Here is a 41,786-nt window from a genome sequence, read left to right as displayed (position 1 = left end):
GCTGCTGCTGCTCGGCCTCGACATGGCGCGCGAGGACTTCCTCAAGATCTTCGCCGACGCCGACGCCGTGACCGACGCCAAGGACGTGCGCGGCTACGCCAAGCGCCGCTTCAAGCGCCTGATCGTGCCCTTCGCCATTCCGCTGATGATCGGCCCGGGCGCCATCTCGGCCATCATCATCAACGCCGGCGAAGCCCAGAAGCTGGGCGCCGCGGGCACGGCCTCGTCGCTGGCGGCCATGACCGCCGCCTGCGTCGTCACCTTCTTCTGCTTCGCCGCCACCGGCCCGATCAGCCGCATCCTCGGCGACGTCGGCATGGCCATCGTGGTGCGGGTCCTGGGCCTGATCCTGTGCGCCCTGGCCATCCAGTTCATCATCGCCGGTCTGGGCGAGGCCATCCCCGGCATGTTCAGCAGCGTCGTCACCGCCCCCTACCCCGCCGGCGGTCACTAGGTCCTAGAGGCGGTCCAGCCGTCTGGCGTGGCCGCCGACCATCTTCAGCGCCAGACTGTCGGGCAGCATCCCGCCGAGCGTCGCCAGCACGTTGTTCATGACCCCCGGCGTGACGCGCGGCCGGTTGGCCTCGACCGCGTCCCAGCCGATGCGGGCCACGCGCTCGGCGTCCATCCACATCCAGGCCGGATAGGCGCTCGACACCTGCTCGCGCGAGCCGTTGACGTCGTGGAATTCGGTATAGGTGTAGCCGGGACACAGGGCGGTGACGTGCACCCCCGTCCCCTGCGTCTCCAGCCACAGCCCCTGCGAGGCCTTGATCAGGAAGCTCTTGATCGGCCCGTACAGGGTGTCGCCGCCGGTCGCCGGCATCTGTCCGGCCAGAGACGCCACATTCAGCACCCGGCCCCAGCCGCGCGCGACCATGCCCGGCAGCAGCAGTCGCGACAGCTCGACCGGCGCCGTCAGCATGACGCGGATCATGGCGGCGTGGTCGTCGGGTTCGGTCGAAAGGAAGCCCGTGGTGCGGCTGAAGCCGGCGTTGTTGATCAGGCCGTCGGCGCGCAAGCCCCGCGCGGCGATCGCCTCGACCAAAGCGACGGGCGCGCCCGGCTCGGCCAGATCGGCGGTGATCACGCTGGCGACGACGCCATGCCGGGCGCTCAGGTCCTCGGCCAGACCCTTCAGCGGCCCTTCGCGGCGCGCCGTGAGGATCAGGTCATGACTTCGCGCGGCGCAAACACGGGCAAGCGCCGCGCCGATGCCGGCGCTGGCCCCCGTGATCAGGATGGTGCGGCGCGGCTCCCCCAAGCGGCGAACGTCAGCCGACGACGCTGGGGCAGGCGGGATGGGGCGCGAACCCCCGCAGCGAGGCCGGATCGGCCTCCAGCAGGTCGGCGATGGTGATCTTCGACAGGGCCGCGCCCGCGGCCTGATCGGCGGCGGTCAGAGCCTTGGACACCTGGCGCGGGATATGCTCGCCCACCGGACAGCCCTTGGCTCCGGCGGGGGTCGAACCCAGGTGGGCGCAGCCGTTCACCGCCTTCAGCACCTCGTCCAGCTGGATGGTCTCGGGCTGACGCAGCAGCCAGGATCCGCCTGAGGCGCCGGGGCGGGTGGCGATCAGCCCCGCCTTGGCCAGCAGGGCCGTCACCCGGCGGATGACCACCGGATTGGTCGGCACCGAGGCGGCCAGTACGGCGCTGGGCGCGGCGTCGGCGGCCGAATAGGCGCCCTTGTGGGCCAGATAGGCCAGGGCGTGGGCGGCGACGGGGAATCTTTGGCTGTCAGACATCTTGATCAGTGCTCCGGATCGGAAGGTAGGGCTTCCGGCGCCGTTTCACAAATCCAACCGCAACAAAAACTGTTTTAATTATCGCCAAGCTTCACGCCCCGGCCTTGCGGGCGAAGCTCCAGGCCGCCTCCGACAGGGGTCCGACCTGGGCCGCCATGGTCCTGGCGTGGGCGCTGGCGGCGGTGCCGTCGCGCACCCGCCCGGCGATGCCCTGACAGATGGCGGCCAGCCGGAACAGGTTGTAGGCGAACAGCCAGTCGAGGTTCGACGGCGCGGCCGTGCCCGTCTTTTCGGCATAGCGTTCGACCGTCTCCTCGACCGAGGGAATCCCGAGGGCCTTCAGGTCCGCCCCCGCCAGACCATTGCGCAAGCTGGCCGGAATGACCCAGGCGATCAGCAGATAGGAGAAGTCGGCCATCGGGTCGCCCAGGGTCGACAGCTCCCAGTCCAGCACCGCCCTCACCCTCGCCTCGCTCGGGTCCAGGATCATGTTGTCGAGGCGGAAGTCGCCGTGGACGATCCGGGTCGGCCCCTCCGGCGGCAGGCTGTCGGGCAGGAAGCCGATCAGCCGGTCCATGGCCGCGATCGGCTCGATCTCGCTGGCCCGATACTGCTTGGTCCAGCGCCCCACCTGACGGCCGAAATAGTTGCCGGGCTTGCCGTAGTCGCCCAGGCCGATGGCGGCGGGGTCGAAGGCGTGCAGGGCCGCCAGGGTATCCGTCTGCGCCTCATAGATGGCGCGCCGCTCGGTCGGGGCCAGCCCCGGCAGCTTCAGGTCCCAGAAGACCCGGCCCTCGACCTTGTCCATGACATAGAAGATCGAGCCGATGACTGTTTCATCCGTGCACAGAGTATAAGGCCGCGCCACCGGAAACCCCTGGGCGTGCAGGGCCGAGATGACGGTGAACTCGCGGTCCACGGCGTGGGCGCTGGCCAACAGGGTCCCCGGCGGCTTGCGGCGCAGGACATAGGCCCGGCCCGGGGTGGTCAGCTCATAGGTGGGGTTGGACTGGCCGCCCTTGAACTGTCGAAGGGTCAGCGGCCCGAGGTAGCCCTCGACGTTGGCGCTCAGCCAGGCGTCCAGCGCCGCCTCGTCCAGCCGATAGCGTTCATCCACCTCGCGCGTGCCGGAAAAGGCTGACTGGGCGTCCAGGTCGGTCATGGTTCGTCTCCCCCAGCGGCGATGATGGCGGCCTTCACCGCCCCGCGCCAGCCCTTCAGCAGCCGCGCCCGCTCGTCGTCGCCCATGCGCGGGCGCCAAACGGCGGGGGCCTCGGCGGGCGCGGTCCACAGTTCCGACGTCAGGCCGACGCCGAAGGCCGCCAGCCGGGCCGCCCCCATGGCCGTCATCTCCTGGAAGGCGGGGCGCTCGACCTCGACCTCGCAGATGTCGGCGACGAACTGCATGGCGAAGGCGTTGGCGGTGACGCCGCCGTCGACCTTGAGGCGCGTGAGCGGCGGCGCCCCGTCCGTCTTCAGGGCGTCCAGCAGGTCGCGCGTCTGATAGGCCAGGCTTTCCAGCGCCGCCCGCACGAAGTGGGCCGGGCCGCTGTCGCGGGTCAGGCCGATGACCGTCCCCCTCGCCTCCGGCTTCCACCAGGGCGCGCCCAGGCCGGTGAAGCCTGGCACCAGATAGACCCCGCCGTTGTCCTTCAGCGTCTGGGCCACGGCCTCGGACTGACGCGAGTCCGAGATCACCTTCAGCCCGTCGCGCAGCCACTGGATCGCCGAACCGGCCGAGAAGATCGACCCTTCCAGCCCATAGGCGACCTGGCCGTCAGCGGCGTAGCCGAGCGTTCCCAGCAGTCGACTGGTCGAGGCCACCGGCCGGTCCCCGACATTGGCCACCAGAAAGGCCCCCGTCCCATAGGTGATCTTGGCGTCCCCGGCCTCCAACGCCCCATGCCCGACCAGGGCCGCCTGCTGGTCCCCCGCCGCCCCGTGGATCGGCAGGGCCCGCCCGAACAGGCTGGCGTCGCAGTCGCCCAGATGATCGGCGCAGCCCCGGATCTCCGGCAGGGCCTCGATCGGCACCTCGAACAGGTCGCACAGGTCCTCGCGCCATTGCAGCGTCTTCAGGTCCATCAGACTGGTGCGGCTGGCGTTGGTGGCGTCGGTGACGTGGCTCGTCCCGCCTGTCAGCTTCCAGATCAGCCAGGCGTCGATGGTGCCCAGCAGGACTTCGCCCTTGGCCGCCCGTTCCCGCGCCCCCGGCACGGCGTCCAGCAGCCAGGCGTATTTCGACGCCGAGAAATAGGGATCGAGGATCAGGCCCGTCGCCGCCTGCACCCTGGCCTCATGCCCCTCTGCCGCCAGCCGCGTGGTCACGTCCGCCGTGCGCCGATCCTGCCAGACGACGGCGCGGTGCAGCGGCTCGCCGGTCGCCGCGTCCCACAGCACCGAGGTCTCACGCTGATTGGTGATGCCCACGGCGGCGAAGCGTCCGACGCCGCCGGCCTTGCGCACCACCTCGCGACAGGTCTGCAGCGTCGCCCGCCAGATCTCGGCCGCGTCATGCTCGACCCAGCCGGAATGGGGGAAGTGCTGCGCCAGCTCGATCTGGCTTACCGCCACAGCGGAGAAAGCGCCCTGAGGCGACACCTCAAAAGCGATGGCCCGCGTCGAGGTCGTGCCCTGGTCGATGGCGAGGATCATGTTCGCTTGCATGAGGAGAGTTATGCAGAGGCGCGGGCTGAGCGTAAGAGGGAACCTATGCATAGGCCCAGCTTCGAAGGCGTCGTCGACGCCGCCCGCCAGATCGCCCCCGCCGCCGTCCGCACGCCGCTGATCGAGCATCCGGCCCTGAACGAAGCCGTGGGCGGCCGCGTCCTGATGAAGGCCGAGACGCTTCAGGTCGCAGGCGCCTTCAAGTTCCGCGGGGCCTACAACCGGATCAGCCGCCTGACGGCGGAAGAGAAGACGCGCGGCGTCGTGGCCTATTCCTCTGGCAACCACGCGCAGGGGGTGGCGGCGGCGGCCCAGGCCGTCGGAACCCGCGCCCTGATCGTCATGCCGTCGGACAGCCCCACGGTGAAGGTCGAGGGCGTGCGCGCCTTTGGCGGCGAGGTGCGCTTCTACGACCGCTGGACCGAGAGCCGCGAGGCCATCGGCGCCGAGATCGCCGCCGAGCGCGGCTCCATCCTGGTCCCGCCCTTCGACGACCCCTTCGTCATCGAGGGCCAGGGCACCGTCGGGCTGGAGATGCTGGAGCAGGCGGGCATCCCGATGGACCAGCTGCTGTGCGGCGCCTCGGGCGGCGGCCTGATCGCCGGGATCAACCTGGTCATGGCCGAGCAGAGCCCCGAGACCCGCGTCATCGTCGTCGAACCCGAAGCCTTTGACGACACCCGCCGCTCGCTGGAATCGGGAGAACGCACGGCCTGCCCGCAAGGCGCGCCCTCCATCTGCGACGCCCTGATGGCGCCCATGCCGGGCGAGCTGACCTGGTCGATCAACCGGCGTCTGGCCGGCGCCGCGACCGTCACCGACGCCGAGGTCGCGGAGGCCATGCGTTTCGCCTTCCGCTGGCTGAAACTGGTCATCGAGCCGGGCGGCGCCGTTTCCATGGCGGCCCTGCTGTCGGGCAAGGTCGCGGCCAAGGGCCTGACCACCGGGATCGTCCTGTCGGGCGGCAACGTCGATCCCGGCCTGTTCGCCGAGATCATCAAGGGGCGGTTCGAGAGCTGAACCCGCCCCCTTGCGCCCGCCCGCGACGCAGGCAAGGCTGCGTCAAACGGAGGGGTCCGATGACGAAGCCGAGCGATCTGCCATCCCTGGTCGGCCAGGAGGTCGGCCTCAGCCGCTGGATCACGGTCGATCAGGACCGCATCGACGCCTTCGCCCGCATCACCGAGGACGAACAGTTCATCCACGTTGATCCCGAGGCGGCGAAACACACCCCCTTCGGCGGGACCATCGCCCACGGCTTCCTGACCCTCAGCCTGGCCTCGGCCATGAGCTATGACGCCGTCGCCCCGCTGGACGGCGTGGTCATGGGGGTCAACTACGGCTTCGACAAACTGCGCTTCCTCGCCCCGGTTCCCGCCGGGTCCAGGGTGCGCGGCCGGTTCAGGCTGCTGTCGGCTGAGGACAAGGGCGCCCAGGACGGCCTGACCCGCTGGCTGCTGAAGCACGAACTGACCGTCGAGATCGAGGGCGCCGACAAGCCCGCCCTGATCGCCGAATGGCTGGGCATGCAGATGGTGAAGGCCTGAGGCTCACCCGTTTCGGGCGCTGGACAAGGTCGGGAGAACGGCGCTCCCTTCAGGGTCCAAATCTCTGCGCGTTTCAGATCGAGGGAGGCTGAATAGTGCATCCGGACGTCGTTTCCGTCTTCGACGGTCTGTCCTTTCTGGTGGCCGTCTTCGCGGCCTGGACGGCGCTGGACCTGTTCCAGCAGGTGCGCAGCCGACAGGGCGCCGGGCGCCTGGCCTGGCTGGCCACGGCGGCGACGGCCATGGGCGGCGGCATATGGTCGATGCATTTCATCGCCATGCTGGGTTTCGATCCCGGCGCGCCGGTCCGCTATGATCTGACCCTGAGCGTCGTCTCCTTCCTGCTGGCGGTCGCCGGGTCCAGCCTCGCCTTCCTGATCGCGGCGGGGCGAGCGGATCGCCGCCGCATGATCCTGGCCGGCGGGGTCATGGCGGCCAGCATCTGCGCCATGCACTACGTCGGCATGGCCGCCCTGAAGACGTCGGCGAGCCTGACCTATGCGCCCGCTCTGGTCGTCCTGTCGGCGGTCGTCGCCCTGTTCGCCTCGATCGCCGCCCTGTTCGCCATCGAACAGGACCGCTCGCCCCTGTGGCGGCTGACGGCGGCCCTGGTCCTGGGGTTGGCCGTGGTCGGCATGCACCATGTGGCCATGGCGGCCCTGATCGTGACCCCGACCCAGGTCGCCGCGTCGCTGGACCCGCCCGGCGCTCCGCCCCTGATGCTGGCCGTAGCCGTCGCCGCCGTGACCCTCGTCATCCTCTTCCTGGCCCTGGCGGCCTCCATGATCGGTCAGCGCGACAAGCTGATCTCGATCATAGACGCGGGCGGGGTCGGCTATTGGGAGCTGAGCCTTCCGGGACAGACCCTGTGGCTGTCCGGTCGGGCGCGCAAATACCTCGGCCTGGCCCGCGGCGAGCCCTTCACCGCGCGCGATTTCGCCACGAAGCTGAAACCCGAGGACCTGCCGAGGCGCGCCGCGACCCTGGCGCGCGCCCTGAACGGCGACGGCGAATACAATGCCGAATATCAGATAAGGGACAGCGGCCGCTGGCTCCTGCTGCGCGGTCGGCTGATCCGCTCGCGCTCGGGTCGGCCTATCAAGCTGGCGGGGGTCGTCACCGACGTGACCGACCGGCGTCGGGCCTTCGCCGCCCTGGCCACCAGCGAGCATCGCCAGCGCCTGCTGATCAATGAGCTGAACCACCGGGTCAAGAACACCCTGGCCACCATCCAGTCCATCGCCGCCCTGACGGCCCGGCGCTCGACCAGCGTCGAGGACTTCATGCGCCTGTTCGAGGCGCGTCTGATCGCCCTGTCCGACACTCACAACCTGCTGACCGCCAACGGCTGGGAACGCGCCCGCCTGCGCGATCTGGTGCAGCAGGAGTTCCGCCCCTTCGCCGAAGACCAACTGCGGATGACCGGGCCGGACGTGACCCTCGAGGCCGAACAGTCGCTGTCGATGGGGCTGATCCTGCATGAGCTGGTCACGAACGCCGCCAAATACGGCGCCCTCAGCCGCCCCGAGGAAACCGGCGGCCGGGTGGACATTCGCTGGACCGAGCCGGACGAGGACGGCCTGGTCACGCTGGACTGGGTCGAGCACGGCGGCCCCGTCGCGACGGCGCCGACGCGGTCAGGCTTCGGCTCGCGCCTGATCGACACCAGCATCCGCGGCACGCTGAGAGGTTCGGCGAGCATGGACTACGCCGACGGCCACCTGCATTGCCGCCTGATCTTCCGGCCGGGCGGCGCGCCGAAGGCCTAGTGCTCGCCCAGGCAGCGCAGCGCCACTTCCAGATTGCGCAGGCCGTCTTCGCCGCTGACCGCCGCCGTCTCGCCGGTGCGGATGGCGTGGATGAAGGCCTCGTGCTCCTTCTTCAGCGGCTCGGCGGGCCAGGAGTTCAGCATCCGCGTGGAGTAGGAGCCGTCCGGCTGCTGGCCGAAATACTCCGTCACCTGGCGGGTGATCAGGTCGGCGACGATGAAGCGGTTCTTGGTGGCGACCTGCAGGGTGCGGGTCTTGTAGGGCGTGACCCAGTTGGTGGTGATGTGGGCGATCACGTCATTGGCCATGCGGAACTGCAGCAGGGCCGAGTCTTCGCGGGACGCATGGGCGTGACCCAGCAGAGACTGGACCTCGACCACTTCGGAGCCGGTCAGGTGGCGGATGATGTCGATGTCGTGGACCGCCAGGTCGATGACCACGCCCACCTCGCCCATGCGCGGCGGGAAGGGGCCGACGCGGGTGATCTGGATGGAGATGATCTCGTCGCCGTCGATGGCGCGCTTGACCGTGTCCACCGCCGGATTGAAGCGCTCGACATGGCCGACCATCAGGACGCGGTTGGCAGCCTTGGCCGCGTCGATCATGGCCTGGGCGTCCGCCGTCGTGGCCGCGATCGGCTTCTCCACCAGCACATGGACGCCCGCGTTCAGCAGGGCCACGCCCAGTTCGGCGTGGAAGCGGTTCGGCGTGGCGATGACGGCGGCGTCCAGGCCGGCGGCGACGAAGGCCTGGGCCGTGGTCACGGCGGTCGCGCCATAGGCGGCGGCCACGCCCTCGGCCGTCACGGCGTCGGGATCGAAGACCGTGCTCAGCTCGACGTCGCGCAGTTCGGACAGGACGCGGGCATGGTTGCGGCCCATGACGCCGGCGCCCGCGACGCCGATCTTGAGGGGGGTCTGCTGGGTCATGAAGATCAGGCCTTGAAGCTGGCGACGGCGGCGATGATGCGGTCCTGGGTCGCTTCGTCCAGATCCGAGTGCATCGGCAGGCTGATGACGCGCTGCATCAGGCGCTCGGTCGTCGGCAGGCCCTGCGGTCCGCGCGGATACGTCTCATAGGCCGGCTGCAGGTGCAGCGGGATCGGGTAGTAGACCGCCGTCGGGATGCCCTCGGCCTTCAGGTGCGCGGCCAGGCCGTCGCGGTCCTCGTGCTCGATGGTGTATTGCGCCCAGTTCGAGACATTGCCCGCCGGCACATCCGGCACGGCCGCGACATGGGCGCGCAGGCCCTCGTTGTAGCGGGCGGCGATGCGGTGGCGCCACTCGATCTCTTGGCCGAAGACCTTCAGCTTCTCGATCAGGACGGCCGCCTGGATGGTGTCCAGACGGCTGTTCAGGCCGACGCGCATGTTCAGGTATTTGGGGTCGTGATCGAAGGTCTTGTCCTTCAGGTCGACCGCCACCGCCTTGCCGTGGACGCGGATGGAATCGATCAGCTGGGCCAGGTCGTCGTCATTGGTGAGCACCGCCCCGCCGTCGCCGTAACAGCCCAGGGGCTTGGCCGGGAAGAAGCTGGTGGTGGTGATGTCGGCCCATTTCAGCGGGTGCTCGCCGTCGATGGTGCAGCCGAAGCCCTGGGCCGAGTCCGAGATCAGCTTCAGGCCGTGCTTGTCGCAGATGGCCTTGATCGCCGGATAGTCGGCGGGCTGGCCGAACAGGTCGACGGCGATGACCACGCGCGGCGTCAGGCGGCCTTCCTTCAGCGTCGCCTCGATGGCGGCCTCCAGATGGGCCGGGCTCATGTTGTAGGTCTTTTCGTCCACGTCGATGAAGACCGGCTCGGCGTCGAACCAGGGCACGACCTCGGCGGTGGCCGCGAAGGTGAAGCTGGGCACGAAGACGGCGTCGCCGCGTCCCACGCCCCAGGCCATCAGCGGCAGGGCCAGGGCGTCGGTGCCGTTGGCGCAGCCCAGGGCGTGCTTCGCCCGGCCGAAGGCGGCCAGGTCGGCCTCGAACTGACGCACCTGCGGGCCCATGACCCAGGCGCCGCCGACGACGGCCTCCTGGACGGCGGCCTCGATCTTGCCGCCGAGGCGCAGGCGCTGGGCCTGAAGGTCGATGAAGGGAATGGTCATCAAGGGTCGCTCTCTCGGTGGGGGCCGCGCGGGCGGAACTTAAGGTTCGGCGGGCAGGCGCGAAGGCGGATCAACTATCTTGAGCGCCTCCTACCAAAGCCCGGGGCTGATCGACAAACCCGCGAGGGTCACTTCGCGTTGCCGGTTGCAACGAAAGCCATGCTTGGCAAAGCCCGCAAGCCTGCCTAAGCCCACAGGACAATGACGCTTTCAACCGCACAGGATCGGGTCCGCGACTGGCTGTTTCGCCAGGCCCTGCCGCTGTGGGCGCGGGCCGGGATCGACTCCGAAGGCCGCTTCTTCGAGAAGCTCGACTTCGACGGTCGTCCGATCACAGGCGTCTCCCGTCGCACGCGGGTCCAGGCGCGTCAGGTCTACGTCTTCGCCGAAGCCGCGGCGCTCGGCTGGATCGAAGGCGAAGCCGTCGCCCGCCTCGGGCTGGACGCCCTGATCCGCGACCACCGCCGTGACGACGATCTGTGGGTGCGCGCGACCGACGACGCCGGCGCCGTGATCGACGCCACGCCCGATCTCTACGACCTGGCCTTCGTCTTGTTCGCCCTGGCCGCCGCCCACCGCGTGCTGAAGGACGAGCGCGCCCTGCCCCTGGCCCTGTCGACGCTCGCCGCCGTCGAGGTGCGAATGGCCGACCCGGTCCACGGCGGCTGGCAGGAAGCCCTGCCCCCCGTCCTGCCGCGCCGCCAGAACCCGCACATGCACATGCTGGAGGCCCTGCTGGCCTGGCAGGCCGTCGCGCCCAATGCGGCCTTCGAGGCGGCGGCGCGATCCGTCCTGGACCTGTTCAACCGGCGTTTCTTCGACCGCGAACACCTGATGCTGGGCGAGTTCTTCACCGCCGACTGGGCCATCGCCCCCGGCGGCGCCGGTCAGGTCATCGAGCCCGGCCACCACATGGAATGGATCTGGCTGCTGGATCAGGCCCGCCGCCTCGGTCTCGACGGCCACGAGCGACAGGCCCAGGCCCTCTTCGCCTCGGCCCTGACCAACGGCGTCGACGCCCGGGGCCTGATGGTCCGCGAAATCGACCGCATCGGCGTGGTCCGCGACGGGGGCCGCCGCCTGTGGGCTCAGACCGAAGCCCTCCGCACCCTGACCCTGCGCGGCGACACGGCCCGCGCTCTGGGTCTGCTCGACGGCGTCTTCGCCACCCATCTGGCCACGGCCACGCCGGGCCTGTGGATCGACAGCTATGACGCCGAGGGCCGCCCGCAGGACGCGTCCGTCCCCGCCTCGACCCTCTACCACCTGATGACCGCCTTTTCGGCCCTGCTGACGGAGCCTGCATGAGCCGACCCGCTGCTTTTCTGGACCGCGACGGCGTCCTGATCGTCGACTGCGGCTATCCGCACCGCCCCGACCAGCTGGTGCTCATCCCCGGCGCCGCCGAGGCGGTGAAACGGCTCAACGACGCGGGCTATGTCACGGTCATCGTCACCAACCAGTCGGGCGTGGCGCGCGGCCTGTTCAGCGAAGAGACCATGCACGGCTTCAACGCCCTGCTGGTCGAACGCCTGGCCCAAGGCGGCGCCCGCATCGACGCCGTCTACGCCGCCCCCCACCACGCCGAGGCCGTGGACGAACGTTACCGCCACCCCGACCACCCGGACCGCAAGCCCAACCCCGGCATGCTGCTGCGCGCCGTCGCCGAGCACGATCTCGACCCGGCCCGCTCCCTGATGATCGGCGACCAGGCCTCGGACATGGAGGCGGCGCGGCGCGCCGGCGTGATCGGCCATCGCTTCCCCGAGGGCGGCGACCTCGATCAATTCGTCGCGGCCATCCTCTCGACCTGATCGCAATTCTTCATCTGGTGAATTACTCTGCCCGCAACGCTGGAAACGCAGCCGGGAGACACGCCTGATGACCTACGCCGAACGCCGCTGGACCTCGCCGGACGGCTTGAGCCTCTACGCCCGCGACTACGCCCCGGCCGACGGCCCGGCCCGACTGCCGGTCATCGCCATCCACGGCCTGACCCGCAACAGCGCCGACTTCGGCGTCGTCGCCGGACTGATCGCTCAAGGCGGTCGCCGCGTCCTGGCGATCGACGTGCGCGGGCGCGGCCTTTCGGAGCGCGCCGCCGATCCCATGACCTACACCCCCGACGTCTACGCCCGCGACGTCCTCGCCCTGATGGAGCAGGCCGGGATCGAGAAGGCCGTCTTCCTCGGCACCTCCATGGGCGGGCTGATCACCATGGCCCTGACGGCGATCAAGCCTCAGGCCGTCGCCGCCGCCGTTCTCAACGACATCGGGCCCGAGGTGGCGTCCGAGGGTCTGGCCCGCATCGCCGAATACACCGGCCGCAAGATCGAGATCCGCAACTGGGCGGACGCCGCCGCCTACGCCCGCGACATCAACGCCGTCGCCTTCCCGCTCTATGGCGACGCCGACTGGGACGCCTTCGCCCGCCGCATCTTCCGCGAAGGCGAGGACGGCAAGCCGGTGCTGAACTACGACCCCGACATCTCGGTCCCGATCCGGGCGGCGGGCGCCGCAGCCCTCGTGCCCGACCTGTGGCCGGCCTTCACGGCCCTGGCCGGCGGACGGCCCAGCCTGCTGGTGCGCGGCGGCGCCTCGGACCTGCTGAGCGCCGAGATCACCGGCCGGATGCGCGCGGCGGCGCCGTCCATGGCCTATGTCGAGGTTCCCGGGATCGGCCACGCCCCCATGCTGGATGAGCCCGAGGCCCGCGCGGCCATCTTCAAGTTTCTGGCGGGCGTGGCCTAAACCGTCATCCCGGCCGCAGCCGCAGCGGAAAGCCGGGACCGCCGCAAGCGCCGTCGTAAAAGGTCGCGGTCCCGGATTGCGGCTCACGCCGCTTCCGGGATGACCGTTAGGACTGGTTAGGCCTTCTTGACGAATTCCGTGCGCAGCACCAGGCCGCGCACCTTCTCGACATTGGCCTCGATCTCGTCGGGATCGCCGGTCAGGCGGATGTTCTTGACCATCGTCCCGCGCTTCAGCGTCACCCCGCCCGAGCCCTTGACCTTCAGGTCCTTGATCAGGGTCACGCTGTCGCCTTCGGCCAGGATGTTGCCGTTGGAGTCCTTGGTCACGTCGTCGGTCATGGTCGTCTCGCAGTAGGCGGGCACGCACGACGGCGACCCCGCTGGGAAGGAATCGGCCTCAAGTAGCGCGAAGCGCGATAGGCCTCAAATCCGGCGCCGTCAGGCGTCGGGAACGTTCTGGTCCAGTTCGTCCAGCCAGACACGCGCGCTGCTGTCCGACGGCGCCCGCCAGTCGCCGCGCGGCGACAGCGAGCCCCCCGTCACCACCTTGGGCCCGTTCGGCACGGCGGAACGCTTGAACTGGCTGGTCTGGAAGAAGCGGATCAGGAACTTGCGCAGCCAGGCCTTGATGGCGGCCAGGTCGTAGGCGACGCGCTCGGCCTCCGGCAGACCCGACGGCCAATGCCCCGTCGCCGCGTCGCCCCAGGCCTGATGCGCCAGATAGGCGACCTTGGACGGCTTCAGGCCGAACCGGCTGATGTAGAACAGGAAGAAGTCGTTCAGCGCATAGGGGCCGACGATGGACTGCGTCGACTGGATCGCGCCGTCGGCGCCCGCCGGCACCAGCTCGGGAGAGATCTCGGTGGCCAGGATGGCGTGCAGGGTCGGCGTCGCCGCCTCGCCCACCAGGCCGCGCTCGGCCACCCAGCGGATCAGGTGCTGGATCAGGGTCTTCGCCACCCCGCCGTTGACGTTGTAGTGGCTCATGTGATCGCCGACGCCATAGGTGCACCAGCCCAGCGCCAGCTCCGACAGGTCGCCGGTGCCGAGCACGAAGCCGCGGTTCTGATTGGCCAGCCGGAACAGATAGTCGCTGCGCAGACCCGCCTGGACGTTCTCGAAGGTGATGTCGTGCACCGGCTCGCCATTCGAGAATGGGTGGCCGATGTCGCGCAGCATCTGTTCGGCGGCGGGGCGGATGTCGATCTCGGCCCCCGTCACGCCCAGCGCCGTCATCAGGGCCCAGGCATTGGACTTGGTCCCCTCCGAGGTGGCGAAGCCCGGCAGGGTGAAGCCCAGAATCCCGTTGCGCGGCAGCTTCAGCCGGTCGAAGGCGCGGCACGCCACCAGCAGGGCCTGGGTCGAATCCAGCCCGCCCGAGACGCCGATCACCAGGGTCCTGGACCCCGCCGCCGTCATCCGCCGCATCAGGCCCTGGACCTGGATGTTGAAGGCCTCGAAGCAGTCCTGATCCAGACGCGCCGCGTCGTCCGGCACGAAGGGGAAGCGGTCCAGCGGGCGGATCAGGCCGTCGGTCGGGCCGTCTCCAGCCTCGAACGGCACCACCGTCGCGGCCTCGCCTTCCAGACGCGCGCAGTCGGCGAAGGTGCCGTTGCGCAGCCGGTCCAGACCGATGCGGTCCACGTCCACGTCGGCGATGGTCAGATGGCTGTCCAGCGCGAACCGCTCGCCCTCGGCGATCTTCGCGCCCAGCTCATGGATCGTCGCCTGACCGTCCCAGGCCAGGTCCGTCGTGCTCTCGCCCCAGCCCGAGGCGGCGAAGACATAGGCCGACAGGGTGCGGCTGGACTGGCTGGCGCACAGCAGGGCGCGCTCGTCCGCCTTGCCGATGACGATGTTGGAGGCCGACAGGTTGCACAGGATGCGCGCCCCGGCCAGCGCCGCCCGCGTCGACGGCGGCTGCGGCGCCCAGAAGTCCTCGCAGATCTCGACCGCGAAGACGAAGCCCGGCCGATTGGCGGCCTCGAACACCAGACCCGGCGCGAAATCGACGCTCTCGCCGTTCAGGACGACGGCGTCCTCGGACCGGCTGGCGGCGGGCGCGAACCAACGCTTCTCGTAATATTCTCGGTAGTTGGGCAGGTAGGTCTTGGGAACCACGCCCAGCACCTCGCCGCCGCCCAGCACGACGGCGCAGTTGAACAGGGCGTCGCCGTTGCGGAGCGGCGCCCCGATCACGGCGATCACGCCCGCTTCATCCGCCGCCTCGGCCAGACGCGCCACCTGGCGCTCCACCTCTTCCAGCAGGGCCGCCTGCATCAGCAGGTCGTCGATGGCGTAGGCGCTCAAGGACAGTTCGGGGAAGACCAGCAGGTCCACGCCTTGCTCGCCCGCCTGACGGATCAGCCGCGCGTGCTCCTCGGCGTTGGCGGCGGGGTCAGCGACATGGACCACCGGGGTCGCGGCGGCGACGCGCACGAAGCCGTGGCGGCGCGGGGCGTGGAAGGGGTGCGAACCGTGGGAAACCATCAATCCATCCGCTCATCCCCGCGGAGGCGGGGACCCAGTGAGAACCGCAACGCGCGGTCCTCGATCTTTAAGACCGTTCGATCAATATAGGGTTGCGCCCCGAAGCCAAAGCACTGGGTCCCCGCCTCCGCGGGGATGAGCGGGCAACGGGAAGTTCGTGACCTGCGAACCGGCGTCGGCTAAGGCTCGCAGCATGAGCGATACGCCCAAAAAAGGCTGGTTCCAGCGACTGAGCGCGGGTCTGTCCCGGTCTTCCAAGCAGATGACCGAACAGGTCGTCTCGACCTTCGTGAAGGAGCCCCTGTCCGAAGAGGCGCTGGAGCGTCTGGAAGAGCACCTGATCGAGAGCGACCTGGGCCCCGCCGCCTCGGCCCGCATCGTCGAACGCTTCCGCGAGCTGCGCTTCGGCAAGTCGTCCGACGAGCGCGAGATCAAGGAGGCCCTGGCCGAGGCCGTGGCCGCCGAACTGCTGCCGCGTCAAGCGAGCTTTGATCCCCTGTCCGGGCCCAAACCCTATGTCGTCCTGTTCGTCGGCGTGAACGGCTCGGGCAAGACCACGACGCTGGGCAAGATCGCCTCCGACCTGACGGCCAGGGGCGCCAAGGTGATGATCGTCGCCGGCGACACCTTCCGCGCCGCCGCCCGCGAACAGCTGAAGGTCTGGGCTGAGCGCGCCGGGGCCCATTTCGAGAGCCGCCGCGACGGCGCCGACGCCGCCGGCCTGGCCTTCGACGCCTATACGAAGGCGAAAGCCGAGGGCTTCGACGTGGTCCTGATCGACACCGCCGGGCGGCTGCAGAACAAGTCCGCCCTGATGGACGAACTGCTGAAGATCGTCCGCGTGCTCAAGAAGGTCGACGCCGACGCCCCGCACGAGACCCTGCTGGTGCTGGACGCCACCGTGGGCCGCAACGCCCTGGAGCAGGAAAAGATCTTCGGCCGCACCGCCTATGTCTCGGGCGTGGTGATGACCAAGCTGGACGGCACGGCGCGCGGCGGGGTCCTGGTCCCCGTGGCCCAGGCCTCGGACGCCCCGATCAAGCTGATCGGCGTCGGCGAAGGCGTCGACGACCTGCAACCCTTCGACGCACGCGCGTTTTCCCGATCCCTGGTCGGGCTTGAGGACTGAAAGCGTATGAGTGAAGCCGTTGAAACCAAGCGTCCGCAGTGGATCCGTCAGGCCGTCGATTTCGGCGCCCTGATCGCCTTCATGGCCGCCTATTTCATCACCCGCGACATGATCAAGGCCACCTGGGTCCTGGTCATCGCCTCGGCCATCGCCCTGACCGTCGGCTTCGTGCTGGAGCGTCGTCTGGCCCCCATGCCCCTGATCACCGGCGGCTTCGCCCTGATCTTCGGCACCCTGACCATCCTCACCGACGACGACCTGTTCGTGAAGCTGAAGCTGACTGTGCAGAACGGCCTGCTGGCCGCCGTCCTGCTGGGCTCGATCCCGCTGAAGAAGTCGCCGTTCAAGGCCCTGCTCGGCTCGGCCATGAAGGTGACGGACGAGGCCTGGCGCACGCTGACGTTCCGCTACGGAATCTATTTCCTGTGCGTCGCCATCGCCAACGAGGTCTTCCGCAGCCCCGCCGCCGTCACCGCCATCTGGTCGATGCTGAACCTGGGCACGCCCGACCCCAACGGCGTCTGGACCGCCTTCCGCGGCGTGCTGTGGATCGCCGCCTCCATCTTCGGCCTGTGCCAGGTGCCGCTGATCATGAAAAACATGATCAAGGACGAGGAGCCCGGCCCGATCTCGCCCGACACGGGACTCTGACGCCTTCGAGGAACCAAACCGCGCCTCACGGCCTCAAGCAGCGCAAGCGCGATAGGCCACAAGGATGATGCGAAGCGCGGTAGCGCCCCCGACATGGCCTCGAGCAGCCCGCAAGGGCGGTAGGCCAACATAAATGTCTTCAAACCGTCAGGCTTTCCGTCGTCAAAGCGTAAAGCGCGGCTGTTAGCTGTCACGCCATGTCCGGCCCTCTCCTCGCGGTCGGAACGGGGATCGAGGACGATGGTCAAGTCAGGCAAGCAGGCGAAAATCAAGGGCGGGCTGGCGGACTCGCCCAGCCACCTGATGCACCGGGTGCTGCAGCTGGCGCTCGACATCTACGTCGAGGAAGCCGGGCCCGACGGCCTGACCCAGCGCCAGTTCGCGGTGCTGGAGGCGGTCTCGGTCCGCTCGGGCCTCACCCAGACCGACCTGGTCAAGGCCACCGGCATCGACCGCTCGACCCTGGCCGATCTGGTCGCCCGCATGACCACCAAGGGCCTGCTGGAGCGTGAACGCTCGACGCTGGACGCTCGGGCCAAGGCCGTGCGCCTGTCCGAGGCCGGTCAGGCCGCGCTGGAGACCGCCCGCCCCCGCGTCGAGGCCGCCGACAGGCGCATCCTGGCCCTGCTGCCCAAGTCGAAACGCGAGGGTTTCCTCGACCTGCTGACCAGTCTGACCGCCGCCGCGGACGCCGCGCCCGAACAGGCCAAGGCCGAAGCCAAGGCGGCCCGGAAGGCGGCCAAGGACGCCCGCAAGGCCGAGAAGGCCGCCAGGAAGGCCCTCGACGGCGGCAAGCCGAAAAAGAAGAAGAAGCCCGTCGAAGCGTTCGCTGACGCCGGCGCCGGCGCGAACGCGGGCATGGGCGCGCTCGAGGCGGAGATCATCGCGCTCAAGGATGTGGCGAAAGCCTAGACCCGGATATCCAGCAGGGAACCCGGCCGCTGATAGCGCGTGGCCGACGGCGTTTCCTCGGCCGGCGCCGAGCGGACCGGCGTGTCCATCCGCGTCTCGACGGCGGGCGCCGCGACCGGCGCGCTCAGGCCCATGGCCGCACGGAAGAAGGCGGACTGGGAGGTTCTCAGCGCATGGGTCGGGCCGCCTGCGGAGGGCGGAAAGGCCGGACGGTCTGAAGGAATCGCGGACATGGGCCGACGATCCGCTCAAACGGTCTAGATATGGTTAATGCGCGATTCACCCTGTTTCGCGCGAAGGACGCTCTAGCGAACCGGGGCCTTCAAGGCGTCGACCAGCTTCTGCAGATCGGCCTCGGTCAGCACCGGCCCCGAGGACTTGGCCACGATGGTCCCGTAGGCGTCCACGGCGAAGCTTTCCGGCACGCCCGAGACGCCCAGGTCCAGCCCCGCCCGCCCGTCGCGGTCCGTCAGCACCAGGGCGTAGGGGTCGCCCAGCTCGTCGAGGAAGGCGCGGGTGGCGACCGGGTCGTCCTTGTAGGCCACGCCGACGACGTTGACGCCCTGAGCCTTCAGCTTCATCAGCTGCGGATGCTCCAGGCGACACGGGGCGCACCAGCTGGCGAACAGGTTGACGATCATCGGCTTGCCGACGCCCGCCGTCTTCAGGTCCAGACGCTGATCCGTCTCGACGTCGCCCTGCAGGATCGGCAGGACGGTCTCGGGGATGGGCTGGCCGACAAGGGCGTCGGGCTTGTATTCCCGCCCCTCGCCCGGCGCGCCGGACAGGTGGCCCAGCTGGATCATCATGAAGATCCCCAGGGCGGCGAGCGCCGCAATCGGGATCAGGGCGAACCAGCGGTTCATTTGCGCGCCTCTTCCAGACGGGCCAGTTCGCGCTTCCAGCGCCGGGCGGCGATCAGGGCGCGCAGCGAAAGGACGGCCAGGGCGACCGCGCTGATCGCCCAGGACGACCAGACGAAGACGCCGTAGGGGCTCATGTCGAGATCCAGCATCGGCGGCTCCTTAGGCTTCCTGGGCGGCGCGGGCGCGCAGGGTCAGCACCCGGCGACGGCGCACCTCGGTGCGGATCGACGTCAGCCAGACGGCCCCGTACAGCATCCCATAGGCCGCCATCATGGTCAGCAGGGGCGTGAGGTAAGCCGGGTCCAGACTGGTCCCGCCCGCGCGCAGCAACGAGGCCGGCTGATGCAGGGTGTTCCACCAGTCGACGGAGAACTTGACGATGGGCAGGTTGATCAAGCCGACCAGGCCCAGGACGGCCGCGGCGCGCCCGGCCTTCTGCTCATCGTCGATCGAGGCGCGCAGGGCCATGTAGCCGAGGTAGAAGAGGAAGAGCACCAGCACGCTGGTCAGGCGCGCGTCCCACACCCACCAGGTCCCCCACATGGGCTGGCCCCACAGCGCGCCGGTGATCAGGGCCAAACCCGTCAGCACCGCGCCCGGCAGGGCGGCGGCGCGGGCGGCCGCGTCGGCCAGCGGATGGCGGAACACGAGAGCGAAAAAGCTGGAGACGCCCAGGGCCGCATAGGCGCCGAGCCCAAGCGTCGCGGCGGGCACATGGATGAACATGATCCGCACCGTGTCGCCCTGCTGATAGTCGGCGGGCGCGGCGAAGCTGAACCAGGTCCCGGCCGCCAGCAGGACAAGCGCCAGCCCCCACAGCACCGGGGTCAGCGGGCGGGTGAAACGCATGAAGCGGTCGGGATTGGCGAGGCCGAACATGGTCCGCCGATTACGCGGCGCGACAGGGAACGGCAAGCGCCCCCCGCGCGTGACCTCTGGTCGCGATCAGAGCTTGAGCCCGTGCTCGGCGGCCAGGGCCGCCAGCTTGACCATCGGACGCGGCCCCCAGTGGGCGATGACTTCCGAGGCCGCCAGCGACCCCAGGGCCCCGGCTTCGGCCAGCGACAGGCCGCGCGCCAGACCCAGCAGGACGCCGGCGGCGTACTGGTCGCCCGCGCCCGTGGTGTCGACCACCTTGTCGACCGGGAAGGCGGCGATCTCGACCCGCTCGTCGCCGCGGAAGATGACCGAACCGGCGGCGCCGCGCGTCACGGCGGCGACCTCGACGATGCGGCCCAGGTGGGCGGCGGCGTGGTCGAAGTCCTCGGTCTCGAACAGGGCGTGCAGCTCGGATTCGTTGGCCAGGACGATGTCGGCCGAGGCCTCGATGAAGGCCAGCAGCTCGGCGCGCCAGCGGTGAACGACGAAGGCGTCCGACAGGGTGATGGCGACCTTGCGGCCCGCCGCATGGGCGGCGGCGGCGGCGGCCTCGAAGGCGGCGCGGGCCGGGGCCGGATCGAACAGATAGCCTTCCAGATAGACGATCTCGCTGGCGCCGATCAGCTCGGCGTCGATGTCGGCGGTGGTCAGCTGGTTGGCGGCGCCGAGGAAGGTGCACATGGTGCGCTGGCCGTCAGGGGTGACGTTGATCAGGCAGCGGCCGGTGCCGAAGCCCGAGCCCGCGCCGCCTTCCAGGACCGGGGTGTCGAAGTGGACGTGGGCGGCGCGGATGTCGTGGCTGAAAACCTCGCCCAGCGTATCCTGGGCCACCTTGCCGATATAGGCCGCGCGGCCGCCGAACGAGCCGACGCCCGCCACGGTGTTGCCGGCCGACCCGCCCGAGGCCTCGACACCCGCCGCCATGGCGTCATAGAGGGCCGCGCTCTGGTCCTCGTCCACCAGCTGCATCGAGCCGGGGACCAGCTTGTGCGCCTCGAGGAAGGCGGGCTCGCACGGGCTCAGCACGTCGACGATGGCGTTGCCGACGGCGCAGACGTCGAAGCGGGCGGTGGAGATGGCGGTCTGGGTCATGCGCGCCCCATAGCGGGCCAAGGGCGACGACGCCAGCGCCGGGCTTTTCGACGCCGCCGAAAACAGCCTATGCAGTTCCCGTCCGAGGAGGAACCGCATGACCGACGTCGCCGTCCTGACCCCCGACCCCGCCGACCCCTCCTACGCCGGGCAATGGCCGGGCGTGCTGGACCGACTGTCGGCCGCCCTGGCGACGGCGGGGATCAAGGCCCGGCCGACGCCGTGGACCGACCATGTCGAAAGCGCCCACGGCCTGATGGACTATCCGCTGGTCCTGCCGCTGATCGTCTGGGGCTACCACCGCGACCACGACCGCTGGCTTGAGGCCTGCGCGACCTGGGCCGAGGCGGGCGCGCCCCTGGCCAATCCCGCCGAAGTGCTGCGCTGGAACTCGGACAAACGCTATCTGGCCCGGCTGGCCGAAAAGGGCGTCGCCATCCCCCCGACCATCTGGGCCGACCACGCCAGCCCCGCCGTGGTCGAGGCCGCCTTCGCCGCCACCGGCGCCGAGCAGCTGATCGTCAAGCCGACCGTCTCCGGCGGGGCCTGGCGCACGCTCAAGGTCGCGGCCGGGGACCTGCTGGAGGACGCGCTGACCGACGCTCCGACTGGCGGGGCCATGATCCAGCCCTTCCTGCCGACCATCGCCACGGCGGGCGAGACCTCGCTGCTCTTCTTCGGCGGCGAACTCAGCCACGTGGTCAACAAGCGCCCGGCCCACGCCGACGAGTTCCGCATCCAGGTCCAGTACGGCGGCCAGTACCGGCGGCTGGATCAGGCCCCCGAGGGCGCCCTGGCCCTGGCAGAGCGCACGCTGGCCGCCATCGACGAGCCCCTGCTCTACGCCCGCATCGACATGGTGCCCGACGCCGACGGCCAGTGGCTGCTGATGGAGGCCGAACTGATCGAGCCCGACTTCTACCTCGGCGCCGCTCCCGAGGCCGGCGCCCGCTTCGGCCGCGCCGTGGCGGATCGGTTGGGGCTGTAGTCAGGAGCCCTCCCCCTCGAGGGGGGAGGGTTAGGTGGGGGTGAAGGCAGCCCCTGTCCTGCGAAGTGCTGGAGACTGGGCCGTCGCCTCATGCGCGCCATCGGCCAAGTCGCGTTCCACACCCCCATCCCCGGCCCTTCCCCCCCTCGAGGGGGAAGGGAGACGACAAGCGCCTAAATCCCCACGAAGCTCGCCCGCGACGGGCACAGGTCGGCAATCACGCAGGCCCCGCACTTGGGCCGCTGCGCCAGGCAGGTGTAGCGGCCGTGCAGGATCAGCCAGTGGTGGGCCTTGGGCAGCCAGGCCTCGGGCACGACCTTGTGCAACTGCGCCTCGACCTTGTCCGGCGTCGCCGCATTGGCCAGACCCAGCCGGTGCGAGACCCGGAAGACATGGGTGTCCACGGCGATGGCCGGCTCTATGCCCAGTTCGTTCAGCACCACGCTGGCGGTCTTGCGCCCCACGCCGGGCAGGGCCTGCAGGTCGGCCCGGTTCAGCGGCGCCTCGCCGCCGTGCTTCTCGACCAAAATCCGCGCCGTCGCGATGACGTTCTTCGCCTTGGTGCGATAGAGGCCGATGGAGGAAATCAGCGGGATCAGCCCCTCCTCGCCCAGGGCCAGCATCTTCTGCGGCGTGTCCGCGATGGCGAACAGGGCCTTGGTCGCCTTGTTGACCCCCACGTCGGTCGCCTGGGCCGACAGGGCGACGGCCACCACCAGGGTGTAGGGATTGACGAAGTCCAGCTCGGTCTTGGGGTCCGGCATGACGCCGGCCAGGCGGCTGAAGATCTCCTCCACCCGATCCTCGTCCGGCGGCCAGCCGATCACGGCCCCCACCGGCGCCGTCTTCGGCGCGCGCGACCGCTTGCCCTTGGGGGGCGTCAGAGCAGCGCGGACGGCCTTGGCGGCGGGACGTTTGCTTGCGGTCATGCCCCCGCTTCGCCTTCCCCGCGCGCGGCGTCAACCGGGCGCTGACGACACGGTGCGACGAAATCGCGCAGCCCCCTCTTGTATTTTGGACGGGTCTGTCCATTTTACGCGCCGAAATCCAAGCGAGCTGTCTCCCTCATGGCCCTTCCCGCCTCCCTGAAGAAACGCCTGCCCCTGATCGTCGGCGGCGTCGTCGGCCTCGCCCTGATCGGCGGCGGCGTGGTCTGGTGGCAGGGCAAGCAACGCTGGGAGGCGACCGACAACGCCTTCGTCCAGGCCGACACCGTCTCGGTCAGCCCGCGCATCAGCGGCTCGGTCGTCGAGGTCCTGGTCAGGGACAACCAGCGCGTCGAGGCTGGTCAGGTCCTGGCCCGCCTGGACGACGCCGACGCCAAGGCCGCCCTGGCCCAGGCCCAGGCCAATCTGTCGGCCCTGACCGCCGCCGTGGCCAATGTCGACGCCCGCGCCGAACAGGAACAGGCCACCATCGCCGAGCGCGCCGCCGCCGTGGCCCAGGCCCAGGCCCAGGCCGGCCTGGCCCGCGCCGAGGTCGATCGCTACGGCAAGCTGGCCGAACAGGGCTGGGTGTCGCAGCAGCGCATCGAGACCCAGCGCGCCACCGCCGCCACCGCCCGCGCCTCGGTCGCCCAGGCCCAGGCCGCCCTGACCGCCGAACAGCGCGCCTCGGTCGTGCTCGGCTCGACCCGCCAGCAGAGCGTCGCCGCCGTCGAGCAGGCCAAGGCCCTGGTCGAGCAGGCCCGGCTGACCCTGGACCGCACCGTCATCCGCGCCCCCGTCGCCGGGGTCGTCGGCGCCCGCGGCGTCCGCGTCGGCCAGGTGGTGCAGGCGGGCGGACAGATGATGTCCATCGTGCCGCTGCAGGACACCTATGTGGTCGCCAACTTCAAGGAGACCCAGGTTGGCCGCATGCGTCTGGGTCAGGCGGTCGAGATCAAGGCCGACGCCTTCCCCGACCAGGCCATCCTCGGCCGCATCGACAGCTTCGCCCCGGCCACCGGCTCCGAGTTCGCCCTGATCCCGGTCGAGAACGCCACCGGCAACTTCACCAAGATCACCCAGCGGGTGCCCGTCCGCATCGCCGTCGAGCGCCGCGCGGGCGGCGAGCCCGTCGCCCTGCGTCCCGGCCTGTCGGTCGAGGTCAAGGTGGACCTGAAGAGCCAGGGCGGCGCCGCCTTCGCCGACGCCCATCTGGGCCAGGTCGAAACCGCGTCTCTGGACCCGGTCCGGTGAGAGACGGCGACCTTCCCGCCGACGGCGCCGCCGTCGCGGAAGCCAAGCCCGAGATCAACTGGACGGTGCTGCTGCTCGGCTTCGCCGGCATGGTCATCGGCCAGTTCATGGCCATTCTGGACATCCAGATCGTCGCCGCCTCACTGCCCCAGATCCAGGCCGGGGTCGGCGCCTCGGCCGACGAGATCAGCTGGATCCAGACCGCCTATCTGATCCCCGAGGTCGTGATGATCCCCCTGTCGGGATACCTGTCGCGGCTGTGGGGCACGCAGAAGCTGTTCCTCGCCTCCTGCATCGGCTTCCTGATCATGAGCGTGGCCGTGGGCCTGTCGACCTCGGTCGAGATGATGATCTTCTTCCGCGCGCTTCAGGGCTTCCTCGGCGGGGCCATGATCCCGACCGTCTTCGCCGTGGCCTTCACCGCCTTCCCGCCCGAGAAGCGCGTCACCGCCAGCGTCATCATGGGCCTGATCGTCACCCTGGCCCCCACCGTCGGCCCGACCCTGGGCGGTCATCTGACGGAATGGCTCAGCTGGCGCTGGCTCTTCTTCATCAACATCTTCCCCGGCGTGATCGTCCTCTTCCTGGTCGGCCGCTACGCCCACTTCGACAAGGGCGACGCCAGCCTGGCCAAGGGCTTCGACTGGTGGGGCCTGGGCCTGATGGCCGCCTTCCTGATGAGCCTGCAATTCGTGCTGGAGGAAGGGGCCAGGAACGACTGGTTCGCCGACGACCACATCCTGTTGCTCAGCCTGGTCGCCCTGATCTGCGGCCCGGCCTTCATCTGGCGCTCGCTGGTCTACTACAACCCGATCGTCGAGCTGCGCGCCTTCGCCAACCGCAACTTCGTCGTCGGCGTCGTCATGACCTTCATCGTCGGCGCGGCCCTGTTCGGCGGCACCTTCCTGCTGCCCCTCTTCCTGGGCCGGGTGCGCGACTATTCGGCGGCCGAGGTCGGCACCACCATGGTGGTCTCGGGTCTGGCCATGTTCGCCACGGCGCCCTTCGCCGGGCGGCTGGTGCGGCTGCTGGACCCGCGCATCCTGATGTTCCTCGGCTTCATCCTGTGCGCCTGGGGCATGTGGGACGCGCGCCTGGTGACTGAGGACTGGGGCTTCTGGGAGTTCGCCGGGGTTCAGGCCGTGCGCGGCTGCGGCGTCATGATCGCCATGATCGCCTCGCAGCAAGTCACCATGTCCACCCTGCCGCCGCACATGGTCAAGAACGCCTCGGGTCTGGTGAACCTGAGCCGCAACGTCGGCGGCGCCTTCGGCCTGGCCATCCTCAACACCTCCCTGACCCAGAACGCGGCCCTGCACATGGTCGAGTTGACCAGCGCCATCAACCAGTCGGATGTGGCCGTCCGAAACATGATCGCCGGCCTGGCCCAGCGTTTCTCGGGCTCCATCGACCCGCAGGCCTCGGCGATGAAGGCCTTCTACGGCATGCTGCAGAAGCAGGCGACGACCCTGGCCTTCGGCGACGCCTTCGCCCTGCTGGCCATCGCCTGCGCCTGCGCCGCCTTCGTCACCCTTCTGTCCAAGCCCGGCAAGGCCGATCCCTCGGCCGGGCCGTCCGAGGTCCACTGATGCCCCGCGCCCCCGGTCAGGTCGACGAGCTCAAGAGCGCGGCCATCCTTCAGGCCGCCGCGGACCTGTTCGTGGAAAAGGGCGCGGGCGCCTCGATGACCGAGATCGCCCGGCGCGCGGGGGTGTCGAAACAGACCCTCTACAACCGCTTCCCCACCAAGACCGACATCGGCCGGGCCCTGGCCGCCCAGCGGTCCGACGCGGTGACGGCGCCCCTGAAATCCGGGGCCTCGCCCGAGGCGGTGCTGACCGCCATCGCCGAGACCCTGATCAACAAGATCTGCCGCGAGGGCAAGGGCGCCTCCCTGCGCGGCGTCGCCCTGATGTCGCCCGAAGCCCCCGAGCTGGCTCGCGCCATCTACGACGCCGGGCCGGGCGAAAGCGTGCGCCGCATCGCCGCCTGGCTGACCGAACAGGATCGCCTCGGCCTGCTGTCCGTGCCGGATCCCGCCGTCGCCGCCGAGATGTTCGCCGGCATGGTGCTGGGCCACGCCCACCTGCGCTCGGTCCTGGGCCTGCCCCACCCCGACGCCGACGACGCCCCGGCCCGCGCCCGCGAGACCGCCCGCCGCTTCATCCGCGCCTTCGCCCCCGACGAGCCCCCCTTACGAGCCTGAGGTTTGGCCCTTTCGCCGGATCGGCGTAAAGGCCCGGCAAGCCCTGTCCCTGCGGAGTCCCCCATGCTGATCCACCTGTCGTCCTGGCCCGAGATCGACGCGCGCCTGAAATCCGGCGCCGCCCTGTCCAAGACGGTGATCGTGCCGATCGGCTCGAACGAGCAGCACGGCCCCACGGGCCTTCTGGGCACCGACTGGCTCTGCCCCGAGATCATCGCCCACGCCGCCGAGAAGGGCGACGAGCGCCTGATCATCGCCCCGACCTTCAACATCGGCATGGCCCAGCACCACCTGGCCTTCCCGGGCACCATCTCGCTTCGCCCCTCGACCTTCATGGCCGCCATCACCGACTGGGTGTCGTCCCTGGCCCGTCACGGCTTCGAGCGCATCTATTTCCTCAACGGCCACGGCGGCAACGTCGCCACCATCGAGGCCACCTTCTCGGAGATCTACGCCGAGTGGTCCTATGTCGAGGAGCAGCCGCCCTTCGTGCTGAAGCTGCGCAACTGGTGGGACCTGCCCGGCGTGCACAAGCTGTGCGAGGAGATCTTTCCCGTCGGCCACGGCGCCCACGCCACCCCGTCGGAAATCGCCGTCACCCAGGCCGCCTATCCCGACCATATCAAGATCGCCGACTACAGCCCCAGGATCGCCCCCATGGGTCCGATCCGCGACGCCCTGGACTACCGCGCCCGCTTCCCCGACGGCCGCATCGGCTCCGACCCGGCCCAGGCCAGCCCGGAGAAGGGCCAGCGCATCATCGACGCCTCCATGCCGGCCCTGATCGAGGACGTCTCGGCCTTCGCCGCCGAAGTCCTGCCCTGAAACAAGCGGGCCTGATCCGCTTGCTCGACGAGCGGAACAGGCCCAGGCTCCTGGCATGAACCCCATCGATCGCGCCGCCCGCACCGCCCGCGCCGGACAGGAGACCGCCGAGGCCTCGGCCCAGGTCATCGCCCGCCGTCTGGCCATCCTGGGCGAGGCCCTGGCCGACCCCCTGAACGCGGACCACGCCGAGCTCGGCCGCATGGGGACGGAAAAGGTCGAGGCTCTGACGGCCTCGGCCGGGGCCGTGGCGGCCGGCGCCCTGGATCTGGCCGACCAGGGCCGCCGCATCGCCGACCGCGAAGGGCTGGAGGCCCAGGCCCATCTGACGCGGCTGGCGCGCGCCGACAGCCTGGCCGGAGCCGCCGCCTTGCAGGCCGCCTGGGGCATGGGCGTCTGGTCGCGCGCTCTCGCCGACGGCTGGAGCCTGGGCGGCGCCCTGCTCAAGACCCAGGCCGAGGCCTTGTCGCCGATCCACGCCGCCGCCGTGGCCAACGCCCGGCGGCTGAAACCCTAGTTCGAGGTCCGGCGCCGCAAGGCGTGATGGAACGCCGCCTGCCGGACGGTGTTGCTTGCTGGAGTCCAGCAAGGGAGGCCGACATGGCCGACGACCCCAAGAAGACCGACCCCCATCCCGGCATGATGGGCGACGGCACCGAGGAACAGAACCTCAACCAGCCCGGCGACCCGTCCAAGCGGATCACCGAGGAAGAGGTCGACGACGCCTTCACCAAGGACCCGAAGATCGTCCCGAAGAAATAGCCGCGCCCTCAGGCGGTGCGGATGATCCCGTCCCTGGCCTCGACCGGCCAGGGCGTCAGCTTGCCGCCCGCGCACGGTCCGCCGACGCAGGCCCCCGACAGCGGCTCGAAGACAGCCCCGTGCCAGCCGCACATGATCAGCGACCCGTCCGGCGTCAGATAGCGGTCCAGCTCCATGGCGATGGGGAAACCCGCGTGCGGGCAGCGGTCGACCCAGCCGGCGACCTCGCCGTCCTTCCTGACCACGAAGCCGTGGAAGAAGGCCTCGCCGATCTGCAGCACGAAACCGCGCGAGCCGGGATCATTGATGTCGGCCTCGGCGCACAGGGGCACGTTCGCCGGCGTCGTCCAGACGCGCTTGCGCTCTTCCGGCGCGGCTTCCTCTGCTTCGGACACTATTCGCGTTCGGGCTTGAGCGGCCGGGTCAGCAGGGCCTCGATGGCGGCGTCCACCGTGGTCTCGCCCGCCAGGACGGCGGCGACAGCTTCACAGATGGGGGTTTCGACGCCCAGCTTGCGGGTCAGTTCGCGCACGGCGGGCGCGCTCTCATAGCCCTCGGCCACCGACCGCTTGCCGGCCAGGGCCTGTTCGACGCTCATCCCCTGCCCCAGGGCCAGGCCCAGGCTCATGTTGCGCGACTGCGGGCTGGAGCAGGTCAGGACCAGGTCGCCCAGACCGCACAGGCCGGCCACCGTCTCGGCCTTGCCGCCCAGGGCCTGGGCCACGCGGACGATCTCGGCGAAGCCGCGGGTGATGACGGCGGCGTGGGCGCTGCGGCCCAGTTCGCGCCCCTCGACGATGCCGCAGGCGATGGCCAGGACGTTCTTCAGCGCCCCGCCCGTCTCGGCCCCGATCAGGTCGTCGGCCAGATAGGGGCGGAAGACCGGCCCCGACAGGGCCGTGGCCAGGGCGACCGCCATCTCCTCGTCCTCGCAGGCCACCGTGACCGCGCTGGGCAGGCCGCGCGCCACCTCGGCGGCGAAGCTGGGGCCCGACAGGACGGCGGGCGTGGCCGCCGGAATGGTCTCGGCCAGGACCTCGGTCATCAGCTTCAGCGAGCCGCGCTCGATGCCCTTGGCGCACAGGACGATGGGCAGGCCGGGCCGGGCGTAGGGGGCAAAGGCCGCCAGGGTCGCGCGCATGTGCTGAGCCGGCGGCACCGCCAGAATCAGGTCGCAGTCCGCCAGGTCGGCCAGGTCCGAGGTGACGTTGATCGCCGCGTCCAGCTCGATGCCCGGCAGGAAGGCGTCGTTCATCCGCCGCGTGCGGATGCTCTCGATCACCTCGGGCTCGCGCGCCTGCAGCACGACCGCCAGGCCCGCCGCCGCCGCGCTCTGCGCCAGGGCCGTGCCCCAGGCGCCGCCGCCAATTACGCCTGCCGTATGAAATTCCATGTCTTCTCCGGTCCCCCGACCACCGCTCGAACCCAGGCCGATCAAGCCTTGGCGCCCTTGCGGCCCGTTTTCTTGTGCACAGGATCGGCGTTCGCGCGCGCCTCGTCCAGAGGCCATCGCGGCCGGGCGGCGACATCGATGTCCGAGGTCAGGCCTTGTTCCAGCCGTTCCGCCCCCGCCAGGGCGATCATGGCCGCGTTGTCGGTGCAATAGGCCAGCGGCGGCGCCAGGAAGCTGAAGCCATGCCTGGTCGCCAGATCCTCCAGCGTGCGGCGGATGGTCTTGTTGGCCGCGACCCCGCCCGCCACCACGAAACGACGCGCCTCGTGCTGTTCGGCATAGGCGGTCATGGCGCGCTCGGTCCGCTCGGCCAGTTGGCGCGCGATGGCCTTCTGCACCGCGTCGGCCAGATCGGCCCGGTCCTGCTCGCTCTCGCAGGTCTGGGCCAGCCGCGAGGCCGCCGTCTTCAGCCCCGAGAAGGAGAAGTCGCAGTCCTTCCGCCCCAGCAGGGCGCGCGGCAGGTCGAAGCGCGACCCGTCCCCGGACGCGGCCAGCTTCTCCAGCGCCGGCCCGCCGGGATAGCCCAGCCCCATGGCCTTGGCGATCTTGTCGAAGGCCTCGCCCGCCGCGTCGTCGATGGTGGTGCCCAGCCGGCTCATGTCGCCGATGCCGCGCACCTCCAGCAGCTGGCAGTGCCCGCCCGAGACCAGCAGCAGCAGGAAGGGATAGGCGGTCTCCGCCCCCAGCCGCGCCGAGACGGCGTGGCCCTCCAGATGGTTGACCGCGATCAGCGGCAGGTCGCGCGCCAGGGCCACCGCCTTGCCGTAGCTCAGCCCCACCATGACCCCGCCGACCAGACCCGGCCCGGCCGTCGCCGCCACCCCGTCCAGGGCGGCGTAGTCGATCCCGGCCTCGCTCATGGCCCGGCGCGCCACCCCGTCGATCATCTCGACATGGCTGCGAGCGGCGATTTCCGGCACCACCCCGCCATAGGCCGCGTGCTCGTCGATCTGGCTGTGAATGACGCTGGACAGGACCTCGGCCCCGGCCGCCGACAGGCGCACCACCGAGGCGGCGGTCTCGTCGCAGCTGGTCTCCAGGCCCAGAACGATCAGCCCGCCGTCGGGGGCGCGGCCGTCCGTTCCGTCCGGCTTGGTTGCCCCCGTCGTTCCGCTGCTATAGTCCGCGCCTGTGTTCATCGGGTCCGAGGTAGCGGCCCGGTTCCCCTTTCGCAACGGCTGCGCGACCCCATGACCCCGCTTCTTCGCATCGGCACCCGCCGCTCCAGGCTGGCCCTGGCCCAGTCCGGCATGATGCAGCGCGCCATCGGCCGCGCCCTGGGCGTCGCCGACGACCAGATCGAGCAACTCGTCCCCCTGGTCGAGATCGTCACCACCGGCGACCGGATTCAGGACCGCCGCCTGCTGGAAGTCGGCGGCAAGGCCCTGTTCACCAAGGAGATCGAGGAGGCCCTGCTGGACGGCCGCGTCGACGTCGCCATCCACTCGATGAAGGACGTCCCCGCCGAACAGCCCGCAGGTCTGGCCATCGCCGCCGTGCCCGAACGCGAGGACGCCCGCGACGGCTTCATCAGCGAGCATTTCGCCACCTTCGCCGACCTGCCCCACGGCGCCCGCCTCGGCACCGCCTCCCTGCGGCGTCAGGCCCAGGCCCTGGCCCTGCGCCCCGACCTGCGGATCGAGATGCTGCGCGGCAATGTCGACACCCGTCTGAAGCGGCTCAAGGACGGCGACTTCGACGCCATCCTCCTGGCCTGCTCGGGCCTGAATCGTCTGGGCTTCTCCGAGGTCATCCGCGAGCGCCTGTCGCTCGACGATTTCCTGCCCGCCCCGGGTCAGGGCGCCCTGGCCATCCAGACGCGCGAAGACGACGCCGACGCCGACTGGACCCGCGCCCTCAACCACGACCTGACGGCGCTTTGCGTCGCCGCCGAGCGCGGCGCCATGACCGCGCTGGAAGGTTCGTGCCGCACCGCCGTCGGCGCCCACGCCGTGATCGAGGGCGACGTCCTGCATCTGACCACCGAAATGCTCAGCCCCGACGGCTCGGCCCGCTGGCGTCGCGTCGGGGACATCTCGGGCGTCACGACCGCGACCGCCCTCGACCATGTCCGCGGCCTGGGCCTTCGCCTCGGCGGCGAGGTTCACGCCGAGGCCGGCGACCAGAAGATCGACCTCTAGGCCATGCGGCCGATCCGCCGCGTCTGGATCACCCGCGCCCAGCCCGGCGCCGCGCGCACCGCCGTCCGGCTGACGGCGCTCGGCTTCACGCCCGTCGTCGCACCCCTGCTGGCCATCCGCCCCCTGCCCGAGGCCCTGCCCCGTTTCTTGGGCGCCGCGCCCGACCTGACCACCGTCGCCGCCCTGGCCTTCACCAGCCCCAATGGCGTCGCGGCCTTCGCCGCCCTGACGCCCGACCTGCGCGACCGCCCCGTCTTCGCCGTCGGCGACGCCACCGCCGAGGCCGCCCGCGACGCCGGCTTCGCCGACGCCCGCTCGGCCGCCGGCGACATCCACGCCCTGGCCGCCCTCATCGCCGCCACGCCCATCGACGGCCTGATCCTCGCCCCCGGCGCCCGCGAGCCCGCCGGCGACCTGCCCGCCCTTCTGCCGGGCCGCACGATCCAGCGCCTGCCGGTCTACGCCGCCGAGGAAACCGGCGCTGTCCCGCCCCCCGATTTCGACGCGGTCCTGCTCCACTCCCCCCGCGCCGCCCGCGCCCTCGCCGCCGCCTTGCCGTCCCAGGCCGCTCGAAACCGCCTCGCCGTCTGCATTTCCGACGCCGCCGTCGCCCCGCTGGCGGCCCACAGCTTCGCCGAAATCCGCGTCGCCGACGCGCCCGATGAAACATCCCTGCTGACAGTGCTTGGCAAGTCCGCCGGACCCGTATAAAGAGCCCACCTCGCGCGGCTCTCCGACACATGTCCGAGCCGCCGACCGGAGCCGCTTTAGCTCAGCCGGTAGAGCACATCATTCGTAATGATGGGGTCAGGTGTTCGAGTCACCTAAGCGGCACCACCACCCTGTGCGCCAAGGTGCGTCGGTGGTTGAAAAAATCAAGAAATTATAGGATACTAGGCCTTCGTTTGGGTGCTGGTGGTCGCCAGCGTTCGCCGTTAATCGGCCGAGAATGGGGGCTCTTGTGGGGGCCTGCACGAAGGCCCTCGATAAAAGGCCCCCAAGTTGGCACTGACTGACTCAGCCATCCGCGCCCTGAAGCCCCGCGAGCGGGCCTATAAGGTCTCCGACGAAAAGGGCCTCTATCTTCAGGTCACACCGGCTGGCGGGCGGCTATGGCGGCTGAAATTCCGCGCTTCCGGCGGAGTTGAAAAGAAGCTGTCGTTTGGGGGTTATCCCGAGATCAGCCTGAAGGAAGCCCGCGAGATGAGGGATCAGGCAAGGTCGATGATCGCCAACGGCGGCGATCCGGCCGACAAGAAGCGCCGCGACAAACGCGCCGCCAAGGTCAGCGCCGACAACACCTTCAGCGCGGTTGCCAAGGACTATATCGCCAAGAATCGACGTGACGGCCTTTCCGAGGCGACGGTGGCGAAGCGCGAATGGTTTGTCCGGCTGGTTCAGCGGAGCTTGGGCGGGCGGCCCGTGTCCGAGATTCAGCCTTTCGAAATTCTGGATGCGGTTCGGCCGTTCGAGGCCGCCAAGAACGATGAGAAGGCCCATCGAACCCTCCAATTCATCGGTCAGGTGTTTCGTTACGCGGTCGCCAACCAGTTTGCGGCCAGCGACCCGACACGCGACCTGCGGGGTGCCCTGGCGAGTCGTAAGCCCAAGAATCTGGCGGCGATCCTGGAGCCGAAGGCCGTCGGCGAGCTTCTTCGTAATATCGACGGCTATGAAGGCTCGCCGCTGACCACGCTGGCGCTTCAGCTTTCGCCCCTTGTGTTCGTCCGTCCCGGCGAGTTGCGCCGCGCGGAATGGGCTGAGATCGATCTGGACGCAGCGGTGTGGCGCATCCCGGCGGCGAAGATGAAGGCGAGGATCGAACACGTCGTGCCCTTGAGTCGTCAGGCCGTTGCGATCCTGCGTCAAGCCGCCGACCTGACCGGTGGCGGCCGCTATGTCTTCCCGTCGATCCGGTCACGCTTCGATCCGATGTCAGAAAACACCGTCAACGCCGCCCTGCGCCGTCTTGGCTACACGGGCGACGAGATGACCGCGCACGGGTTTCGTTCGACCGCCAGCACGCTGCTGAATGAGTCGGGCAAATGGTCGCCGGATGCCATTGAGCGCGCTCTGGCGCACAAGGGGAAAGACCTCGTCCGCGCCGCTTACCACCGAGGCGCACATTGGCAGGAGCGCGTGCTGATGGCGCAGTGGTGGGGCGACTATCTGGACGGGTTGAAAGAGGGCGGGGAGATCGTTCGCCTTAGCCGCACGGCGTGACGCGGTAAGACCGTTTTTTGCCAACCATCGGCGAACAGTGGCACACTCGCCGTCGCGATTGCTTGGCGAGGGGCGACAAGTGCAACCGATCGATTATTGGAAGCTGTGTTCGCAGTATTCCATAGTTCAGGCCGCCTTGCTGACGTGTGGCCATATTCCTGATGATTATCAATACAATGTCGAAGGGCAAACGAACACGCCTGCTGGCTATGTCGCAGTTAGAAGCGCGCTTTACAACGCGGTAAAGAGCGGTCGTCTGAAAGCAACGGAGCGCCCGAATCTGGATGAGGACGGCAACCCCTATGGCATAGACGTCCACGAGACGGTGATTGATGTTGGCGATCTTGCCCAGTTTTTTCGGTCGAGTGGGCATGAAGCGCCGTTCTTCGACCGCCCTTCAAATAGCCAGGCGGGTCTACCGGGTGGACCGCCGTATCCCCCCAAGCTGGCGGCGGCCAACAAGGCGTGGGCCGCTGTTACGGCTGATCCCAGACTGCTCGCAGGCAAGTCGCCAAAACAGGCGCTGGAGAAGTGGTTGAGCGAAAACGCCGCCGATCTTCAGCTTCTCAATCGGGACGGGACAGTCAATCGCACCGGTATTGAAGAGATCTGCAAGGTGGCGAACTGGAAGCCGTCGGGTGGGGCAACCCCGACCCCTTCCCTCACCGAGCCTTTGCAATCAGCCCCGCTGGTTCGTCTTCCGGCCCCCAGAAACGAATTGCCGTTTTCAACGGCGCGCGAAATCTACGATCTGGATGACGACATCCCGTTCTAGAAGCCGCCGTTCAGATAACCACCGTCGGGTTTCGTTCAAACCTCCCCTTGGCTGACGCAGAACCCGCCCCCGGCTTCATCACAGCCCACCCCCCGCTAAGACGTGGTGACGGATGACTGTCAGGCAGGTATATCCCATTGACTGGGTTGTGTTTTTATCGAGCCGCCCCGCTATTCCCGATCACCGAGGCACCACAGTTTGTTGGCGTTCACCAGCAAACGGAGGCGCTCAATGGAGCCCCTGGCCTTATCCATCAACGACACCGCCAAGACCCTGAGCCTTGGTCGAACCTCGATCTATGCCTTGATCCGTGAGGGGCGGCTGGAGGCGATCAAGCTGGGCCGCCGCACTCTGATCAAGTCCGCATCCGTGCGGCGTCTCATGGACGGCGAATAGGAACGGCCGGGCATGGCATGGCCCAATCCCCGACTGGCGAAGCTGAACCGCTCCTACACCGTGGACGAGTTGGCGGGCCTTTACGGCGTGCATCGCAACACAGTCCGGGCATGGTTCAAGGCCGGGCTTCCCGCCATCGATGACCACCGACCGATGATGTTTCAGGGACGAGCCTTGCGCGTCTTCCTGCAAGCCCGTCGGGACCGGGCCAAGCGCCCCTGCCAGCCCGGCACCCTGTATTGCTGCAAATGCCGCGCGCCGCGCGAGCCTGCCCCCGGATCGGCGGTGTTCGATGCCCGAGCGACCGGAGCCGGAACCCTGCGCGCCCTCTGTGTCACCTGTGGGTGTCGGATGTTCCGGCGAACCCGTCAGTCGAGCCTGGCGGACATCATGCCGCAAATCCCCGTCCGGATCGTGGAGGCGGTGCTGCACATAGAAGAGCGCCCGACCCCCTCCGCAATCCGTGCCTAACGACAGGACGAGACGACATGACCAAGCACAACGCCGCCAACGAGCGGATCAAGCGTGCCCACTTCATCTATCTGCGCGAAGCCCGGCGGCGCAACGATGCGTCGGTGGATGGCGTCGCCAAGGCCCTGGCCCGCTTCGAGGCGTCCACCGGATACCGCGACTTCGGCAAGTTCCACCGGGAACAGGCGGTGGCGTTTAAACGCAAGCTGGATCAACAGACAGGCGAACGCAGCGGCGAGCGCCTCAGCCGCGCCACCGTCCATTCGACCCTTTCGGCGTTGCGGGCCTTTTTCATCTGGCTGGCCGATCAGCCGGGCTACAGGCGAAAGATCAGCTATTCCGATGCGGATTATTTCAACCTGTCGGAAAAGGATGTGCGGATCGCCCGCGCCGTCCGGGAAAAGCCGTTCCCGTCGGTGGAACAGGTCAACCATGTTCTGAGTTGCGCGCCAGCCACCACCGACATCGAAATGCGGGACCGGGCGCTGATCGCGTTCGCCCTTTTGACCGGCGCCCGTGACGGGGCGCTGGCGTCGCTGAAGCTGAAGCATATCGACCTGGTGCAATCGCGGCTGGATCAGGATGCGCGAGAGGTGAAGACGAAATTCTCCAAGACGTTTTCGACCTGGTTCTTTCCGGTTGTCGGTGATGCTCTGCCGATCTTCACCGCTTGGGTTCAGCATCTGCGCCAAGAGCTGTTGTGGGCAGACAGCGACCCCCTGTTCCCGGCCACCCAGATGGGCCTTGGCCCGGACGGCGGGTTCGTGGCGGTGGGGCTGAAACGCGAGCACTGGAGCACGGCCGAACCGATCCGGCGCATCTTCCGGGAGGGGTTCGAGCGGGCGGGCCTGCCCTATTTCAAGCCCCACAGCATCCGCGACACCTTGGTGCAGTTCGGCGAACAGGTCTGCAAGACGCCGGAACAATTCAAGGCCTGGTCGCAGAACCTGGGCCACGAAAAGGTGCTGACCACCTTCACGAGCTACGGCGCGGTGGCATCGCATCGGCAGGCGGCGCTGATCCGTGAACTTGGAGAAAAGGCCACCACCGACGAACCGGCCGGATCGGTGGAGGCGCGGCTGGCCCGAATAGAGGCCTTGATGAGCCCAAGGGCTGTTGGCGCGATGCGCTAGGGGCTGCTATTCGATGCGCTCAACGGGAGGGGCTGCGCGTGACGGAATTGGTCTTCAAGGGCAAGGAATTCGTCTACAACCACCACCTGACCGTGCCGTTTCGCCCGCTGGTTCCCGATGCGACGAAGGGGATCGGCGAACCGGCCCTGGACGGCAATCTGATCATCCACGGCGACAACCTACACGCCCTGAAGGCCCTGTTGCCGACCCATGCGGGCAAGGTGGACTGCATCTACATCGACCCGCCCTACAACACCGGTAACGAGGGTTGGTGCTACAACGACAACGTCAACTCGCCGATGATCAAGGAATGGCTGAAGGCTAATCCTGTGGGAGTTGAAGACGGTCTAAGACACGACAAGTGGGCTTCCATGATGTGGCCGCGCCTTCGTCTACTTAAGGATCTGCTCTCCGATGAGGGGCTGATATTCATTTCTATAAACTCGATCGAACATCCCCTGCTTAGGGGTATCTGTGATGAGATTTTCGGCGCGCCTAATTTCATCGGTGAGTTTATTTGGAAGTCTAGACAAAATAAGGACAATCGTAACGAAAGTGGCATTTCCGACGATCATGAATTCATATTGGTCTATGGAAGCAGTATAGATGGAGAACTTAGGTCGGCTTCTGACTACAAGAATCCGGACAGCGACAAGCGTGGGCCTTGGACAAGCGGCAACATGGTTGGGCTTGCCTCACGGGAAGCGCGGCCGAATCTGCACTACAACCTGATCAATCTGGAAACTGGCGTTGATTATGGCTGTCCTCGTCGCGGCTGGCGTTTCGAGCCCAGCACGATGGCTAAACTAGTCGCGGAGCGGCGAATTCTATGGCCCGAGAAGGCGTCAGGACGCCCGCGGCAAAAGGTTTTTCTTTATGAGATGACCGCTCGGACCAACGTATCGTCTGTGATCGACCTGCCCATATTCACTAGAAGTGGATCATCCGCCCTACGCGCTGTGATGCCGGAGTCAGATTTCGAGTTTCCGAAACCGCCCGAACTTATTCAGCATTTGCTGTCCTTGTTTGAGCGCACTGACCTGACAGTTTTAGACTCATTCGCTGGCTCCGCATCCACTGGGCAGGCAGTTCTGGCTTTGAACCGGAAAGACGGAGGCACTCGTAAATTCATTCTGGTTGAAGGCGAGGGCTACGCCGACACACTGACCGCCGAACGTGTCCGCCGCGTCATCAACGGTTACGCCTTCACCGGCAAACAGCGCGAGGAATTGCTGCGCGAGCCCCTGACCTGGACCAAGCTGAAGAACGCCACCGCCCTGCATGAAAAGGTGCAGCGGTGCGAGACGCTGGACGGTCCCCGGTTCGACCGGATCAAGACAGAGGTGAAGGACGGCGCATTGATCGTCACAGGCGAACGGGACGTGGCCGAAACCACGCCAGGCCTGGGCGGAACCTTCACTTATTGCACCTTGGGCGCGCCCATCGACATGGAGGGCCTGCTGACCGGCGAGGATTTGCCCGCCGTCGAAGCCGTAGCGTCCCTTCTGCACCTCACCGCCACGTCAAAAGCTCTGGACCCCGCCGACATCAAGCCCGCCCCGGACGTGGGCGAAGGCGTGGTGCGGATCGGTGCGGGCGGCGGGCGTCATCTGTGGCTGATCTATCGGCCCGATCTGGAATGGCTGAAGTCCGGGGCGGCGGCCCTGACCCTGACCCGCGCGCGGGCCATAGCGGCGGGTGCGCCGGGCGATCATCTGGTCTTCGCCCCGGCCAAGTTCGTGTCACGCGAACTGCTGGCGTCGGAAAAGCTGGCGGTCGAATATGCGCCCCTGCCGTTCGCCCTTTATCGCGTCGAAACGGCTTAAGCTGTGGCCTTCCGCGAACTCGACTATCAGGCACGGGCGCTGGCGGCGCTGGACGCCTATCTGGTCGCCCTGTCGGCGGAAAAGCCGCGCTATGACAAGGTGACCGCCCTGGCGGCGGCGGACCCCGATCTGGGGCTTGAGCCGCCCCACTATCCGGAAAAGGCCTGGGCGTCGCTGGCCGCCGCCGGGCAACTGCCCCCCAGCCGGGTGCCGCTCGGCTATTCCCAACGGCTCACCGGTGACGGCAAACCCTGCCCCAATGCGACGCTGAAGGTGCCGACGGGCGGGGGAAAAACCTATCTGGCCTGTGCGGGCCTCTCGCGCATTTTCGGCGGCTATCTGAAGGCCAACACGGGCTTTGTGCTGTGGATCGTGCCGAACGAGGCGATCTATAGTCAGACGGTCAAGGCGCTGCGTGACCGCGACCACCCCTATCGCCAGACGTTGGACCGCGCCGCCGCCGGGCGAGTGGTTATCCTGGAAAAGGGCGACGCGCTGAAACGCGCCGACGTGGACGCCAGCCTGTGCGTCATGGTCTTGATGCTGCAATCGTCCAACCGCGAAAACCAGTCCACACTGAAACTGTTCCAAGATCGCGGCGACGTTCACGGCTTCACCCCGCCCGAAGGCGACCAGGCCGCCCACGCCGCCTTGCTGAAGGCCGTGCCCAACCTGACCGCCTATGATCTGGCGGACGGCGGGCCGGGCTGGCCGATGATCAAGGATTCGGTCGGCAACGCGCTGCGGATCATCCGCCCGGTGGTGATCATGGATGAAGGCCAGAAGGCGGTGTCCGAACTGGCGTTCGGCACTCTGTATGGGTTCAATCCCTGCTTTGTGCTGGAACTCAGCGCCACGCCCGTTGATGTGGCGCCCAAGAAGGCGACGGCGACCAAGGCGGGCTCGCCCGGCCGCACCGCCAACATCCTGGTCGAGATCACCGGCCGGGAACTGGAGCGGGAGGGCATGATCAAGATGCCCCTCAATCTGGAGCCTGTGCCTGGAACGGACTGGCAAGCGGCCATGCGCGCGGCCCTGCACCGGTTGAACGGCCTGGCGGCCAGCGCAGAGGCTTATCTAGCCGACGGCGGGCGCTATATCCGACCCATTCTGCTGGTGCAGGTCGAGCGCACGGGGGCCGATCAGGCGGATACCGACATGATCCATGCGGACCATGTGAAGGCCTGGTTGATGAAGGCCGGTCTGGACGAAGCCGAAATCGCCTTCAAGACGGCGGAAATCAACGATCTGGACAAGCCGGAAAACCGCGACCTGCTGTCGCCGAGCTGTCGGGTGCGGGTGGTCATTACCAAGGCCGCCCTGGCCGAAGGGTGGGATTGCCCGTTCGCCTATGTGCTGTGCTCTCTGGCCGCCAACGGGGCGGAGGGGGCCATGACCCAACTGGTCGGCCGCATCCTGCGCCAGCCGCACGCCACAAAGACCGGCGTTGCGGCGCTCGACGAATGCTATGTCTACACGCACCGCGCCGACACCAAGCGCGTCGTGGAAGCGATCAAGGACGGCCTGAGCCGCGACGGCCTTAGCGATCTGGTGCGCGACATCGTCCTGTCCGACGGCGGCGCGGCGGCCGCTTCCGTCAAGCGGGCGGTGCAGCGGCGTGACGCCTTCCGGACCTTTGACATCGCCCTGCCGCAAGTCCTGTGGGTCGATCCGGGGCGGACGGCTCGGCAGATCGACCCGGAGACCGACCTTTACCCGCTGATCGACTGGACGGCGTGTGACATGGCCGCGTTCGCCGACGCGATCCCAAAGGATGCGCGCACCGCTGAAAGCCAGATTGTGCGGCTTCGCACCGCTGCGGCTGCGGGCTTCGAGACAGAAACCCAACGCGGCGAAGAGATCGAACGCCAGTTTGATCCGGCCTTTGCCGTGCGGATGATCAGCGACCTGTCGCCCAATCCCTTTGTCGGGCGGGCCATGGTCGGGGAGGTTCTGGCCAAGCTGAAGGCGCGCGGCTTTGATGAGAGCCTGATCGGGCGGTTATCGGGCTTCATCATCGACGAACTGCGTCGTTATCTCGGCGCATGGCGTGACGCGCAATCGGCCGTGATCTTCCGCGACCGGCTGGCTGATGGTCAAATCCAGTTTCAAATTCGCGGCGACGAGGGCGACTGGATCATGCCCGACCGCGATTGGACCACCGCCGACGAGGCGGCCACGCAACTGGCGGGCCAGACCGGCGCTCCGCTCGAGCGCAGCCTATTCCTGCCGATCTATGCGGCGGACCTGAACAACGATGAACGTAGCGTCGCGGTCTATCTCGACGACACCGCCGCCATCCGGTGGTGGCACCGAAACGGCACGAGCCGGAACAGCTATGCGATCCGGGGCTGGCGACGGGGCAATGTCTATCCTGACTTTGTGTTCGCCGCGCTGAAGGGCGATAGCAGCCAACGAATTGTCGCCTTGGAGTCCAAGGGCGATCAATTGGCGGGGAACCTGGACACGGCCTACAAGACGGCGTTGCTTTCGACCCTGACCAACGCATGGGGTTCGGGCGAGACGCGCGCCCTGGGAAGGGGCGAGATCGACTTTGAAGCGGCGGTGGTTCTTTTCAGCGACATGAAGCTGAAGTTGCCGGTCCTGATCGCGGGTGATGAAAAAACGCCGTAAGCGGCGGGACACTTTGGGTGCTTTTTCACGACATGACGTAGCCAAGGATCGGAACAAAACGGAAAGGTGCAACCCTGTCGTGGGGGCCTTTTTGGGGGCTTGTCGAAATTCAATTCGTAATATTGCAATGTTTTGCAATAGTTTAGTGGCTGAATTCGACGCCCCTAAGCGCACCACTTCCTTCTCCGACATTGATAATACAAGACAATGCGGCTTCGGCCGCAGCGTGGGTCGCCAGGCGTCCGGCCGATCGCCGCCGGCGTCGGCGTTCTGATTCCGCTCCACGTTTCGGTCATCACTTGAACGTATAAGCATATCTTTATATGTCTGTCGGCCTCACCGTCTTGCAGGAGCCTGCCTTGGCCCGTTCGTCGTTTCTGTTCACCTCCGAGAGCGTCTCGGAAGGCCACCCCGACAAGGTCGCGGACCAGATCTCCGACTCCATCGTCGATCTGTTCCTGTCCAAGGACCCCGAGGCGCGCGTGGCGTGCGAGACCCTGACGACGACCAACCTGGTGGTTCTGGCCGGCGAAATCCGCGGCAAGGGCATCATGGATGTCGAGGGCGCCTGGGCCCCCGGCGTCGAGCAGGAGATCGAGGACACGGTGCGCGGCGTGGTGCGCGACATCGGTTATGAGCAGGACGGCTTCCACTGGAAGACCTTCCGCTTCGAGAACAACCTGCACCCGCAGTCGGCCCACATCGCCCAGGGCGTCGACGCCGGCGAGGACAAGGACGAGGGCGCGGGCGACCAGGGCATCATGTTCGGCTACGCCTCGAACGAGACGCCCGAGCTGATGCCGGCCACCCTGCAGTACAGCCACAACATCCTGAAGGCCCTGGCCGACGCCCGTCACTCGGGCCAGGAGCCGGGCCTGGAGCCCGACGCCAAGAGCCAGGTGACGCTCTTCTACGAAAACGGTCGTCCGACGCGTGCGACCTCCATCGTCGTCTCGACCCAGCACAAGGCCGGCCTCAGCCAGGACCAGGTCGCAGCCATCGTCAAACCCTATGTCGAGAAGGTGCTGCCGCAAGGCTTCATCACCAACGAGACCGAGTGGCACATCAACCCGACCGGCACCTTCGTCATCGGCGGGCCTGACGGCGACGCCGGCGTGACCGGCCGCAAGATCATCGTCGACACCTACGGCGGCGCGGCCCCGCACGGCGGCGGC

The 41,786-nt window shown here is 68.4% G+C and carries 44 protein-coding genes and 1 tRNA gene; 28 read left to right on the top strand and 17 right to left on the bottom strand.

The window, feature by feature from the left end; genetic code table 11:
- Positions 1-454: MarC family protein (locus VGE49_RS08210; protein WP_331034073.1), on the top strand; the 454-nt coding region annotated here is incomplete at its 5' end.
- Positions 455-457: 3 nt separating this feature from the next.
- Here VGE49_RS08210 and VGE49_RS08205 read toward each other — a convergent pair.
- From VGE49_RS08205 to glpK, 4 genes are all read right to left on the bottom strand, one after another.
- Positions 458-1,264 (bottom strand): SDR family NAD(P)-dependent oxidoreductase, encoded by an 807-nt coding sequence (locus tag VGE49_RS08205; RefSeq protein ID WP_331034072.1) that lies wholly within the window; start codon positions 1,262-1,264, stop codon positions 458-460.
- Positions 1,265-1,274: 10 nt separating this feature from the next.
- Entirely contained in the window at positions 1,275-1,748 is a 474-nt protein-coding gene (locus tag VGE49_RS08200) for an Rrf2 family transcriptional regulator (protein ID WP_331034071.1), read from the bottom strand.
- Positions 1,749-1,839: 91 nt separating this feature from the next.
- On the bottom strand, positions 1,840-2,910 hold the full coding sequence (locus VGE49_RS08195; RefSeq protein WP_331034070.1) for a phosphotransferase: 1,071 nt from the start codon (positions 2,908-2,910) through the stop codon (positions 1,840-1,842).
- Complete coding sequence (gene glpK / locus VGE49_RS08190; protein ID WP_331034069.1) at positions 2,907-4,403, bottom strand: glycerol kinase GlpK; 1,497 nt, start codon at positions 4,401-4,403, stop codon at positions 2,907-2,909. Before glpK ends, VGE49_RS08195 begins: the two co-directional genes overlap by 4 nt.
- A 57-nt stretch (positions 4,404-4,460) precedes the next feature.
- Between glpK and VGE49_RS08185 the strand changes: the two genes are divergently transcribed.
- The 3 genes from VGE49_RS08185 (at position 4,461) to VGE49_RS08175 (ending at position 7,731) form a co-directional block, all read left to right on the top strand.
- Positions 4,461-5,435: a threonine ammonia-lyase gene (locus tag VGE49_RS08185; RefSeq protein ID WP_331034068.1), complete on the top strand. Its 975-nt coding sequence runs from the start codon at positions 4,461-4,463 to the stop codon at positions 5,433-5,435.
- Between the two features lie 59 nt (positions 5,436-5,494).
- Positions 5,495-5,962, top strand: a complete 468-nt coding sequence (locus VGE49_RS08180; RefSeq protein WP_331034067.1) for a MaoC family dehydratase — start codon at positions 5,495-5,497, stop codon at positions 5,960-5,962.
- Between the two features lie 95 nt (positions 5,963-6,057).
- Positions 6,058-7,731, top strand: coding sequence for an MHYT domain-containing protein (locus VGE49_RS08175; RefSeq protein ID WP_331034066.1), 1,674 nt, complete (start codon positions 6,058-6,060; stop codon positions 7,729-7,731).
- Here VGE49_RS08175 and VGE49_RS08170 read toward each other — a convergent pair.
- Positions 7,728-8,660, bottom strand: a complete 933-nt coding sequence (locus VGE49_RS08170; RefSeq protein WP_331034065.1) for a Gfo/Idh/MocA family oxidoreductase — start codon at positions 8,658-8,660, stop codon at positions 7,728-7,730. The two genes, VGE49_RS08175 and VGE49_RS08170, sit on opposite strands and share 4 nt — an antisense overlap.
- A gap of 5 nt (positions 8,661-8,665) precedes the next feature.
- Positions 8,666-9,826, bottom strand: coding sequence for a DegT/DnrJ/EryC1/StrS family aminotransferase (locus VGE49_RS08165; RefSeq protein WP_331034064.1), 1,161 nt, complete (start codon positions 9,824-9,826; stop codon positions 8,666-8,668).
- Between the two features lie 201 nt (positions 9,827-10,027).
- Here VGE49_RS08165 and VGE49_RS08160 point away from each other — a divergent pair, with 201 nt between their 5' ends.
- From VGE49_RS08160 to VGE49_RS08150, 3 genes are all read left to right on the top strand, one after another.
- Positions 10,028-11,134, top strand: a complete 1,107-nt coding sequence (locus VGE49_RS08160) for an AGE family epimerase/isomerase (protein WP_331034063.1) — start codon at positions 10,028-10,030, stop codon at positions 11,132-11,134.
- On the top strand, positions 11,131-11,640 hold the full coding sequence (locus VGE49_RS08155; protein ID WP_331034062.1) for a D-glycero-alpha-D-manno-heptose-1,7-bisphosphate 7-phosphatase: 510 nt from the start codon (positions 11,131-11,133) through the stop codon (positions 11,638-11,640). Before VGE49_RS08160 ends, VGE49_RS08155 begins: the two co-directional genes overlap by 4 nt.
- 67 nt (positions 11,641-11,707) lie before the next feature.
- Positions 11,708-12,577: an alpha/beta fold hydrolase gene (locus tag VGE49_RS08150; protein WP_331034061.1), complete on the top strand. Its 870-nt coding sequence runs from the start codon at positions 11,708-11,710 to the stop codon at positions 12,575-12,577.
- Between the two features lie 116 nt (positions 12,578-12,693).
- On the opposite strand, the gene VGE49_RS08145 is transcribed toward VGE49_RS08150, so the two are convergent.
- Together VGE49_RS08145 and VGE49_RS08140 are read right to left on the bottom strand one after the other, a co-directional pair.
- Entirely contained in the window at positions 12,694-12,918 is a 225-nt protein-coding gene (locus VGE49_RS08145) for an alkylphosphonate utilization protein (RefSeq protein WP_331034060.1), read from the bottom strand.
- Between the two features lie 99 nt (positions 12,919-13,017).
- Positions 13,018-15,069, bottom strand: coding sequence for an NAD(+) synthase (locus tag VGE49_RS08140; protein ID WP_331034059.1), 2,052 nt, complete (start codon positions 15,067-15,069; stop codon positions 13,018-13,020).
- Positions 15,070-15,262: 193 nt separating this feature from the next.
- On the opposite strand from VGE49_RS08140, the gene ftsY reads away from it, so the two are divergent.
- The 3 genes from ftsY (at position 15,263) to VGE49_RS08125 (ending at position 17,761) form a co-directional block, all read left to right on the top strand.
- Positions 15,263-16,198, top strand: a complete 936-nt coding sequence (ftsY, locus tag VGE49_RS08135) for a signal recognition particle-docking protein FtsY (RefSeq protein WP_331034058.1) — start codon at positions 15,263-15,265, stop codon at positions 16,196-16,198.
- A 6-nt stretch (positions 16,199-16,204) separates the two neighbouring features.
- Positions 16,205-16,849: an inner membrane-spanning protein YciB gene (locus tag VGE49_RS08130; RefSeq protein WP_331034057.1), complete on the top strand. Its 645-nt coding sequence runs from the start codon at positions 16,205-16,207 to the stop codon at positions 16,847-16,849.
- 240 nt (positions 16,850-17,089) lie between these two features.
- Positions 17,090-17,761, top strand: a complete 672-nt coding sequence (locus VGE49_RS08125) for a MarR family winged helix-turn-helix transcriptional regulator (protein WP_331034056.1) — start codon at positions 17,090-17,092, stop codon at positions 17,759-17,761.
- Here VGE49_RS08125 and VGE49_RS08120 read toward each other — a convergent pair.
- The 5 genes from VGE49_RS08120 to VGE49_RS08100 form a co-directional block, all read right to left on the bottom strand.
- Entirely contained in the window at positions 17,758-17,994 is a 237-nt protein-coding gene (locus VGE49_RS08120; RefSeq protein ID WP_331034055.1) for a hypothetical protein, read from the bottom strand. The genes VGE49_RS08125 and VGE49_RS08120 overlap by 4 nt on opposite strands.
- Before the next feature lie 72 nt (positions 17,995-18,066).
- Positions 18,067-18,627 (bottom strand): DsbE family thiol:disulfide interchange protein, encoded by a 561-nt coding sequence (locus VGE49_RS08115; RefSeq protein WP_331034054.1) that lies wholly within the window; start codon positions 18,625-18,627, stop codon positions 18,067-18,069.
- Positions 18,624-18,776: a heme exporter protein CcmD gene (ccmD, locus tag VGE49_RS08110; protein WP_331034053.1), complete on the bottom strand. Its 153-nt coding sequence runs from the start codon at positions 18,774-18,776 to the stop codon at positions 18,624-18,626. The genes VGE49_RS08115 and ccmD overlap by 4 nt, the downstream gene beginning before the upstream one ends.
- Before the next feature lie 10 nt (positions 18,777-18,786).
- Positions 18,787-19,506: a heme ABC transporter permease gene (locus tag VGE49_RS08105; RefSeq protein WP_331034052.1), complete on the bottom strand. Its 720-nt coding sequence runs from the start codon at positions 19,504-19,506 to the stop codon at positions 18,787-18,789.
- Between the two features lie 66 nt (positions 19,507-19,572).
- Complete coding sequence (locus tag VGE49_RS08100) at positions 19,573-20,598, bottom strand: adenosine kinase (RefSeq protein ID WP_331034051.1); 1,026 nt, start codon at positions 20,596-20,598, stop codon at positions 19,573-19,575.
- 97 nt (positions 20,599-20,695) lie between these two features.
- Here VGE49_RS08100 and VGE49_RS08095 point away from each other — a divergent pair, with 97 nt between their 5' ends.
- Positions 20,696-21,586, top strand: a complete 891-nt coding sequence (locus VGE49_RS08095; RefSeq protein WP_331034050.1) for an ATP-grasp domain-containing protein — start codon at positions 20,696-20,698, stop codon at positions 21,584-21,586.
- Positions 21,587-21,759: 173 nt separating this feature from the next.
- Here the strand turns inward: VGE49_RS08095 and nth are convergent, their stop codons facing one another.
- Positions 21,760-22,515, bottom strand: a complete 756-nt coding sequence (nth, locus tag VGE49_RS08090) for an endonuclease III (protein ID WP_331034049.1) — start codon at positions 22,513-22,515, stop codon at positions 21,760-21,762.
- 138 nt (positions 22,516-22,653) lie between these two features.
- Between nth and VGE49_RS08085 the strand changes: the two genes are divergently transcribed.
- The 6 genes from VGE49_RS08085 to VGE49_RS08060 all read left to right on the top strand — a co-directional run bounded on the left by VGE49_RS08085 (position 22,654) and on the right by VGE49_RS08060 (position 27,559).
- Positions 22,654-23,766 carry an HlyD family secretion protein gene (locus VGE49_RS08085; protein WP_331034048.1) on the top strand — a complete coding sequence of 371 codons (1,113 nt, stop codon included), beginning with the start codon at positions 22,654-22,656 and terminating at the stop codon, positions 23,764-23,766.
- Positions 23,763-25,355, top strand: a complete 1,593-nt coding sequence (locus tag VGE49_RS08080; RefSeq protein ID WP_331034047.1) for a DHA2 family efflux MFS transporter permease subunit — start codon at positions 23,763-23,765, stop codon at positions 25,353-25,355. The genes VGE49_RS08085 and VGE49_RS08080 overlap by 4 nt, the downstream gene beginning before the upstream one ends.
- Positions 25,355-25,972 (top strand): TetR/AcrR family transcriptional regulator, encoded by a 618-nt coding sequence (locus VGE49_RS08075; protein WP_331034046.1) that lies wholly within the window; start codon positions 25,355-25,357, stop codon positions 25,970-25,972. The genes VGE49_RS08080 and VGE49_RS08075 overlap by 1 nt, the downstream gene beginning before the upstream one ends.
- 63 nt (positions 25,973-26,035) lie before the next feature.
- Positions 26,036-26,797 (top strand): creatininase family protein, encoded by a 762-nt coding sequence (locus tag VGE49_RS08070; RefSeq protein ID WP_331034045.1) that lies wholly within the window; start codon positions 26,036-26,038, stop codon positions 26,795-26,797.
- Between the two features lie 55 nt (positions 26,798-26,852).
- Positions 26,853-27,314: a phasin family protein gene (locus VGE49_RS08065; RefSeq protein WP_331034044.1), complete on the top strand. Its 462-nt coding sequence runs from the start codon at positions 26,853-26,855 to the stop codon at positions 27,312-27,314.
- An 83-nt stretch (positions 27,315-27,397) separates the two neighbouring features.
- On the top strand, positions 27,398-27,559 hold the full coding sequence (locus tag VGE49_RS08060; RefSeq protein WP_331034043.1) for a hypothetical protein: 162 nt from the start codon (positions 27,398-27,400) through the stop codon (positions 27,557-27,559).
- An 8-nt stretch (positions 27,560-27,567) separates the two neighbouring features.
- On the opposite strand, the gene VGE49_RS08055 is transcribed toward VGE49_RS08060, so the two are convergent.
- Genes VGE49_RS08055 through tsaD form a run of 3 tightly spaced genes read right to left on the bottom strand, consistent with a single transcriptional unit; the run spans position 27,568 to position 30,151 of the window.
- On the bottom strand, positions 27,568-27,954 hold the full coding sequence (locus VGE49_RS08055; protein ID WP_331034042.1) for a Rieske (2Fe-2S) protein: 387 nt from the start codon (positions 27,952-27,954) through the stop codon (positions 27,568-27,570).
- The gene (locus VGE49_RS08050; RefSeq protein WP_331034041.1) at positions 27,954-28,952 is read right to left on the bottom strand and encodes an NAD(P)H-dependent glycerol-3-phosphate dehydrogenase; all 999 of its coding nucleotides are present in this window, start codon (positions 28,950-28,952) and stop codon (positions 27,954-27,956) included. Before VGE49_RS08050 ends, VGE49_RS08055 begins: the two co-directional genes overlap by 1 nt.
- A gap of 41 nt (positions 28,953-28,993) precedes the next feature.
- Positions 28,994-30,151: a tRNA (adenosine(37)-N6)-threonylcarbamoyltransferase complex transferase subunit TsaD gene (gene tsaD / locus VGE49_RS08045; RefSeq protein WP_331034040.1), complete on the bottom strand. Its 1,158-nt coding sequence runs from the start codon at positions 30,149-30,151 to the stop codon at positions 28,994-28,996.
- A 51-nt stretch (positions 30,152-30,202) separates the two neighbouring features.
- On the opposite strand from tsaD, the gene hemC reads away from it, so the two are divergent.
- From hemC to metK, 11 genes are all read left to right on the top strand, one after another.
- Complete coding sequence (gene hemC, locus VGE49_RS08040) at positions 30,203-31,153, top strand: hydroxymethylbilane synthase (RefSeq protein WP_331034039.1); 951 nt, start codon at positions 30,203-30,205, stop codon at positions 31,151-31,153.
- A 3-nt stretch (positions 31,154-31,156) separates the two neighbouring features.
- Positions 31,157-31,864 (top strand): uroporphyrinogen-III synthase, encoded by a 708-nt coding sequence (locus VGE49_RS08035; protein WP_331034038.1) that lies wholly within the window; start codon positions 31,157-31,159, stop codon positions 31,862-31,864.
- Positions 31,865-31,914: 50 nt separating this feature from the next.
- Positions 31,915-31,990 (top strand) — tRNA-Thr (locus VGE49_RS08030).
- A 165-nt stretch (positions 31,991-32,155) separates the two neighbouring features.
- The gene (locus tag VGE49_RS08025; RefSeq protein ID WP_331034037.1) at positions 32,156-33,376 is read left to right on the top strand and encodes a tyrosine-type recombinase/integrase; all 1,221 of its coding nucleotides are present in this window, start codon (positions 32,156-32,158) and stop codon (positions 33,374-33,376) included.
- A gap of 79 nt (positions 33,377-33,455) precedes the next feature.
- Positions 33,456-34,151 carry a hypothetical protein gene (locus VGE49_RS08020; protein ID WP_331034036.1) on the top strand — a complete coding sequence of 232 codons (696 nt, stop codon included), beginning with the start codon at positions 33,456-33,458 and terminating at the stop codon, positions 34,149-34,151.
- A 231-nt stretch (positions 34,152-34,382) separates the two neighbouring features.
- Entirely contained in the window at positions 34,383-34,547 is a 165-nt protein-coding gene (locus VGE49_RS08015) for a helix-turn-helix domain-containing protein (RefSeq protein ID WP_331034035.1), read from the top strand.
- Positions 34,548-34,559: 12 nt separating this feature from the next.
- Positions 34,560-35,018, top strand: a complete 459-nt coding sequence (locus tag VGE49_RS08010; RefSeq protein WP_331034034.1) for a helix-turn-helix domain-containing protein — start codon at positions 34,560-34,562, stop codon at positions 35,016-35,018.
- A 17-nt stretch (positions 35,019-35,035) separates the two neighbouring features.
- Positions 35,036-36,151, top strand: a complete 1,116-nt coding sequence (locus VGE49_RS08005; protein ID WP_331034033.1) for a tyrosine-type recombinase/integrase — start codon at positions 35,036-35,038, stop codon at positions 36,149-36,151.
- Positions 36,152-36,189: 38 nt separating this feature from the next.
- Positions 36,190-37,977, top strand: a complete 1,788-nt coding sequence (locus VGE49_RS08000; protein ID WP_331034032.1) for a site-specific DNA-methyltransferase — start codon at positions 36,190-36,192, stop codon at positions 37,975-37,977.
- Positions 37,978-37,980: 3 nt separating this feature from the next.
- Positions 37,981-40,611: a DEAD/DEAH box helicase gene (locus VGE49_RS07995; protein ID WP_331034031.1), complete on the top strand. Its 2,631-nt coding sequence runs from the start codon at positions 37,981-37,983 to the stop codon at positions 40,609-40,611.
- 359 nt (positions 40,612-40,970) lie between these two features.
- Positions 40,971-41,786, top strand: an 816-nt coding sequence (metK, locus tag VGE49_RS07990; protein ID WP_331034030.1) for a methionine adenosyltransferase, incomplete at its 3' end; no start/stop codon positions are given.

Source organism: Brevundimonas sp. (assembly GCF_036405315.1).
Taxonomy (GTDB): Bacteria; Pseudomonadota; Alphaproteobacteria; order Caulobacterales; family Caulobacteraceae; genus Brevundimonas.
The sequence above is the reverse complement of the archived record's forward strand: the minus strand, read 5'-3'. Positions and strand labels throughout refer to the sequence as shown.

Excerpts from the sequence above, each read along its gene's own strand:
- VGE49_RS08005 (WP_331034033.1), top strand. The coding sequence starts at position 35,036 with ATGACCAAGCACAACGCCGCCAACGAGCGGATCAAGCGTGCCCACTTC.
- VGE49_RS08185 (WP_331034068.1), top strand. The coding sequence starts at position 4,461 with ATGCATAGGCCCAGCTTCGAAGGCGTCGTCGACGCCGCCCGCCAGATC.
- VGE49_RS08095 (WP_331034050.1), top strand. The coding sequence starts at position 20,696 with ATGACCGACGTCGCCGTCCTGACCCCCGACCCCGCCGACCCCTCCTAC.
- VGE49_RS08065 (WP_331034044.1), top strand. The coding sequence starts at position 26,853 with ATGAACCCCATCGATCGCGCCGCCCGCACCGCCCGCGCCGGACAGGAG.
- VGE49_RS08050 (WP_331034041.1), bottom strand. The coding sequence starts at position 28,952 with ATGGAATTTCATACGGCAGGCGTAATTGGCGGCGGCGCCTGGGGCACG.
- tsaD (WP_331034040.1), bottom strand. The coding sequence starts at position 30,151 with ATGAACACAGGCGCGGACTATAGCAGCGGAACGACGGGGGCAACCAAG.
- VGE49_RS08170 (WP_331034065.1), bottom strand. The coding sequence starts at position 8,660 with ATGACCCAGCAGACCCCCCTCAAGATCGGCGTCGCGGGCGCCGGCGTC.
- VGE49_RS08105 (WP_331034052.1), bottom strand. The coding sequence starts at position 19,506 with ATGTTCGGCCTCGCCAATCCCGACCGCTTCATGCGTTTCACCCGCCCG.
- VGE49_RS08155 (WP_331034062.1), top strand. The coding sequence starts at position 11,131 with ATGAGCCGACCCGCTGCTTTTCTGGACCGCGACGGCGTCCTGATCGTC.
- VGE49_RS08145 (WP_331034060.1), bottom strand. The coding sequence starts at position 12,918 with ATGACCGACGACGTGACCAAGGACTCCAACGGCAACATCCTGGCCGAA.
- VGE49_RS08140 (WP_331034059.1), bottom strand. The coding sequence starts at position 15,069 with ATGGTTTCCCACGGTTCGCACCCCTTCCACGCCCCGCGCCGCCACGGC.
- VGE49_RS08085 (WP_331034048.1), top strand. The coding sequence starts at position 22,654 with ATGGCCCTTCCCGCCTCCCTGAAGAAACGCCTGCCCCTGATCGTCGGC.
- VGE49_RS08070 (WP_331034045.1), top strand. The coding sequence starts at position 26,036 with ATGCTGATCCACCTGTCGTCCTGGCCCGAGATCGACGCGCGCCTGAAA.
- VGE49_RS08150 (WP_331034061.1), top strand. The coding sequence starts at position 11,708 with ATGACCTACGCCGAACGCCGCTGGACCTCGCCGGACGGCTTGAGCCTC.
- VGE49_RS08200 (WP_331034071.1), bottom strand. The coding sequence starts at position 1,748 with ATGTCTGACAGCCAAAGATTCCCCGTCGCCGCCCACGCCCTGGCCTAT.
- VGE49_RS08035 (WP_331034038.1), top strand. The coding sequence starts at position 31,157 with ATGCGGCCGATCCGCCGCGTCTGGATCACCCGCGCCCAGCCCGGCGCC.
- ccmD (WP_331034053.1), bottom strand. The coding sequence starts at position 18,776 with ATGCTGGATCTCGACATGAGCCCCTACGGCGTCTTCGTCTGGTCGTCC.
- ftsY (WP_331034058.1), top strand. The coding sequence starts at position 15,263 with ATGAGCGATACGCCCAAAAAAGGCTGGTTCCAGCGACTGAGCGCGGGT.
- VGE49_RS08125 (WP_331034056.1), top strand. The coding sequence starts at position 17,090 with ATGGTCAAGTCAGGCAAGCAGGCGAAAATCAAGGGCGGGCTGGCGGAC.
- VGE49_RS08120 (WP_331034055.1), bottom strand. The coding sequence starts at position 17,994 with ATGTCCGCGATTCCTTCAGACCGTCCGGCCTTTCCGCCCTCCGCAGGC.
- nth (WP_331034049.1), bottom strand. The coding sequence starts at position 22,515 with ATGACCGCAAGCAAACGTCCCGCCGCCAAGGCCGTCCGCGCTGCTCTG.
- VGE49_RS08060 (WP_331034043.1), top strand. The coding sequence starts at position 27,398 with ATGGCCGACGACCCCAAGAAGACCGACCCCCATCCCGGCATGATGGGC.
- VGE49_RS08015 (WP_331034035.1), top strand. The coding sequence starts at position 34,383 with ATGGAGCCCCTGGCCTTATCCATCAACGACACCGCCAAGACCCTGAGC.
- VGE49_RS08075 (WP_331034046.1), top strand. The coding sequence starts at position 25,355 with ATGCCCCGCGCCCCCGGTCAGGTCGACGAGCTCAAGAGCGCGGCCATC.
- hemC (WP_331034039.1), top strand. The coding sequence starts at position 30,203 with ATGACCCCGCTTCTTCGCATCGGCACCCGCCGCTCCAGGCTGGCCCTG.
- VGE49_RS08115 (WP_331034054.1), bottom strand. The coding sequence starts at position 18,627 with ATGAACCGCTGGTTCGCCCTGATCCCGATTGCGGCGCTCGCCGCCCTG.
- glpK (WP_331034069.1), bottom strand. The coding sequence starts at position 4,403 with ATGATCCTCGCCATCGACCAGGGCACGACCTCGACGCGGGCCATCGCT.
- VGE49_RS08130 (WP_331034057.1), top strand. The coding sequence starts at position 16,205 with ATGAGTGAAGCCGTTGAAACCAAGCGTCCGCAGTGGATCCGTCAGGCC.
- VGE49_RS08100 (WP_331034051.1), bottom strand. The coding sequence starts at position 20,598 with ATGACCCAGACCGCCATCTCCACCGCCCGCTTCGACGTCTGCGCCGTC.
- VGE49_RS08165 (WP_331034064.1), bottom strand. The coding sequence starts at position 9,826 with ATGACCATTCCCTTCATCGACCTTCAGGCCCAGCGCCTGCGCCTCGGC.
- VGE49_RS08195 (WP_331034070.1), bottom strand. The coding sequence starts at position 2,910 with ATGACCGACCTGGACGCCCAGTCAGCCTTTTCCGGCACGCGCGAGGTG.
- VGE49_RS08010 (WP_331034034.1), top strand. The coding sequence starts at position 34,560 with ATGGCATGGCCCAATCCCCGACTGGCGAAGCTGAACCGCTCCTACACC.
- VGE49_RS08180 (WP_331034067.1), top strand. The coding sequence starts at position 5,495 with ATGACGAAGCCGAGCGATCTGCCATCCCTGGTCGGCCAGGAGGTCGGC.
- VGE49_RS08160 (WP_331034063.1), top strand. The coding sequence starts at position 10,028 with ATGACGCTTTCAACCGCACAGGATCGGGTCCGCGACTGGCTGTTTCGC.